General features: G+C 66.8%; 51 protein-coding genes (2 of these 51 only partly in view). 24 read left to right on the top strand and 27 right to left on the bottom strand.

The window, feature by feature from the left end; translation table 11 throughout:
* The 3 genes in view from OKQ63_RS12355 to OKQ63_RS12345 are tightly spaced (at most 55 nt apart) and all read right to left on the bottom strand, a layout consistent with a single transcriptional unit that may run on beyond the window.
* Window positions 1–766 carry the 5' portion of an Ldh family oxidoreductase gene (locus OKQ63_RS12355; RefSeq protein ID WP_264210377.1) on the bottom strand. Its footprint begins 257 nt before the window's first position, so only the first 766 of its 1,023 coding nucleotides appear in the window; it begins with the start codon at window positions 764–766; its stop codon lies off the left edge, out of view.
* Between the two features lie 55 nt (window positions 767–821).
* Window positions 822–2,348, bottom strand: a complete 1,527-nt coding sequence (locus tag OKQ63_RS12350; protein WP_264210376.1) for a trimethylamine methyltransferase family protein — start codon at window positions 2,346–2,348, stop codon at window positions 822–824.
* 26 nt (window positions 2,349–2,374) lie between these two features.
* On the bottom strand, window positions 2,375–4,804 hold the full coding sequence (locus tag OKQ63_RS12345; protein WP_264210375.1) for a GcvT family protein: 2,430 nt from the start codon (window positions 4,802–4,804) through the stop codon (window positions 2,375–2,377).
* A 230-nt stretch (window positions 4,805–5,034) separates the two neighbouring features.
* Between OKQ63_RS12345 and OKQ63_RS12340 the strand changes: the two genes are divergently transcribed.
* Window positions 5,035–5,928 carry a LysR substrate-binding domain-containing protein gene (locus OKQ63_RS12340; protein WP_264210374.1) on the top strand — a complete coding sequence of 298 codons (894 nt, stop codon included), beginning with the start codon at window positions 5,035–5,037 and terminating at the stop codon, window positions 5,926–5,928.
* A gap of 235 nt (window positions 5,929–6,163) precedes the next feature.
* Here the strand turns inward: OKQ63_RS12340 and OKQ63_RS12335 are convergent, their stop codons facing one another.
* The 5 genes from OKQ63_RS12335 to OKQ63_RS12315 form a co-directional block, all read right to left on the bottom strand.
* Window positions 6,164–6,910, bottom strand: a complete 747-nt coding sequence (locus OKQ63_RS12335) for a response regulator (protein ID WP_264210373.1) — start codon at window positions 6,908–6,910, stop codon at window positions 6,164–6,166.
* Window positions 6,911–6,978: 68 nt separating this feature from the next.
* Complete coding sequence (locus OKQ63_RS12330; RefSeq protein ID WP_264210372.1) at window positions 6,979–9,345, bottom strand: DUF1989 domain-containing protein; 2,367 nt, start codon at window positions 9,343–9,345, stop codon at window positions 6,979–6,981.
* 35 nt (window positions 9,346–9,380) lie between these two features.
* Window positions 9,381–11,384: an ABC transporter permease gene (locus OKQ63_RS12325; protein ID WP_264210371.1), complete on the bottom strand. Its 2,004-nt coding sequence runs from the start codon at window positions 11,382–11,384 to the stop codon at window positions 9,381–9,383.
* 3 nt (window positions 11,385–11,387) lie between these two features.
* Window positions 11,388–12,410 (bottom strand): quaternary amine ABC transporter ATP-binding protein, encoded by a 1,023-nt coding sequence (locus OKQ63_RS12320; protein WP_264210370.1) that lies wholly within the window; start codon window positions 12,408–12,410, stop codon window positions 11,388–11,390.
* Between the two features lie 75 nt (window positions 12,411–12,485).
* Window positions 12,486–13,457, bottom strand: coding sequence for an ABC transporter substrate-binding protein (locus tag OKQ63_RS12315; RefSeq protein WP_264210369.1), 972 nt, complete (start codon window positions 13,455–13,457; stop codon window positions 12,486–12,488).
* 323 nt (window positions 13,458–13,780) lie between these two features.
* On the opposite strand from OKQ63_RS12315, the gene OKQ63_RS12310 reads away from it, so the two are divergent.
* The gene (locus OKQ63_RS12310) at window positions 13,781–14,536 is read left to right on the top strand and encodes a substrate-binding periplasmic protein (RefSeq protein ID WP_264210368.1); all 756 of its coding nucleotides are present in this window, start codon (window positions 13,781–13,783) and stop codon (window positions 14,534–14,536) included.
* A 1-nt stretch (window position 14,537) separates the two neighbouring features.
* Window positions 14,538–16,808 carry a hybrid sensor histidine kinase/response regulator gene (locus tag OKQ63_RS12305; protein WP_264210367.1) on the top strand — a complete coding sequence of 757 codons (2,271 nt, stop codon included), beginning with the start codon at window positions 14,538–14,540 and terminating at the stop codon, window positions 16,806–16,808.
* Window positions 16,809–17,027: 219 nt separating this feature from the next.
* Here the strand turns inward: OKQ63_RS12305 and OKQ63_RS12300 are convergent, their stop codons facing one another.
* From OKQ63_RS12300 to ygfZ, 3 genes are all read right to left on the bottom strand, one after another.
* Complete coding sequence (locus OKQ63_RS12300) at window positions 17,028–17,573, bottom strand: hypothetical protein (RefSeq protein ID WP_264210366.1); 546 nt, start codon at window positions 17,571–17,573, stop codon at window positions 17,028–17,030.
* An 83-nt stretch (window positions 17,574–17,656) separates the two neighbouring features.
* On the bottom strand, window positions 17,657–18,460 hold the full coding sequence (locus tag OKQ63_RS12295; RefSeq protein WP_264210365.1) for a fructosamine kinase family protein: 804 nt from the start codon (window positions 18,458–18,460) through the stop codon (window positions 17,657–17,659).
* Window positions 18,457–19,191 carry a CAF17-like 4Fe-4S cluster assembly/insertion protein YgfZ gene (ygfZ, locus tag OKQ63_RS12290; protein ID WP_264210364.1) on the bottom strand — a complete coding sequence of 245 codons (735 nt, stop codon included), beginning with the start codon at window positions 19,189–19,191 and terminating at the stop codon, window positions 18,457–18,459. Before ygfZ ends, OKQ63_RS12295 begins: the two co-directional genes overlap by 4 nt.
* An 88-nt stretch (window positions 19,192–19,279) precedes the next feature.
* On the opposite strand from ygfZ, the gene OKQ63_RS12285 reads away from it, so the two are divergent.
* Window positions 19,280–19,960, top strand: coding sequence for a TIGR04283 family arsenosugar biosynthesis glycosyltransferase (locus OKQ63_RS12285; protein WP_264210363.1), 681 nt, complete (start codon window positions 19,280–19,282; stop codon window positions 19,958–19,960).
* An 82-nt stretch (window positions 19,961–20,042) separates the two neighbouring features.
* On the opposite strand, the gene OKQ63_RS12280 is transcribed toward OKQ63_RS12285, so the two are convergent.
* On the bottom strand, window positions 20,043–21,902 hold the full coding sequence (locus tag OKQ63_RS12280) for an ABC transporter ATP-binding protein (protein ID WP_264210362.1): 1,860 nt from the start codon (window positions 21,900–21,902) through the stop codon (window positions 20,043–20,045).
* Window positions 21,903–22,099: 197 nt separating this feature from the next.
* On the opposite strand from OKQ63_RS12280, the gene OKQ63_RS12275 reads away from it, so the two are divergent.
* Window positions 22,100–23,308, top strand: a complete 1,209-nt coding sequence (locus OKQ63_RS12275) for a pyridoxal-phosphate-dependent aminotransferase family protein (RefSeq protein ID WP_264210361.1) — start codon at window positions 22,100–22,102, stop codon at window positions 23,306–23,308.
* A gap of 30 nt (window positions 23,309–23,338) precedes the next feature.
* Here the strand turns inward: OKQ63_RS12275 and OKQ63_RS12270 are convergent, their stop codons facing one another.
* Together OKQ63_RS12270 and OKQ63_RS12265 are read right to left on the bottom strand one after the other, a co-directional pair.
* Window positions 23,339–23,533 (bottom strand): histidinol phosphate aminotransferase, encoded by a 195-nt coding sequence (locus OKQ63_RS12270; RefSeq protein WP_264210360.1) that lies wholly within the window; start codon window positions 23,531–23,533, stop codon window positions 23,339–23,341.
* 91 nt (window positions 23,534–23,624) lie between these two features.
* A complete protein-coding gene (locus tag OKQ63_RS12265; protein ID WP_264210359.1) occupies window positions 23,625–24,734 on the bottom strand; it encodes a pyridoxal phosphate-dependent aminotransferase in 1,110 nt (369 codons plus the stop codon).
* Window positions 24,735–24,828: 94 nt separating this feature from the next.
* On the opposite strand from OKQ63_RS12265, the gene OKQ63_RS12260 reads away from it, so the two are divergent.
* The 4 genes from OKQ63_RS12260 (at window position 24,829) to OKQ63_RS12245 (ending at window position 27,626) form a co-directional block, all read left to right on the top strand.
* Window positions 24,829–25,899 (top strand): SMP-30/gluconolactonase/LRE family protein, encoded by a 1,071-nt coding sequence (locus OKQ63_RS12260; RefSeq protein WP_264210358.1) that lies wholly within the window; start codon window positions 24,829–24,831, stop codon window positions 25,897–25,899.
* Between the two features lie 78 nt (window positions 25,900–25,977).
* A complete protein-coding gene (locus OKQ63_RS12255) occupies window positions 25,978–26,763 on the top strand; it encodes a crotonase/enoyl-CoA hydratase family protein (protein WP_264210357.1) in 786 nt (261 codons plus the stop codon).
* Window positions 26,764–27,156: 393 nt separating this feature from the next.
* Window positions 27,157–27,354: a hypothetical protein gene (locus tag OKQ63_RS12250; protein ID WP_264210356.1), complete on the top strand. Its 198-nt coding sequence runs from the start codon at window positions 27,157–27,159 to the stop codon at window positions 27,352–27,354.
* A complete protein-coding gene (locus tag OKQ63_RS12245) occupies window positions 27,351–27,626 on the top strand; it encodes a hypothetical protein (protein WP_264210355.1) in 276 nt (91 codons plus the stop codon). Before OKQ63_RS12250 ends, OKQ63_RS12245 begins: the two co-directional genes overlap by 4 nt.
* A gap of 68 nt (window positions 27,627–27,694) precedes the next feature.
* On the opposite strand, the gene OKQ63_RS12240 is transcribed toward OKQ63_RS12245, so the two are convergent.
* Together OKQ63_RS12240 and OKQ63_RS12235 are read right to left on the bottom strand one after the other, a co-directional pair.
* Complete coding sequence (locus OKQ63_RS12240; RefSeq protein ID WP_264210354.1) at window positions 27,695–28,597, bottom strand: fructose bisphosphate aldolase; 903 nt, start codon at window positions 28,595–28,597, stop codon at window positions 27,695–27,697.
* A 152-nt stretch (window positions 28,598–28,749) separates the two neighbouring features.
* On the bottom strand, window positions 28,750–30,120 hold the full coding sequence (locus tag OKQ63_RS12235; protein ID WP_264210353.1) for an aminotransferase-like domain-containing protein: 1,371 nt from the start codon (window positions 30,118–30,120) through the stop codon (window positions 28,750–28,752).
* A 165-nt stretch (window positions 30,121–30,285) separates the two neighbouring features.
* Here OKQ63_RS12235 and OKQ63_RS12230 point away from each other — a divergent pair, with 165 nt between their 5' ends.
* Window positions 30,286–30,666, top strand: coding sequence for a DUF983 domain-containing protein (locus OKQ63_RS12230; protein WP_264210352.1), 381 nt, complete (start codon window positions 30,286–30,288; stop codon window positions 30,664–30,666).
* Between the two features lie 168 nt (window positions 30,667–30,834).
* Here OKQ63_RS12230 and pyrG read toward each other — a convergent pair whose 3' ends face one another.
* Window positions 30,835–32,478 carry a CTP synthase gene (gene pyrG, locus OKQ63_RS12225; protein ID WP_264210351.1) on the bottom strand — a complete coding sequence of 548 codons (1,644 nt, stop codon included), beginning with the start codon at window positions 32,476–32,478 and terminating at the stop codon, window positions 30,835–30,837.
* Window positions 32,479–32,638: 160 nt separating this feature from the next.
* The gene (gene secG, locus OKQ63_RS12220; RefSeq protein ID WP_264210350.1) at window positions 32,639–33,004 is read right to left on the bottom strand and encodes a preprotein translocase subunit SecG; all 366 of its coding nucleotides are present in this window, start codon (window positions 33,002–33,004) and stop codon (window positions 32,639–32,641) included.
* Between the two features lie 175 nt (window positions 33,005–33,179).
* On the opposite strand from secG, the gene nthA reads away from it, so the two are divergent.
* From nthA to OKQ63_RS12195, 5 genes are all read left to right on the top strand, one after another.
* Complete coding sequence (gene nthA, locus OKQ63_RS12215) at window positions 33,180–33,794, top strand: nitrile hydratase subunit alpha (RefSeq protein ID WP_264210349.1); 615 nt, start codon at window positions 33,180–33,182, stop codon at window positions 33,792–33,794.
* Entirely contained in the window at window positions 33,791–34,468 is a 678-nt protein-coding gene (gene nthB / locus OKQ63_RS12210; protein ID WP_264210348.1) for a nitrile hydratase subunit beta, read from the top strand. Before nthA ends, nthB begins: the two co-directional genes overlap by 4 nt.
* Window positions 34,465–34,797, top strand: coding sequence for a nitrile hydratase accessory protein (locus tag OKQ63_RS12205; RefSeq protein WP_264210347.1), 333 nt, complete (start codon window positions 34,465–34,467; stop codon window positions 34,795–34,797). Before nthB ends, OKQ63_RS12205 begins: the two co-directional genes overlap by 4 nt.
* Window positions 34,798–35,348: 551 nt before the next feature.
* A complete protein-coding gene (locus OKQ63_RS12200) occupies window positions 35,349–36,662 on the top strand; it encodes an adenylosuccinate synthase (RefSeq protein WP_264210346.1) in 1,314 nt (437 codons plus the stop codon).
* Window positions 36,662–36,898 (top strand): DUF2842 domain-containing protein, encoded by a 237-nt coding sequence (locus OKQ63_RS12195; RefSeq protein ID WP_264210345.1) that lies wholly within the window; start codon window positions 36,662–36,664, stop codon window positions 36,896–36,898. The genes OKQ63_RS12200 and OKQ63_RS12195 overlap by 1 nt, the downstream gene beginning before the upstream one ends.
* Window positions 36,899–37,068: 170 nt before the next feature.
* On the opposite strand, the gene OKQ63_RS12190 is transcribed toward OKQ63_RS12195, so the two are convergent.
* On the bottom strand, window positions 37,069–39,177 hold the full coding sequence (locus tag OKQ63_RS12190) for a chemotaxis protein CheA (protein WP_264210344.1): 2,109 nt from the start codon (window positions 39,175–39,177) through the stop codon (window positions 37,069–37,071).
* A 140-nt stretch (window positions 39,178–39,317) separates the two neighbouring features.
* Here OKQ63_RS12190 and OKQ63_RS12185 point away from each other — a divergent pair, with 140 nt between their 5' ends.
* Window positions 39,318–39,980, top strand: coding sequence for a thiamine diphosphokinase (locus tag OKQ63_RS12185; protein WP_264210343.1), 663 nt, complete (start codon window positions 39,318–39,320; stop codon window positions 39,978–39,980).
* Here OKQ63_RS12185 and OKQ63_RS12180 read toward each other — a convergent pair.
* The 4 genes from OKQ63_RS12180 to OKQ63_RS12165 form a co-directional block, all read right to left on the bottom strand.
* Window positions 39,967–40,881, bottom strand: coding sequence for a DMT family transporter (locus OKQ63_RS12180; RefSeq protein WP_264210342.1), 915 nt, complete (start codon window positions 40,879–40,881; stop codon window positions 39,967–39,969). The two genes, OKQ63_RS12185 and OKQ63_RS12180, sit on opposite strands and share 14 nt — an antisense overlap.
* Before the next feature lie 196 nt (window positions 40,882–41,077).
* Window positions 41,078–42,451: an L-serine ammonia-lyase gene (locus OKQ63_RS12175; protein WP_264210341.1), complete on the bottom strand. Its 1,374-nt coding sequence runs from the start codon at window positions 42,449–42,451 to the stop codon at window positions 41,078–41,080.
* Entirely contained in the window at window positions 42,451–43,158 is a 708-nt protein-coding gene (locus OKQ63_RS12170; RefSeq protein ID WP_264210340.1) for a glutathione S-transferase family protein, read from the bottom strand. The genes OKQ63_RS12175 and OKQ63_RS12170 overlap by 1 nt, the downstream gene beginning before the upstream one ends.
* Before the next feature lie 132 nt (window positions 43,159–43,290).
* Window positions 43,291–44,067 carry a methyltransferase domain-containing protein gene (locus tag OKQ63_RS12165; RefSeq protein WP_264210339.1) on the bottom strand — a complete coding sequence of 259 codons (777 nt, stop codon included), beginning with the start codon at window positions 44,065–44,067 and terminating at the stop codon, window positions 43,291–43,293.
* Between the two features lie 146 nt (window positions 44,068–44,213).
* On the opposite strand from OKQ63_RS12165, the gene rpiA reads away from it, so the two are divergent.
* The 6 genes from rpiA (at window position 44,214) to OKQ63_RS12135 (ending at window position 50,625) form a co-directional block, all read left to right on the top strand.
* Window positions 44,214–45,002: a ribose-5-phosphate isomerase RpiA gene (gene rpiA, locus OKQ63_RS12160; RefSeq protein WP_264210338.1), complete on the top strand. Its 789-nt coding sequence runs from the start codon at window positions 44,214–44,216 to the stop codon at window positions 45,000–45,002.
* Between the two features lie 242 nt (window positions 45,003–45,244).
* A complete protein-coding gene (gene gor / locus OKQ63_RS12155) occupies window positions 45,245–46,600 on the top strand; it encodes a glutathione-disulfide reductase (protein WP_264210337.1) in 1,356 nt (451 codons plus the stop codon).
* A gap of 66 nt (window positions 46,601–46,666) precedes the next feature.
* On the top strand, window positions 46,667–47,803 hold the full coding sequence (gene hflK, locus OKQ63_RS12150; RefSeq protein WP_264210336.1) for an FtsH protease activity modulator HflK: 1,137 nt from the start codon (window positions 46,667–46,669) through the stop codon (window positions 47,801–47,803).
* On the top strand, window positions 47,803–48,684 hold the full coding sequence (hflC, locus tag OKQ63_RS12145; RefSeq protein ID WP_264210335.1) for a protease modulator HflC: 882 nt from the start codon (window positions 47,803–47,805) through the stop codon (window positions 48,682–48,684). The genes hflK and hflC overlap by 1 nt, the downstream gene beginning before the upstream one ends.
* On the top strand, window positions 48,685–48,879 hold the full coding sequence (locus OKQ63_RS12140) for a DUF2065 domain-containing protein (RefSeq protein WP_264210334.1): 195 nt from the start codon (window positions 48,685–48,687) through the stop codon (window positions 48,877–48,879).
* A gap of 258 nt (window positions 48,880–49,137) precedes the next feature.
* On the top strand, window positions 49,138–50,625 hold the full coding sequence (locus OKQ63_RS12135) for a Do family serine endopeptidase (RefSeq protein ID WP_434086011.1): 1,488 nt from the start codon (window positions 49,138–49,140) through the stop codon (window positions 50,623–50,625).
* A gap of 75 nt (window positions 50,626–50,700) precedes the next feature.
* Here OKQ63_RS12135 and OKQ63_RS12130 read toward each other — a convergent pair whose 3' ends face one another.
* The 4 genes from OKQ63_RS12130 to OKQ63_RS12115 all read right to left on the bottom strand — a co-directional run bounded on the left by OKQ63_RS12130 (window position 50,701) and on the right by OKQ63_RS12115 (window position 53,357).
* Window positions 50,701–51,213, bottom strand: coding sequence for a class I SAM-dependent methyltransferase (locus OKQ63_RS12130; protein WP_264210333.1), 513 nt, complete (start codon window positions 51,211–51,213; stop codon window positions 50,701–50,703).
* 376 nt (window positions 51,214–51,589) lie between these two features.
* Window positions 51,590–52,258 (bottom strand): Crp/Fnr family transcriptional regulator, encoded by a 669-nt coding sequence (locus OKQ63_RS12125; RefSeq protein ID WP_264210332.1) that lies wholly within the window; start codon window positions 52,256–52,258, stop codon window positions 51,590–51,592.
* A gap of 88 nt (window positions 52,259–52,346) precedes the next feature.
* Window positions 52,347–52,868 (bottom strand): peptidoglycan-binding domain-containing protein, encoded by a 522-nt coding sequence (locus tag OKQ63_RS12120; RefSeq protein ID WP_264210331.1) that lies wholly within the window; start codon window positions 52,866–52,868, stop codon window positions 52,347–52,349.
* 63 nt (window positions 52,869–52,931) lie between these two features.
* Window positions 52,932–53,357 carry an OB-fold nucleic acid binding domain-containing protein gene (locus tag OKQ63_RS12115; protein WP_264210330.1) on the bottom strand — a complete coding sequence of 142 codons (426 nt, stop codon included), beginning with the start codon at window positions 53,355–53,357 and terminating at the stop codon, window positions 52,932–52,934.
* 165 nt (window positions 53,358–53,522) lie between these two features.
* Between OKQ63_RS12115 and OKQ63_RS12110 the strand changes: the two genes are divergently transcribed.
* Window positions 53,523–53,846 (top strand): 2Fe-2S iron-sulfur cluster-binding protein, encoded by a 324-nt coding sequence (locus tag OKQ63_RS12110; protein ID WP_024089409.1) that lies wholly within the window; start codon window positions 53,523–53,525, stop codon window positions 53,844–53,846.
* A 427-nt stretch (window positions 53,847–54,273) separates the two neighbouring features.
* Window positions 54,274–55,723: the 5' portion of a DUF1217 domain-containing protein gene (locus tag OKQ63_RS12105; RefSeq protein ID WP_264210329.1), read on the top strand. 275 nt of this gene lie beyond the right edge of the window; 1,450 of the gene's 1,725 nt are visible here — the first part of the coding sequence; the start codon lies at window positions 54,274–54,276; the stop codon falls past the right edge of the window.

Below are 55,723 nucleotides of genomic sequence, written 5' to 3'. Positions count from 1 at the left end.
CGACCGACAGCGTGCCGCCCGCCAGCGCCGCGCCCAGCACCTCGATCATGAAGGCAATCGCCGCGCCCTTGTGCTCGCCGAACGGCAGCAGGCTGCGGGTTTCCAGGATCGCCTCGGGGTCGGTGCTGGGGTTGCCGTCCGGATCCAGCCCGGCAGCCCGGGGCAGCTCGTGGCCCTCGGCGGCGGCCATGCGGATATCCATCAGCGCCACCATCGAGGCCGCCTGGTCCCAGACCACAGGTGCCGCGCCCTCGCGCGGGCAGGCAAAGGACATCGGGTTGGTGCCGAACACCGGGCGCACGCCGCCCTGCGGCACCACCATCGACAGCGAGTTGATCACCGCCAGCGCCACCAGCCCGGCCTCGGCCAGCGGCTCGGTGTCAAACCGCAGCCCGCCCAGGTGGTGGCAATTGGCGCAGGTAAAGGCGGCAATGCCGTTCTCACGCGCCAGGGCAATGAGTTCATCCCGCGCGGCGGCGGCCGCAATCTGGTAATAGCCATTGTCGCCGTCACCGCGCAGCACGCCCGGCGCGATCTTTTCGACCGAGGGCGCCGCGGCGCCATTGGCATAGCCGGAGGTGAAGCTTTGCGCATAGACCGGCAGCATCCGCAGCCCGTGGCTGCGCGGGCCGTCGCGTTCGGACCGGGTGACGATATCGGCGATGACATCGCTGCCCCGGTCATCCATGCCCGCGGTCACAAGGACGGATTTTGCCAAATCCCGCACTTCGGCGAGTGAGAGCGGTTTTGTCGAACGTGTGGTCATCGGCTCGGATCCTGTCCTTGTGTCGGGTCAAAAGGGCGCCGTGGCGCCCGCAGTGTCAGGCTTGGTGCAACGCGCGCTTCTTGGCAACAAATTCATCCAGCGCGCCGCGCTGATCATCCGGCATCGGCGGCTGCACGTAGGTGTCCAGCATCCGCCGGGCCTCCTCGCGGCCCACCAGGTCCGCGGTCTTGGCGCCTTCCGCTTCCCATTGCTCGAAACTGTCGTTGTTCTGCAGCGGGTTCATGTGCATCGGGTTCTCGCGGGTGTGATCGGTGCCCAGGAAATGGCCGCCAGGGCCAATGGCCTCGATATCTGCCAGCAGCGCGTCCAGGTTTTCCTCTTGAAGGCCTGAAAAGAAGCGGTGGAAGTTCTCCAGCTGCAGGGTGTCCTGCACCCATTTTGAGTAACTGACCCCCAGCGCCCCTTCCAGAAAGCCGGCCGAGTGCACGATGTAATTGGCGCCGCCCAAGAGCACCGGCCACATGGTATTGGCGGTGTCGAAACCGGCCTGCATGTCCGGCGATTTCGACCCGGTCCACATGGTGCAGGTGCGCCACGGCACGCCGTAGAACCGGGCCATCTGACCCACCAGCAGGTTCATCAGCCCCGGCTCGGGCGAGCCCATCATCGGCGCGCCGGTCTTCATCGACACCCCCATGATCGCCACCCCCAGCACCATCGGCGCGCCGCGGCGGATGATCTGGCTGTAGGCCATGCCTGCCAGGCTTTCCGCGATCAGCAGCGCCACGCCGCCCTGCGGGCTGGCCGGGGCCGAGGCGCCGGCAAGGACAAAGGGCGACAGCAGGCAGGGCTGGTTGGCAGCCGCATAGACCCGCAAGGACTGCAGCATGGTTTCGTCCCAGACCAGCGGCGTGTTGCAGTTCAGGAGCGCCGCCAGCACCACGTTGCTGTCGACAAATTCCCCGCCAAAGACGATGCGCACCATCTCCACCGTGTCGCGCGCCGCCTGTTCCGACTGCACCGCCCCCTTGACCGGCTTGTCGGTCAGCGTCAGCGCCGCATGCACCAGCTCCAGATGGCGCTGCGGCACCGGCACGTCCTGCGGCTCCACCGGCAGGATGCCCGGAACCATCATCGACTGGCTCATCTGGCTCATCTTGAAGAAGTTATGCGCATCTTCCAGCCTCGAGGGGCGCCGCTTGCCCTCCAGGTCATAGACGAACGGCGCGCCATAGGCGTTGGCAAAGACCGAATGCCGGTTGCCCACCCGCAGCGAGCGCTCCGGGTTGCGCGCGGCATAGGCCCATTCCGACGGCACCGAGGAGATCAGCTCCATCAGCATGTCGCGGCCAATGCGGACCCGCGCGCCCCGCACATCGGCGCCCGCGCGTTTCCAGCCGGCCAGGGCGACCGGATCGCGGAATTCGATGCCGGTGGTTTCCAGGATCGTCATCGCCGCATTGTGGATCCTGTCCACCCCTTCCGGGCCCAGCAGGTCAATGGGGCCGACCTGGCGGTTCAGCGCGGGCAGGTAGACCGGGGCCGGGTTGGTGCGGGCCTTGACGCGCGCAGCCCGTCCGCCCCGGGCGCCGCGCGGCGCCCGTGTTTTCAGTTCCGTCATGTTCAGCTCCTAAGGGGCGGCCGGGATCAGGCCCGGGCGCGTGCGCTGGTTGGATCGACGGCGCAGATGCCGATCACCTCGGCGTCGCGCATTTCGTTGTGGACCATCACCTGCATGGACGTGCCTTCGGCGGTGTATTCCTGCGGCACCAGCGCCATTGCGATGTCGTGGTTGCAGTAGTAGGAGAACCCGCCCGAGGTGACCCGCCCGATGAGTGCCCCGTCCTTGTAGACGCCCTCATCCGCCAGCACCGAGGTATCGCCGAACGGCAGCTTCAGGGTGACCAGCGTGCTGTAGCCGCCCGCTTCCTTCTGCCTCAGCAGCGCGTCGCGGCCGATGAACTGCCGCCCCTCCAGTGCCACAAAACGGTCCAGACCGGCCTCGAAGGGGGTCATGTCCTTGCAGATCTCGCGGTTGATCGCGCGGTAGGATTTCTCCAGCCGCATCGATTCCAGCGCCTCCAGGCCAAAGGGTTTGACCCCGGCCTTCAGCAGCAGATCAACCAGATGCCGGTTGTAGCCGACGGGGTGATGCAGCTCCCAGCCCAGCTCGCCTGTGTAGCTGACGCGCAAGAGGTGGACGCCCTTGGCATAGCCGACCTCGCCCATCTGCGCGCTGAGCCAGGGGAAGGCCTCGTTCGACAGGTCATTGTCGGTCAGCTGCTGCAGGATCCCGCGGGACTTCGGACCGGCTAGGGCAATCACCCCCAGCTGTTCCGAGATATCCTCCATTACCACCGAACCGTCATCCGGCATGAGGCGCGACAGATAATCCCAGTTGTAGACCTGTCCGTTCGGGGTCGAGACCAGGTAGAAGTCGTTTTCGCCATAGCGGACGATGGTGTATTCGCCCTCCATGCCGCCCTGCGGGTTCAGCGCCACGGCGAGGGTCATGCGGCCAGCCTTGGGCAGCTTGTTGGCCATGATCCCGTCCAGCCATTTGGCGGCGCCGGGGCCGCGCACGGTGAACTTGGTCATCGGCGACATCTCGATGAAGCCCGCTTCCTCGCGCGTCACCCGCACCTCTTCCTGCACCAGCTCCATGTGATCAGTGCGGCGGAAACTGTGCTCGGGGATCGCCTCCTCCGGCGATCTGGCAAACCAGCGCGGGAACTCGTAGCCGTTGAAGGTGGTCCAGACGGCGCCCTGTGCTGTCAGCAGGTCATAAGACGGCATGGTCTTCATCGGCCGGGCCCCCGGAAGATCCTCGCCCGGAACATGGGCGTCCATATGGGTGCCCCAGGTCTCGCGCACCTTGTCCATGGTCCAGCGCTTGGAGGCATAATCGCCAAACCGGCGCGGGTCGATTTCGGACATGTCGATGCCGGGATGGCCGTCAACAATCCAGCGCGCCAGTCGCTCGCCCATGGTGCCGCCCCACAGGATGCCGCCGGGCACGCCCTCGGCCAGCCACAGATTGTCATGCCCCGGCGCCGGACCGCACAAGGGCAGCTCGTCCGGGGTCATCTGGAAGGGGCCGCGGGTGTTGGCCTTGATGCCCACTTCGCCTAAGGCAGGCACCCGCTCCAGCGCGCGCTCCCACTGGGTTTCCACCGCCTCGAAATCCTCGGGCAGCAGGTCGGCGCCGAAATCTGCGGGCACCTTGTCCTCGGCAAACAGCTTGAGGTCCTTTTCGAACTCATAGGGGCCGAACTGGAAGCCGCCGACATCCTCGCGCAGATAGGCGCCGTAATCCTCATCCCGCAGGATCGGGAACTCCGGCAGGCCTTCGGCGCGGCGCTCCTTCAGCAGCGGCACGGTTTCGGTGGTCCAATACTGGTGCACGATCGGAATGCAGGGCAGATCCAGCCCCACCCGGCGGGCGTTCTCGCGGGCATAGTTGCCGGTGGCAAAGATCAGATGCTCGCAGGTGATATCGCCCTTGCTGGTGGTCACCTTCCAGTGGCCGTTGTCCAGCTTCTCATACCCCTGCGCTTCGGTGTTCTGATAGACGGTGGCGCCCTGATCGCGCGCCAGCTTGGCCAGCCCCATGGTGATGTCGGCCGGGTTCACATAGCCGTCCTGGTCATGCAGGATGCCGCCGCGGATGTTTTCGTTCTGCGCCAGCAGCGGGTGGATCTCCTTGATCTCCTCCGGTGTCACCAAGCGGCAGGGCACGCCTGAGGCCTCGGCGATGGAGATATAGGACTGGAACTCGTCCCAGCGCTTTTCGGTGTTGGCCACCCGCAGCTGGCCGACCTGGCGCAGCCCGACGGATGTGCCCAGCTTCTTCTCCACCTCGCCGTAGATGCGGATGGTTTCCATCGTCATCTTCGAGATATTGTGCGAGCGCACAAAAGTCACCAGCAGGCCCGCCGCGTGCCAGGTGGAGCCCGAGGTCAGCGTGGTGCGCTCCAGCATCACCGCATCGCTGCAGCCGTGCTGGGTCAGGCCGTAAAGTATCGAGGCCCCGACACAGCCGCCGCCGACGACCACCACTTTTGCATGCGACTTCATAGTCCAACTCCTGTTTGCGGGTTTCCGGCAGCTTTGGCTGCAGCGGCAGAATTCCTGACGGTCTCGCCCGGCCAGTGCTGATCCCGAGCCCGGGCAATGATACCGCATTCTGGCGTCATTCCCGCAGCCGGCAATTGCAAAAATTCTCATCTTGGCTTAGCTGAATTTGCCCAAAGGCAACAAAAGAGACATGCAACAATCAACATTTCCGGCAGGAGGATAAGCCCGCTTTGCCCAGCCGCCCCTATGACCTGCCCCGGATGAGCTCCCTGGTCAGCTTCGAAGCCGCCGCCCGCAACACCAGCTTCAAGCTGGCCGCGGCAGAGCTGAATGTCACCCCCGCCGCGGTCAGCCACCAGATCAAGACGCTTGAGCGCGAGCTGCAGTGCAGCCTGTTCAACCGCTTTCACCGCGGCGTGGAGCTGACGGAAAGCGGCGCCTACCTGCTGGTCGCCTTGCAAAGGGGGTTTGAGGGGATCAGCGATGCATTTGAGCAGCTGCGGGCCCAGCACGGCCGCAGCTCGGTGACGATCCGCTCCAGCACCGCCGTCAGCTCCCTGTGGCTGACACCGCGGCTGGCGCACTTCTGGAAAAGCTACGAGCATATCTCGGTGGCACAGTTCGTCAGCGATACACAAAGAGCTGCCGGCGACTGCGACCTCAGCCTGCATTATGGCGACATGTCCCGTGACAACGGCCGCTGCAGGGTGCTGTTCCGGGATCGGATCATGGCACTGTGCAGCCCGCACTTTGCCTCCCGGCACCGGATCGGCAGCATCGGCGATATCGCGGAGGTCCCGTTGATCCACCTCGATTCGCTGGAAACCGGCGGCACGGACTGGCGCGCCTGGGCCCAGGCCCTGGGCTATTCAGGGCCGCTGAAATCCACCCACCGCGTCAACAATTATGTCATCGCGCTGCAAGCCGCACAGGACGACATGGGGGCCGTGCTCGGCTGGGAAGGGCTGACCGCGGATCTGGTCGCTTCAGGCAAGCTGGTCAAGCTGCTGCCAGAAACGATTTCTGCGCCGCTGGAGTTCTATGTCAAACTGCACAATCAGGCTTCCGACCGGGCCCTGCTGGTTTTTGACTGGCTGGCCGGCGCCCGGCACCAAAAGCGCTAGCAGGACGCTGCCGCGGCAGCCTGGAAGCGGGGAGGGTCCGCAAGCATGCGCGGCCTCCTTTCCACCAAGGGACAGCCTTGCTGCACATCTTCGAACCTGAACAAACGGAGCGCTGATCTGTCTGTGCCGGGACTGGCTGCTCGATGCCGCCTGGCACAGTGTTCTGCGGTGTCTGTTCTCAGGAAGCCGGGAGCGGCAGCCGCCCGCGAAGGGCCATCCACCTCCCGATGCCCTGTCAAACCTGTCCCGCCGCGCCCGGCAGCTGCTCGCCGCATAACACATATCCGACATTGCGGACGGTCTTGAGCGCAACCGGCACCGCAGGATCCGGTTCGATCTTCTGGCGCAGCCGGCAAACGAGGACATCGATGCTGCGGTCGAAAACCTCATCGCCGCTGACCCTGCTGAAGTCGATGAGCTCCTGGCGGGACATCGGGACGTTCATGTTCTGGCACAACGCGCGCAGAAGATTGAATTCATTGTTGGACAGGCCGGTCTCTGTGCCGTCGGGGCTGATCAGTTTCCTGCCGATGATTTTGAGGGTCCAGCCGTTGAAGCAAAACTCTTCCTGATTGCCGCCGCCGGCCGTGTTTCGCAGCTCTGTGTCAGGCGACGCGCGGCGCAGGACCGCGCGGACACGTGCCAGCAGTTCACGCGGGCTGAACGGCTTGGTCACATAGTCGTCGGCGCCCAGTTCCAGGCCGACAATCCGGTCCGCTTCGTCACTGGCACCGGTGAGCATGATGACGGGCGTCTCGGTGGTCCTGCGGAACTTCTGCAGAAAGACCAGCCCGTTTTCATCGGGCAGTTTCAGGTCAAGCACCAGCAGGTCCGTTTCATCCTCGCGCAGAAAGCCGCGGGCGCCCGCACAGGTCGGAAACGACCGGACCCGGAACCCCTGGTCTCCGAGATAGTCGCTCAGCAGCCCGCAAATGCCGGGGTCATCGTCAACTATCAGGATCGTTTTCGGGTCAGGCGCCATCGAACTCACATATTGGAAGCCTAGCGATTATTGTAGACTTCCCTCCCGCTGGCAACAGCTGCCCGCTGTCATGACCGCACCCGCGTTCTTCCGGGATCATAGAACGGCACTGGCACAATGCGCGCCTTGAGTCGCTTCTGGTGCCCATCAAGCTTGCCGATCTCAACACAGCTGCCCGCAGCCGCGCAGTCCTTTTCGATCCGGCACAGCGCGATGGTCTTCTTCAGGACCGGCGAGCGCGTGCAGCTGGTCACCACCCCGATCTGCGCGCGCCCCGAGAAGAGCGGATCACCGTGGCCGGCCAGCTCATTGCCGTCCAGTTCCAGCCCGGCCAGCTGGAAACGGCCCTGCTCCTTGCGGCGCTGCAACGCCGGCTTTCCGGCAAAATCATCGGTTTTGGACTTAAGGGGAACCGTGAAGCCGATGCCCGCCTCAAACGGGTCGACCGTGTCATCGAACTCATGATGGCCCATCACAAGTCCGGCCTCGATCCGCACCATCTGCAAGGCATCGGTGCCAAACGGCGCAATGCCGAACTCCGCCCCGGCCTCGGCAATGGCATCCCACACGGCCGGGGCGTCTGCGTGATGGCAAAACACCTCATAGCCCAGCTCGCCGGTATAGCCGGTGCGCGACACCACCAGCGGGACGCCGTCAAACCCATGCAGGCGGGCGATCGAGAACCGGAAACATCCCAGTTCCGCCAACGGGGTCTCGCAATCCCGTGTCCAGATGATCTTCTCCAGCGTCCTGCGGCTGAACGGGCCCTGGACCGCCAGATTGGCCAGCTGCCCGGCCGACGGTTTCACCCAGGCCTTGAAGTTTTCTCTTGCGGCAAGCTCGCGCAGCCGGACCCCGCAATAATCCTCGGCGCAGACCCAGCGGAACAGATCGTCGCCCATCCGGAACAGGGTTCCGTCATCGATCATGCCGCCGGTATCGTGGCACATTGCGGTATAGACAACTTCCCCCGCCGACAGTCTGCGGACATCGCGGGTCACCGCCAGGTTCATCAGGTCTTCCGCATCCGGCCCCGTGACCTCGAACTTCCGCAGGGAGGAGAGATCCATCATGACAACCCTCTCGCGGCAGGCATGGTATTCGCCGATGGTGCCGTGGTTCCGGTAGCTGGCCGGCAGCCAGACACCTCCGAAATCGCTGTAATCCCCTGTCAGGACAGAGGTCCGGCTATGAAAGGGCGACTGGCGTGTCAGGTCTGGTTTGGCTTCGGGTGTCATTCTTACCGCCACGGATTTGGAGAAGAGTTCAGTGCCGCTGTAGGTGCGGACATGGATGTCGGTCGGGTTCCACCCGTTCGCCGGATCAAGGTCGTTCGGGCAGGAGGTGGACAGGCAGACGCAATCGGTCAGCGCGCGCAGCAGCACATAGTCGCCGGGCCGCGACCAGGCCTCGTCGAACGACAGCGCATTGTCATGCTCGGTCCGGGAGTTGAAGAAGAAGTTCACCGCCTCCCAACCGGCCCGCGGCGCGACGTCATAGGCGGCGAGCCTTGCGTTGATATTGTCGGTGCAGTTGACATGGCCCGGATAGCCCATCTCTTCATAGAACCGCGCGAAACAGGCAAGGCCGAACGTATCGTGCCGCCCGACCGTGTCGCGGATGACCTCGAACATCGGCTCCTGGTCCACATTGAAGAATTTGGAGTGCAGCCCCGGTGCGGGGTAGGCTGCCCCCATCAGCGAGCGGGTCGTGGTGTGGTGAATGTCCAGCGCGCGCCCCCGGTCCAGCCCCCGCAGCGTCAGCGCCTGGAAGTCGGAGCATTGCCGGCCTGAGACGTCGATGATCTGGATGAATTCGCCGACTTTGACTTCATAGCTGACGGCAGAGGAGTGGGGAACATGGATGTCCTGCAGCGGATCGGCCAGCGGCTCCGGCAGTTTGCGCAGCAGGGATGTTTCCGGATTGGCCCGCCTGATCAGAACTTCCAGACGGGCCGGCGCATGGTCTCCTTCAACTGTCATGGCCGGGCTTGGCGCCGCGAACAGGCAATGACCGTCTTCGGCAATGGAAAAGCTGTGGCGCGCCCCGGGATGCGGCTGGGTCTCGAACAGCCGCAGCACCGCCTGTCCCGCCGGATCGAATTGCCTGCGCTTGATGAAACTGCGCAGCCAGGCAAGCGCCCCGGCGCTGTAATGCTGCGTGCCCGTGCCCTGCTCAAAAACCGCGGCCCCGGACTGCCCTTCGATCTCCTTGATGCCATGAGGATCCCGGCGCCCGTCCGGGGTCAGGAAAAGAAGATCGCAGAGCTGTCCGCCCTCGATTGCCACGACGTGCAGCGTATCGCCCGCAAAGACCCGGCAGGCCGAAAGCGACCTGGAGGCGACCTCGTCGCGTTCGATCCCCTGCTGCCAGAGAGAGACCCCCGGTTCGACAAGGTGGTTCCACCGGCTTGTGTTCACTGTGGGTAGGCCCATGATTCAGCTCCGTAATTCGCGTGCAGCAGGCTGCGTCAGCCGGTGAGGCCAAGCGCTTCGCTGCGCTTGCGGCTCCAGGTGCGCAGGATCCGGTCGGCGATGATGCCAAGGCTGGCAATGCACAGCCCTGCGATCAGCCCGCGCCCGGTGTCGCCATCCGACAGCGCCCGGGCGATCTGCTGGCCCAGGTCCTTGGTTCCGACCAGCGCGGCAATCGCGACCATGAACAGGCCCATCATGATGGTCTGGTTGATCCCCAGCATGATTTCCGGCAGCGCCAGCGGCAGCTCGACCTTCCACAGCAGTTGCCGCCTGGTGCAGCCGATTGCCTCGGCCGCTTCCTTGGTCTGGGCCGACACCCGCCGCAGGCCAAGGTTGGTGTAGCGGATCATCGGCACCGTGGCATAGGCGATGACCGCGGTGATGGCCGCCACGTCACCCACCTTGAACAGCATGACAACGGGGATGAGGTAGACAAAGGACGGGAAGGTCTGCAGCGTGTCGCAGATCAGCAGGATGAAACCCGACAGCCGTTCGCTGCGCGAGGCGAGCAGGCCCACCGTCAGGCCGATCACGATGCTGACAGCCACCGCCATGGCGATCATGTAAAGCGTGATCATGGTTGGCACCCAGAACCCGGTGACCAGCGGGAAGGCAGCCAGCGCGGCAACCGTTGCAGCCAGTTTCCGGCCTCCGACGCGGTATCCGGTCAGGCCAACAAGGGCGATGACAACGGGCCAGGGCAGCCAGAGCAGCGCATTGCGGCTGGGGATGAGAACATAGCTCAGCAGGACATTCTTGAACGCCTGCAGCCCGTCATACCATTCATCCGAAACATAGATGACGACAGCATCCCAGAACGGTGCGGATGTAACTGCATAGGCCGCCGGATAACGGTGCAGGCCCTCGGCAAAGGGCGCGGCGGCAGCCGTTGCGGCGCACAGGCCAACGGCAAGAAGAAGGATGCCGCGGCGGCGTGTCTGTTCGCCGCGCTTATAGGGATCATAGCGTGAGGCCGCCAGGCTGAGCCGGTCCAGCGCGACGGCCAGCACGACAATGGCAACCCCAAGTTCCAGAGCGGTGCCGAGCTTCAGGGAATTCAGTGCAATCAGCAGGTTGTGGCCCAGACCGGACGCCCCGATAAGGGAGGCAATCACCACCATTGCCAGGGTCTGCATGATGACCTGGTTCAGGCCCAGCAGCAGCGTTGCGGCGGCGGCGGGGAAACGCACCTTGGCAAGAAGCTGCCACTTGGTGCAGCCGGCCATCCGGCCGCATTCGATCAGCTCCGGCGACACCGACCGCAGACCGACCAGCGTGCAGCGGATCATCGGCGGGGCGGCAAAGATCACGGTGGCAATCAGCGCAGGCACCTGACCGAACCCGAACAGCACGACAATCGGGGCCAGGTAGGCGAAATGCGGCGTGCTCTGCATCACATCCAGCACCGGCGAGAGCACCCGCTCCAGCCGCGGCGCCCCGGCCAGCACAACGCCCGCGGCGATGCCCAGCAGCGCGGCAAACGGGACAATGACCAGCACCAGCGAAAACGAGTCCATCGCGGGTTCCCAGACGCCGAAGACCGCCAGAAAGGCGAAGCACCCAAGCAGGATTGCAGCCAGCCGCCGGCCGCCAAGAAGCAGCCCGGCAGTCGAGAAGATCAGCGTGACCGTCACCCAGGGCAGCGGCAGCAGCGGCACGCCGCCGAAACCGGAAACCAGCAGGCCTTCGGTGAAGGCAAGAGGCCACTCCAGCACCTGCGAAACGGCGCGGGTCAATTCGCGGAAGGTGAACAGGCCGAAATCCGCCTCATAGCCGAGCCAGTCGAAGAAAGCGGAAATATACCTGCTCAGAGGCATGACCCAGGACTCCGGGTACTCCCGCGCCCAGGCAAACAGAGTGTTCATGAGGTAGCCGGCGGCAATCACCGCCGCGGCGGCCAGCGCCAAATGCAAGCAGCGCAGGCCCATTGCAAAGGGCAGGGAGTTCCCGCTTGCGCCGCCGGAGGAGCGGGCGGCATTGGTGTTCACGGTCGTCATGGTTCAGTTTCCTCTGAAGACGGCAGACAGGAGGCGTTCCTTGGTGAGGATGCCTGCAGGCAGGTTGTCCCTGTCGAGAACCACGCGGCTTTCGCCATCCATCAGCATTTGCGGGATGATTTCGGACAGTTTCTGGTGCGCGCGGACCTGCCGGGCGGGCAGCACGTCCGGCAGCTGCGGATCGGCAATTGCACCGGCCGAAAGGACGGCCTCCTTCGGAGCATCGGCGCCGAATTTCGCGACATATTCGTCAGCCGGGCGGGCGACGATCATTTCCGGCGTGTCCAGCTGGACAATCCGCCCGTCCCGCATGATGGCAATGCGGTCCGCCAGCCGGAGCGCCTCTGAGAAGTCATGCGTGATGAAGATGATGGTTTTCCGCAAGCGCCGCTGCAGCTTGAGAAACTCGTCCTGCAGCTCGCGCCGGATCAGCGGGTCAAGCGCCGAGAACGGTTCGTCCAGGAACCAGATTTCGGGATCGGTCGTCAAAGAGCGCGCAATGCCCACGCGCTGTTTCTGCCCGCCCGACAGTTCGCGCGGATAGAAGTCCTCCTTGCCGTCCAATCCGACCAGCGCCAGGTATTTTCTGGCACAGGCGTTTCTTTCCTCCTGCGCAACATCTTGAATTTCCAGCGGAAACGCTACGTTTTCCAGCGTTGTCCGGTGCGGAAGCAGCCCGAAGTGCTGAAACACCATGCCCAGTTTTTTGCGGCGCAATTCGATGTGCTCGCGCTTGCTCAGCTGCAGAAGGTCGCGGTTTTCGAAGTCCAGCTGCCCTTCGGTCGGCTCGATCAGCCGCGTGAGGCACCGGATCAAGGTCGACTTGCCGGATCCGCTCAGGCCCATGATCACCAGGATTTCGCCTTCGCAGACGTCAAAGGAAACATCCTGAACAGCCCCCACATGCTTGGTGGCCGCATAGTCGCCAGGGTCAGGGGTATGGCCGTGCCGCCGCAGAAATCCCCGAGGGTCAGGGCCGAAGACTTTCCACAATCCGCGGCATGATATTTTTGCTGTGCTGTTCATCCCGGACCCGTTCTTTCGGTTTCGCAATAAAAGGCCGGGCAACCTGAGCTGCCCGGCCCGGCTTTCAGGGTCGGATCAGTTCAGCCAGGCGCTCCAGACGTTTTCGTTTTCCCTGATCCACTGCTCGGCGGCTTCCTCCGGCTTCAACCCGTCCACATCGACCATGGCCGCCGCCTGGGCGATATGCTCGTTGGTGAAGTTGAGGTTCTGGATGATTTCGTATGCGCCGGGCCATTCGTCTTCCATGCCCGACCAGACCCCCTTCTTGAGCCAGCCGGCCCGCGGATTGCCGCAGTCATGGGTCAGCTCGGGATTCGATCCCCAGGCGGGATCGGTTTCGCATTTGGCGTCATGCTCGGGGAATTCGATGAACTTGCCGTCATACCGCGCCTCCACCCAGTTCGGGGTCCAGTTGAACAGCACGATCGGTTCTTCGCGCCGGTATGCAGCGTCGAGTTCCGCCCAAAGCGTCGAGGCCTGGCCGGCGTTGACCACATCGAAATCCAGCCCCAGCGCTTCGATCCGCTCGGGGTCGGGCTTTTCCCAGTCGATCGGGCCGCCCAGATAGCGTCCCTTGGGTGCCGTTTCCGGGGTGGCAAAGGCTTCCGCGCATTTGTTCAGCGCCTCGTAATCGGGCAGGCCGGGGCAGGTCTTCTCCATATAGGCCGGGTACCACCAGTCTTCGCGCGTGACAGCATCGTGGCTTCCCGCATCGACCATGCGGCCCGCATCAAGCTGGCGCTGGAACGATGTCCGGTGGGTGCCTTCCCAGACCTCGACCTGAACATGCATGTCGCCATTGCCGATGGCCACGAACTGCAGCTGGTTGTCAGCCGGCTTGTATTCGACGCTGTAGCCGGCCTTTTCCAGAAGCGCGCCGGTAATCCGCGACAGCACAAGCTGGCTGGTCCAGTTGTTTTCGACGATTTTGATCGGCTCGGCCGAGCCGGCATAGGCGGGCGGCATCGCTGCAAGCGCTGTCGATCCCATCAGAATGCCGCACAAAATGCCCTTCCTCATCACGCGCTGTGTCATCAGTTTGAACATGGCTTCCTCTCTGTCATTTTGCGTCCGATGGCGGCCATTCTTTTGACTGCGGCCGTTGCCCCCTCATTTCACTTGGCCGCGGGGCTCAGTTCCATTGAAATCGGATTTCGAAATATTTCAGTTGAAACAATGCCGGCGGAATGAGTTGGCGGATGCCGGGAAGGAACGCTAGCCTTGGTGCATGCCGCAGCCGCGGTGCCTGGAAGGCCGCCTTTGCCGACCGGACCCAAGGGCCGCCTGCCGCAGGCGCTGCAGACGCCGTCCCGCCCGGCAGCCAGGAGGCCTAGATAGATCAGACGAGTCCAAACCCGCTCATCCGGCTGTTGCACAGCATAGCAATCGTTGCGGCCGCTGTCCTGCCTGGGCCCGCACTTGCGGATGTCATCACCATACGCAGCAACGAATGGTGCCCCTACAACTGCGAAACCGGAAGTGAGCAGCCCGGCTACATGGTCGAGGTGCTGACCGAGGCCTTCGCCTACTCAGGCCACAGCATCCGATATGAAAACCGTCCCCGGAACCGCGCCTTGCGGGAATCCAGGATGGGCATGTTCGACGGCCTCATCGGCGCAGCACCGCAGGGTGTCGCGCGCTATGTCATTCCCGCCACGCCGCTGGCCAGGGTGCAGCCCGTTATCGCGGTGCGCGCGGCAAGCGGTTTCAGCTACCAGGGGGTCGAATCCTTTGACGGCATTCTTGTCAGTGCCGAACATGGCTACAATTTCACCGGCGAAATTGACCGGTACCTGACCCGGCATGCAAACGACCTGCGGCGGATAGACCTTGTTTTCCAGAGCAACGCCGGCGCACTTGGTCTGCGGAAACTGCTTGCGGGCCGCATTGACGCCCTGCTTGGACATCAGGCGGTCCTCAGCTATCTCGCCGGCCGGCAGGGGGTGTCGGAGCAGATCCGGCTGATCGCGGTCGGCGCCCCGGTCGAAGTCTATGTGGCCTTTTCGCCGGCCGCCCGCAACTCCCGCCGCTATGCGGCCCTGTTCGACATCGGCATGTCGCAGCTGGCCCGCAGCGGCCGCCTGGACGCCTTGCGCCGCAAATACGGCTTGGAGCAGGAGCCCTGACATGATCAAGCAGCTCGCCCGCAGCACCGGGTCGTTCTTTGCCGGCTTTTCGCTGCAATGGTCCCTGTTTCTGGTGCTTGTGATCGGCCTGACCGTTCCGATTTCCCTGCTGGCCTTTCATACCCACACCGAACGCAAGGAGGCGCTGCTGAATGAACTTCGCCAGCACCTGAGCGAAGTCACGGATGTTCTGGCGTCCGGTCTGGTTTCCTCGACCTGGAACCTGGACGCCGAAGCGGCGCGGCCGCTTCTGAATGCCGTCATGAGCGATGAGCGCGTCGTGGACATCACGGTCTACACGGAGCTTATTCCGCGCTTCCTTCAAGCCAGCGAGCCTTCCCGGCGCAGCACGGTCGGCAGGCCCCTGCTGATGCAGAAGGCCATCTACCGGGGCGACGAGAAGATCGCCTTTGTGGTTGTCGAGATGAGCACAGCAAGGATGGAGGCGGTTCTGGAAGCCGAGGAGCAGCGGATTCTGCTGGCGGCGGTAGCGCAGTTCGCAGTGAGCCTGCTTGTGATCCTGTTGTTTCTGCAGCGCAAGGTCATCCGTCCGCTGCGGTCGCTGGCGATGAACGCGCAGTCGGTGGCCGAGGGCGTGCTTGATTCCAAGGTCGACACATCCGGCTGGGGCGAGGTCGGCAGGCTCGGAAGTTCCTTCGATGCCATGCGGCGGGCGCTCAGGGACAATTTCGCCCAGGTCGAAACCCAGCGGCAGGAATTGCAGGACAGCGAGGCGCTGAAACGGGCGGTGATCGACAGCACGCTGGATTGCCTGGTCACGATTTCCGATACAGGCCGGATCGTCCAGTTCAACCCGGCGGCCGAGAAAACTTTTGCAGTGTCCAAGGAGAACGCCGTCGGCCGGCCGTTCCAGACCGTGATCTGGCTGGAGGGACAGGCGCCCGAGGCCGCAGCTGCCTTTGACGGGTTCATGGAGGCATTTTCGGATGGCATGGTTGGCCGGCGCAAGGAGGCGGATCTGGTTTCGCCGCACCGGCCGGCGTTTCCGGCCGAAGCTACCATTTCCAGTGTCAGGACGGGCCAGGAGAACTTCTATGTCTTGCAGCTGCGGGACATTTCCCACCGGAAAGCCATGCAGCGGGAAAGGGACCTGCTGGAACGGCAACTGGCGCAATCCCAGAAAATGGAGGCCGTCGGCACGATGGCCGGCGGGATCGCGCATGATTTCAACAATATTCTGGGGATTGCCATCGGGGCCGCCGAAATCGCCTCGGACCTGATACCCCCCGACAGCAGCGCCCAGAAATACGTCGCCCGCACGCTTGAGGCCGGCTCGCGGGGACGGGCGCTGGTCAAGCAGATCCTCAGCTTCTCCAGCCCCTCCAGCAAGCACCGCAGCGGCATTCCCGCAGCAGAGCTTGCCGGCACCTGCATAGACCAGTTCCGGGAAACGGCACCCGCCGCGACAGCTGTCGAATTCACCAATCTTGCCGGTTCTCTGGCCATCTATGCCGACCCTGTCCAAATCAGCCAGGTTGTGACCAACATCCTTCTGAATGCCGCCGACGCCATGCCTGACGGCGGGAAAATCAATGTGATCCTGTCGCACTGCACCGGCGGGGAGGACGCCGTGCCAACCCTGGCTGATCACGCCGATCTTCTGAAACTCACCATCTCGGACACTGGTTGCGGCATGGATGAAGAAACGGCAAAACGGATTTTCGATGGCTTTTTCACCACCAAGGGCACCGGGCACGGGCTGGGCCTCACACTGGCGCACAGCATCATCACCAGCCACGGCGGCCATCTGTCCGTCAGCAGCGCGCCAGGACGCGGAAGCTGCTTCAGCATATACCTGCCTGTCTGCCGCGATGCGCTGCCTGCCTCTCCCCGTGCCGAGAAACACGCGCCCGGCGCCGCGGAACGCAGGTTCCGGACCGTCCTGCTTGTCGATGACGAACAGCAGCTGATCGACCTCACCGAACACGCGCTGGCCGGGCTGTTTGCTGAAGTCGAGACGTTTTCAGACCCTGCCGCAGCCTGGCAGCACTTCCAGCGCTGCCCGGAAAAATATGAGCTGCTGATGACGGACTACTCGATGCCGGGAATGACCGGAGTTGAGCTGGCCGCCAAGATCCGCGCCGCCTGTCCGGAGCTGCCAGTGATAATTTACAGCGGCATGAAAACGCCTGACGTGCATGACCAGGCCAGAAAGCTGAAGATAGATGCCGTTCTCACCAAACCCTTTTTCCGCGGCGAGCTGATTGAAACCGTGCAGCGCATCTGCGGGAACAAGGCCGGCGCCCGCTGATCTGCGAAGTCTTGCCTGCCGCCGTTTGACAATGAATTCGGCAAGCCGGCTCTGAAGGCGCGCCGTCCGGCCGCTGCCCGCAGAATGGCGGGTGCAGGCCGTCCAGGCCGCGGGCTGGCCCCCGCCCCTTGCCATGCCGCTTCGGCAGGGACCCCGCGCCCCCGGTTCCGGGCAACCGGGCCCGGGCTTTGCGCGGGATGGCGGGCGGAGCGCAGGGGCTCAGCCCGCGGGCAGCTCCAGGCTGAAGCCGCATTCATCCATCATCTTGCCATAGGCGGCGGCAAACCCGCTGAGCGAGGCCTCGTAGAGCATGTCATTGCCGCTCCAGATCTCGACCCAGCGGCCCTGTTTCATCATCTGCAGCATCGGCAGGTGGTCCTGGAACCTCAGCGCGGTTTCGGCTTCGGCGAGGCCCTCGTCATTGATCCGGGCGCTGACGCCGGCCGCGATCGAGACGGTGCGGTCGAAATCGAAGATGAAATCCACCGTGCCGCCCTGCTGCAGAACCGTCTGGTAATGCCGGGGCGCGTATTCCTCCACCTTGGCCATCGGGTAAAACGCGGGCGGGCCGGCATCGCCGGAGAACACCTCCACCGCCAGCAGCGGATCGCCATCGCCGCCGGTGCGCGCACGGCAGGTCAGGTGGCTGTCCTCGGCTGATTCATGCCGCTCGGTGGTGACATGCCAGTCCTTGTAGTTCCAATAATCCGCCTGGGCAGGCGCAGCTGCCAGACCGCCGGCTGCCAGTGCAATAATCCAACGCATCAATCTTCCTTTGCAATCGCCCGCCGCCAACAGTGCGGCAGTTCCGGCCGCAACCCTAGGGCAAGGGGATGAACAGTTTCTTGTCAGAAGCCCAGTGCATCCAGCCGGCTCTCCGCCATGCCCCGGTAGCTGGCGCCGAACAGCCGCAGATGCACCAGCGCGGGCCACAGCTGGTAGATCAGGCGGCGCTGTTCATGGCCCGGCTCCGGTGCGCCATAGGCCGCCTGGAATTCCGCCGGCGGCGTGCCGAACAGATGCAGCATCGCCAGGTCGGCCTCGCCGTGGCCGTAATAGCAGGCCGGATCGATCAGATAGGCGTCCGGGCCGCTGAACAGCACGTTGCCGGTCCACAGGTCGCCGTGCAGCAGAACGGCGGCAGGCGCGGCGGGCAGCAGCTCCGGCAGCCGCGCCGCAAGCGCCTCGACCCGCAGCCGCAGATCGCGGGGCAGCGCCTCCGGTGCCGCCAGCAGGCGGCGCGCGGCCCAGAAGGCCGGCCAGTCCCCGGCAGGCGCGTTGGGGATCGCCACCGGGCCAAATGCATAATCCTCGGGCCAGCCGTAGCGCGGCCCTTCGGCGGCGTGCAAGTGCTGCAGGGCCCGGCCCAGGGCCTGCCAGCCTGCCGGGCTGGCGCGGGTTTCCTCCAGCGCCTGCAGCAGCAGCACACCGTCTGCGGCGCCCAGCACTTCCGGCGCGGGGGCGCCCGCTGCGCGGATGGCTTGCAGCATCGCGGCTTCCCGCAGCGCCAGCGGACCGGTCTTCGCCGCCGCCCGGCGGCCGTCCTCCAGCTCCAGCAGCTGCACCTCGGACAGATCGCCGCCATGCAGCGGCCGGGCGCGCGATATCCCGGCGCCGAGCAGGGAAAAAACCGTGTCCGCCAGGCCGCTCACGGCTGCAGGGCGACCCGGGCCTCCCCGGCCAGCATCTCCCCCTTGGCGCGGTCCAGCCGCAGATAGGCTATGCCCCTGCCGCCCGCCTGGGTGAACAGCGTGCCGACCGGCTTGCCGTCCGCGGTGATTTCGGTGCCTGCCGGCGCGGCGCCCTCGACCGCCACGGTGCGGAACCCCTTGCGCAGCTCTGTCTTGTGCTTCATCCGCGCGGTCACCTCCTGGCCGACATAACAGCCCTTGCGGAAATCGACGCCGCCCAGCCGCTCAAAGCCGGCCTCGAGGATATAGGTGTCGGGCCCCAGCTCGATGCCGGTTTCCGGGATGCAATGGGCCACCCGGATGGCGTCCCAATCGCTGCCGTCATCGCCGCCTTCAGCCCCGTACAGGCGCCAGCCCATATCCGGATGGCGCGGATCGGCATGGGCGCCCTCCGGCGCCGTGCCGGTGCCGCGCCGGACCTGCAGCTCTGTCTGCGCCACCTGCACATCGGCGCGCAGCCGGTACATGTTCAGGCGCTTCAGCAGATCCCCGGCCAGCGGCGCCGCCACGTCCAGCAGCACCGCATCGCCGTCCGGCACCAGAAAGAAATCGGCCAGATACTTGCCCTGCGGCGTCAGCAGCGCGGTATAGACCAGCCCGCCGGCCAGCTTGTTCACATTGCTGGTCACCAGCCCCTGCAGGAAGCTCATGGCATCGGTGCCGGTCAGGCGCAGGATGGCGCGGTCGCTCATGTGGTTCTCCCAAAGCCGTTTTACTGCTGCGCCCAGTGATATAGAAAGCAGGCTGGAAGAAAACAGCAAATCCGCACTGGATCGCCTCATGCCCGCACCGGTCAGCATCGTCATTCCCGCCCTGAACGCCGCCGATGAGCTGCCCGGCTGCCTTGAGCACCTGATGGAAGGGCTGGGCGCCGGGCTGATCCGTGAGCTGGTGATCAGCGACGGCGGCTCCGCCGATGAAACCCGCGCCATCGCCCAGGCGGCCGGGGCCGAATGGATCAGCGGCCCGGCCTCGCGCGGCGGCCAGCTGCGCCGGGGCTGTGCGGCGGCGCGCGGAGAGTGGCTGCTGGTGCTGCATGCCGACACCCGTCTGGAGCCCGGCTGGGCCGCAGCGGTGGCGCGGCACCTGCAGGAAGGGCAGGGTCGTCCCGCCTATTTCCGTCTGCGGTTCCGGGCCCGCGGGCTGATGCCCGGCTGGGTCGCCGGCTGGGCCAACCTGCGGGCGCGGCTGTTCGCGCTGCCCTATGGCGATCAGGGCCTGCTGGTGCGGCGCGCCGATTACGAGGCTGCGGGCGGCTACCCGGACCAGCCGCTGATGGAGGACGTGGCGCTGGTGCGCCGCCTCGCGGGGCTGACGGCGCTGCCCTGCGCCGCGCTGACCGGTGCGGCGCGCTATCAGCGGGCGGGCTGGATCCGGCGCGGGGCGCGCAACCTGTGGACGCTGATGCGGTATTTTTCGGGCGCAGACCCCGAGAAACTGGCGGCGGCCTACCGCAAATAACCGCGCAGGCAGCGCCCGCCCGCCGCTGCGCCGCAGGCACCCGCCGGGGCGGCGGCGCGGACCGGCGCCGGTCTCGGCGGAGCTACCCGAACACCATGCGGGCAAAGCGGCGGAACCAGCGTTTCCTGCCGCTTCTTGTTCCGCCCGGCACCTGCCGCGCCTGCGCCGCTATGCCTGCGGTGTCCACCACCGTCTTGCCGTCCTGGAACTGCAGCCGGTAGAGGTCGGCATAGATGCCGCCGCGCGCCAGCAGCTCGTCGTGGCTGCCCTGGTCCACCACCCGGCCGCGGTCCATCACCAAAATCTTGTCGGCGTTGCGGATGGTCGACAGCCGGTGCGCAATCACCAGCGTGGTGCGGCCGCCCGCCAGCTTGTCCAGCGCCTGCTGCACCACTTTCTCGGATTGCGCATCCAGCGCCGAGGTGGCCTCGTCCAGCAGCAGCACCGGCGTGTTGCGCAGCAGCGCGCGGGCGATCACCACCCGCTGCCGCTGGCCGCCCGACAGGGCCGAGCCGCGCGGCCCCACCCGGGTTTCCAGCCCGTGCTCCAGCTTGGGCAGGAAATCCGCCACATGCGAGGCGTCCAGCGCCGCCTGCAGCTCCTCGTCGCTCACATCCGTGCGGCCCAGCACGATGTTCTCGCGCAGGGTTTCGTCGAACAGCATCGCGTCCTGCGTCACCACCGAAAACAGGCTGCGCAGGTCGGCGGTGTTCAGATCGGTGACCTCGACGCCGCCCACGGAGACGGAACCTGCCTGCGGATCCACCATCCGCGTGAGCAGGTTGAAAATCGTCGACTTGCCCGCCCCGGAGGCGCCCACCAGCGCGGTGGTCCGGCCCGCCTCGGCCTCCAGCGACAGCCCGTTCAGGATCTTTGCATCGCCATAGCTCAGCTCGACGCCGTGCAGGCGGATGGCCGGCAGCCCCTCCGGCGCCGGCTTGGGGTGTTCCGGCTCGTTGAGCAGGATCGGCTCATCCAGCAGCTCCTTGATCCGCTCCAGCGCCGCCGCCGCCCCCTGCCACACGCCGGAGATATTGGCCAGCCGCCGCATCGGCTCGAACGACAGCCCGATCGAGGTGAAGAAGCTCATGAACTGGCCGACGGTCTTGTCGCCGGCAATGATCTCGTTGCCGCCATAAAGCAGCACCGCCATGAAACCGACACCCGCCATGATGTCGGTCATGCCCGAGATCGACGAGGTGCCGAACGCCGCCTTCACCTCGGAGCGGACAAATTCATCGGTGCGCTCCGAGAACCGGCGGACCTGGTATTCCTCCAGCCGGTTCAGCTTGACCGGCACGATGCCGTGGAAAATCTCGTCCAGCCGGGTCGCCAGATCGGCGCCCAGATCGCGCGCCCGCGACGCCTTCTTGCGCACATAGCGCTGGATGGTGGAGATCGGCAGCAAGAGCACCGGCACCCCGATCAGCAGGATCAGGGTCCAGCGCCAGTCGATGCTGAACGCCACCCCCAGCACCGCCACCAGCGCCACCAGATCGCGCCCGGCACCGGTGATCACCGCCTGCCAGACCGCGTTGATGGCATAGACATCCGACTGCACCCGCTGGATCAGCAGCCCCGGCGGATGCTGCTGGTGGAACGCCGGGTCCTGGCGGATCAGCCGCGCCAGCATGTCCTTGCGCAGATGCGCCGCCGAGGTCTGCGAGACCTTGCTCAGCAGCACTTTCTGGGTGACGCTGGAAATCCCCCGCAGCGTGAAGATCGCCAGAAACGCCAGGCTGACCCAGACCAGCGCGTCCGAGTTGCCGGCGACAAACACCAGATCGAACATCGGCTGCATCATGTAGCCAAGCGCGCCCATGGTGGCGCCTTCCAGCAGCATGAAGACCACGGCAACGCCCAGCAGCCCGATGTAATGGCGCAGGTAGCCGCGCCACAGCCAGCCGAACAGCTCGCGGGAGGATTTATGCGGCTTGCTCATGCGGGGAGGGTCCGGCAGGGAATGCGGGTCATTATAAGCCTTTTCTGACATGCCTGCGCCATTTAAGCAGCTGCGCCCCCCGGTGCAAGCAATTCGCCGTGACGCTGCGGCGCGTGGAATTGACGCCGCGGGGCGGCCGGCTACTGTGGCGCCATGGATCAACCGCGGCGCGCCCCGCGCTGCAGGGGGCATCAGCCATGAGCGGATCAGGGAACATGGCGGCCGGGCGGCCCTATCTGGCGATACCCGGCCCGTCGGTGGTGCCGGACCAGGTGCTGCAGGCGATGCACCGGCCGTCGCCCAACATCTACGCGGGCGAACTGGTTGAAATGACCGCCGCCCTGATCCCCGATCTGCGCCAAGTGGCCCGCACGCAGCATGACGCGGCGATCTACATCGCCAACGGCCACGGCGCCTGGGAGGCGGCGCTGCAGAACACGCTGCAGCCGGGCGACCGGGTGCTGGTGCCCGCGTCCGGGCGCTTTGCCATCGGCTGGTCGGAAATGGCCGAAGCGCTGGGGATCGACGCGGAGATCCTCGACTTCGGCCCCCATGCGCCCTGGGACATGGACCGGATCGCCGAACGGCTGGCCGCCGACCGGGAGCACCGCATCAAGGCGGTGCTGGGGGTGCATGTGGACACCTCCAGCTCGATCCGCAACGACGTGGCGGCGCTGCGCCGGGCGCTGGACGCGGCCGGCCACCCGGCGCTGCTGCTGGCCGACTGCATCGCCTCGCTCGGCTGCGAGCGGTTCGAGATGGACGCCTGGGGGGTGGATGTGATGGTCTCCGCCAGCCAGAAGGGGCTGATGGTGCCGCCGGGGCTCAGCTTTGTGTTCTTCAACGGCAGGGCGGCGGCGGCGCGGGCGGCGCTGCCGCGGGTCAGCCGCTACTGGGACTGGGCGCCGCGCGCCAGCCCGGACGAGTTCTACCAGTATTTCGGCGGCACCGCGCCCACCCACCACCTGTACGGGCTGCGCGCCGCGCTCGGCATGATCCACGCCGAAGGCATCGAAAATGTCTGGGCCCGCCACGCGCATCTGGCCCGCGCCATCTGGGCCGCCTGCGAGGCCTGGGGCGCGGATGGCCCGCTGCGGATGAATGTGCCGGACCGGCGGCTGCGCTCCAACGCGGTCACCGCCCTGCATATCGGATCGCCGCTCGGCACCGAGCTGCGCCACTGGCTGGAACGGAATCTGGGCCTGACTCTTGGCATCGGCCTGGGCATGGCACCGGCCGGCAGCAGCGGCTGGCACGGGTTTTTCCGGATCGGCCATATGGGCCATGTCAACGGCCATATGGTGATGGGGCTTCTGGGCGGTATCGAAACCGGCCTCGAAGCCTTGAACATTCCGCATGGGCCGGGCGCGCTGGAAGCTGCTGCAATGGCACTGGCAGGCCGGTAGCGGCCCGCCCCTTGCAGCAGGACGGCGCCGTCACGCTTTCTGCGAATTCAGCCGGATGTCCAGCCTGGTGATCAGATGGTTGATCAGCACGGCCAGCACCAGAACAGGCACCAGTCCGTACATCACCCAGATCACGAAGAAGATCCACATCAGGTTGATACCGGCAAAAGTGATGGCGGCAGTGAAAAAGTCCGGCATGCCGTCCGGCAGTTCAGGTTCACGCATGACATTTCTCCGGGGTACTACGCATAAATAGTAGGCCGGGAGTGGTGAATGTCTGGTAAAACTGCTGCGATCCGGCGGCGGCCGGCAGGTTTCAGCCGGCCCGCGCCGCCGACAGGGCTGCGGGCAATGCGGCGGCAAAAGCGTCCAGCTCGGCGGCCGGGCCGCAGCTGACCCGGATGCAGCGGTTCTGCGGCGCCGCAAAGGGCATCCGCACAAAGATCCCCTGGGCCACCAGCGAGTCCAGCACCGCCTTGGCAAACCCGCCGCCGCCGCCGCAGTCGATGGCCACGAAATTGGCGGCCGAGGGCAGGGCGGCGAGGCCGTTCTCTGCCGCGATTTCCGCAATCCGCGCCCGCGCGCCTGCGATCTGCGCCTGCACCCGCGCCAGCCACTCCCGGTCCTGCAGCGCCGCCAGCGCCCCGGCCTGGGCGGCGCGGTTCACGCCGAAATGGTTGCGCACCTTGTTGAAGGCGGCAATCAGCTCCGGATGGCCGATCGCATAGCCGATCCGCGCGCCCGCCATGCCGTAGGCCTTGGAAAAGGTCCGCATCCGGATCAGCCGCGGATCATCGGCGCTGACCGGTGCTGCGGTGCCGTCCGGCGCGCATTCCACATAGGCCTCGTCCAGCAGCAGCAGGCAGCCCTCCGGCAGGCGGTCCAGCGCCGCGGCGATGTCCGCGCCGGGATGCCAGCTGCCCATCGGGTTGTCGGGATTGGCCAGGTAGACGATCTTGGCATCCGCCTCTGCCGCCTTGGCAAACAGCGCCCCGATATCCTCCCGGTCGTCCCTGTAGGGCACCGCGTGCAGCACCCCGCCGAACCCTGCAACATGGTAGTTGAAGGTCGGATAGGCCCCGATCGATGTCACCACCGCATCGCCCGGCCCGACCAGCAGCCGCACCAGGCAGCCCAGCAGCCCGTCGATGCCCTCGCCGACCAGGATGTTCTCCGGTGCGGTCCCGTGGTGGGCGGCCAGCGCGAGGCGCAGATCATGGCTTTGCGCATCGCCGTATTTCCAGATTTCCGCCGCCGACCGGGCCATCGCCTCGATGGCCCTGGGGGAGGGGCCGAAGATATTCTCGTTCGCGCCCAGCCGGGCGGCAAAGGCTTCGCCGCGGGCGCGCTCCTGGGTTTCGGGGCCGACAAACGGCACGGTGGCGGGCAGCGATTGCGCGAGCGGGGTATAGCGGGGTCCAGTCATGGCGGCAGATAACCGCAACCTCCGCCCGCGGGCAAGGCTTGCGTTGCGGGCCGGTCCGGCGGAAGAAGGCTGCGATATTGCGGGAGATTTTCACATGCGCATTCTGTTTGTTCTGCCGGCCGCCGCCCTGGCCTATCTGCTGTTCTGGCCGGTGCCGGTGGACCCGGTCGCCTATGACCCGCCCGCGGCACCGGGGTTCACCGGCGCCTATGCCGCAAACCGCGCCCTCGACGCGGCAGAGCCGGTCCGGCTGCCCGAGGGCGAAACCGGCCCCGAGGATCTGGCGGAGCTGCCGGACGGCCGCATCTACACCACCAGCCTGGCAGGCAATCTCTACCGCATCGACGGCCCGGCGCCGGTGCTGGAGGACCGCCTCGGCGGCCGCCCGCTGGGGCTCAGGGCGGGGCCGGACGGGGCGCTCTACATTGCCGACAGCTTCCGCGGCATCCTGCGCTGGTCCGGCCCCGGCACGCTGCAGGTGCTGGCCGGCAGCATCGGCGGCGCCCCCATCGTCTATGCCAACCAGCTCGACGTGGCGCGCGACGGCACGGTTTATTTCTCCAACTCCACCGACCGGTTCGACCCGGAGCTGCTGGGCGGCACCAAGCCCACCTCGATCCTGACCATCTGGGAGCAGTCGGACACCGGCTACGTCGCGCGCTTGCGGCCGGACGGCACCGTCGAGAAGATCGCCGAAGGCTTCGTCTACACCAACGGCCTCGCGCTGTCGCCGGATGAGGATTTCCTGCTGATCAGCGAAACCGGCCGCGCCCGCGTCCACCGGCTCTGGCTCAAGGGCGGCAGGGCAGGCGAGCGCGAGGTGTTCCTCGATAACCTCCCCGGCTACCCCGACAATCTCGAGGCCCAGGGCGACGGCAGCTACTGGCTCGCCTTTGCCAGCCCGCGGGTGCCGTCGGAAAAACTGATGCCCTATCCCGCCTTGCGCAAGGCGGTCTGGCGGCTGGGGCCAATGGTGCGCCCGGCGCCGGTCCGCCGCGGCATGCTGATGCAGTTCGACGGGCAGGGCCGCATCCTGCGCACCCTGCAGGACCCGGACGGCCGCCTCGGCATCACCACTGGCGGCAGGGTGGCGGACGGGCAGCTTTATGTGATGACCCTCGATTCCCCGTGGTTCGCGCGGATGCCGCTGGCGGCCCGGCCCTGAGCCTGCCCTCACGTTGTGCTGGCATCCGGCCGCGGATCCGGTGCAGGCTGGCCGGATATCAGCAGCAGGGAAGAAACCATGGCCAGAGTCACCACCGGCTACAAGGACCGCATCGCCTATGTCACGCTAGCCCGCCCGGACAAGCACAACGCGCTGGACGAGGAGATGATCGGGGCAATCATCGCGGCCGGGCAGGAGGTCGCCGCCTCCGATGCCCGCGCGGTGGTGCTGTCAGGGGCCGGCAAAAGCTTCTGCGCAGGTCTCGACATGGCGGCGATGGCGGGGTTGGCGCAGCAGGACCCCGGCAGCCTGATCATGGAGCGCACCCACGGTGACGCCAACGCCTTTCAGGAGGTGGCGATGGTCTGGCGCCGGGTGCCGGTGCCGGTGATCGCCGCCCTCCACGGCGCCTGTTTCGGCGGCGGCCTGCAGATTGCGCTGGGCGCCGACATCCGGGTTGCCCACCCCGAGGCGCAGCTGTCGGTGATGGAAATGAAATGGGGGCTGATCCCCGACATGGGCGGCATGGCGCTGCTGCCGCGGCTGCTGCGCTCCGACGTGCTGCGCCGCCTCACCTACACGGCAGAGAAAATCGACGCCGGGCAGGCGCTGGACTGGGGCCTGGTGACCGAACTGGCCGGCAACCCGCTCTGCCGCGCCAATGAGCTGGCCACCGCAATCGCGGCGCAAAGCCCCGCGGCGATCCGCGCCGCCAAACGGCTGATCGGATATGCCGAAAGCGGCGCGGCCGAGGCCGGTGTGCTGCTGGCCGAAAGCGCCGAACAGGCAGAGCTCATTGGCACCGCGGAGCAGATGGAGGCGGTTGCCGCGGGGCTGATGAAACGCACGCCGGAATTCCCTTAACCCACGCCCGGGCCGTGTCTTTCCGGTCCGCAATACCCCCGCCGGAGGCCGCGCCCGGACAGGGCGCGCCCCGTTCCGGGCGCTGCCGGATTCCGCAAGAGCGGTTTTTCGCCAAATTTTCCGCAATTCCGCCGATGCAAGCGGGAAACCGCCGCCCGCCGGCAGAATGATGCCGCGCAAAACCTGCAGAAAGCCCCGTTAACCTTTTGGCAACACATGGGGGCGAAATCTGCCTTCAGGAGGGCGCAGCAGGGGCTGGAACCGCACCTGGAAAACAGCTGCCGGGAGGCCTGACAGAGTCCCGGATCGGCCGTTTGCACCCTCAGGAAAGGCAATGGAACCGGCCCGGGCAGACCCAGCTCCGGACCCGGTCTTCAGAAAGGAGAGAGGCTGATGCAACTGGTGCAGAAGAAGTGGTTTATCCTGTTTGAAAGCGGCGCCCTGCTGTCCCGGACCGGGGACCGGATCACCTATTTTTACGATGAGGCGCTCAGCTTCGGGGACCGCGAGGAGGCGCAGCGCTACCTCGCGTCGAATGAAAACCGGGTCAGCAGCACCGGGTTGCGGCCCTCGCTGACCCAGGCGGCGTGAGCGGGTGGCTTGCCGCCAGCCGGGCGGCGGAACGGCACGCGCCGGCCGAGGCGGCCATGCCTAGCTCGGCCCGCTGGCTGCTCGCCCTCAGCGGCATCCTGATCTCCGCCTCGGCGCTGGTGTTCTGGTCCTGGCTTGGCGGCGCGGGCCAGGCGCCCGAAGCCCAGCCCGGCTGGTTCACCCTGACCGCCTTGCGCTTTTTCTGGCTGCCGTTTCTCAGCGGTGCGGGGCTGGTTCTCGCGGTCTGCTGCGCCGGCCGCTCCGGCCGCTGAGCCGCAGCACAGAAAAGGCCGCGCCCGGTGCCAGGCGCGGCCCTGTTCAGACCCGGATCCGATCCGCCTTACAGCGAGGCGTCGTAGATCTTGGAGATGTTGGCGCCGAGGGCGGCGTCATATTCCTCATCGGACATCGCCACATTCAGCCCCTCGGTCAGGGCACGGCTGAAAGAGGCGATCATCCTGGGGTTCTGCGCCAGGCGCGCGCAGGCGTCATCGGTGCTGTAGCCGCCCGACAGCGCCACCACCCGCACCACATTGGCGTGGCCGGCCAGCTCGTCATACAGGCCCGGCTTCACCGGGATGGTCAGCTTCAGCGCCACCTTGCTGTCCGCGGGCAGGGCGTTCAGCTGCGCCAGGATCTCCGCCTTCAGCAGCTCCTCGGCCTCGGCCTTGGTGGCGGAGTGGATGTCGACTTCCGGCTCGATGATCGGCACCAGGCCGGCCGCGACGATCTGCTTGCCGACCTCGAACTGCTGTGCCACAACCGCCTTGATGCCTGCGGCATTGGCGTCCTTGATGACCGAGCGCATCTTGGTGCCGAAGATGCCCTTGCCGACTGCGCGCGCCAGCAGCGCGTCCAGCTCCGGCATCGGCTTCATCATCTGCACGCCGTTCTGCTCATCCGCCAGGCCCTTGTCGACCTTCAGGAACGGCACCACGCCGCAGCTGTTCCACAGGTAATCCGCGACCGGCGTGCCTTCGATCTCGCCGTCCATGGTCTTCTCGAACAGGATCGCGCCCAGGATGCGGTCCCTGGTGAAGCTCGGCGAGGTGATGATGCGGGTGCGCATCTTGTGGATCTCGGCGAACATCTCGTCGTCGTTCGAATAGGCGTCCTGGTTCACGCCGTAAAGCGCCAGCGCCTTCGGGGTCGAACCGCCCGACTGGTCCAGCGCCGCAATGAAGCCTTGGCCGGAGGCGATACGGTCGAGTTGTGCCTGCTGTACGGAAGCGTCTTTTGCCATAATGCGTCACTCTTCTTGGGAATGGTCTGTCTTGGCGCTGTCTATAGCGCGAATCCGCCGGGAAACAACGGGGTGTTGCGCTAACGGAAGCAGGATTTGCGGCGGCCGGCGGCAGTTTGCGGATGGCAAAGCGCCGCCCGCCCGGATCTCCGCTACCCCAGCCAGTCCTTGCGGGTGACCGCGTCGTTCAGGGCAATCAGGTCCTCGCGCAGCTCCTCCAGCCCGATCGGCCCGCCCAGGCACACCCGCACCGCCTCCTCCGGCAGGCCGGAGACGGTGAAGGCATCGCTGGGCATGATGCCGATCTGGCGGCCTGCCATGCGGCCCATCACCTCGGCCCGGCTGGTGCCGCGCGGCAGGGTGAGCCACAGGCTGAAGGCCAGCGGGTCGCTCTCGGCGAAGCAGCCCTGCAGCACGGCACCGGCCAGCGCCTGCCGTTCCGCGGCGGCCTTGCGGATGAAGCGCTGGAGGTCCGCCGCGGTGCCATCCTCGATCCAGCGGCCCAGCAGCGCCAGGTTCAAGGGCGACACCATCACATGCATCGACCGCAGGGCCTGGCTGAACTGGCCCAGCAGGGCGCGTTGCGGCACCGTGGTATAGGCCAGCCGCAGCCCGGCGCCAAAGCATTTGGAGAGGCCCGCGATATGCCAGCCCAGATCGGGGATCAGGCTGCTGACCGGCTGCGGCGCGCCATTGTCGACAAAGCAGTAGGCGTCATCCTCGATCAGCGGCAGGGCATGTTTCCGCAGCACCGCGGCAATCTCCTGCCGCCGCTTGGCCGGCAGGGTGCGGGTGGTCGGGTTCTGCAGCGTCGGATTGAGGTACAGCGCGGCCGGCCCGTGGCCGGTGATGGCCTTCTCCAGCGCTTCCGGCAGGATGCCGTGGGTGTCGGCGGCAAGCCCCGCCAGCCGGATCCCCTGCCGCGCCGCGATGGAGCGCAGCCCGGGATAGGTCACCTCCTCGCACAGCACGGTTGCGCCGGGCTCGCACAGAACCGTCAGGATCGCATAAAGGCTCGCATGCGCCCCCGGCGTGATCACCAGCCGCTCCGGCGCGCAGGTCAGCCCGTTGGCCTGCATCCAGCCTGCCGCGATGGCACGGTCCTGCGGGCTGCCGGTCACCGACTGATACCGCAGCAGCGGCAGCAGGTTGGCCGAGACATGCTCCAGCCCCTGCCGCATCCGCGCCAGCAGCGCCGGATCGTCCGGCTCCGGCGGCATGTTCATCATCGGGTCTTCCTCCAGTGCGCGGCGCGGGTCGGGGCGTTCCGGCAGCGCCTCCGGCGGCCGGACAAAGGTGCCGCGGCCGACAAAGCTCTCGATGTAGCCGCGCCGCACCGCTTCCGCGTATCCCCGCGACACGGTGGAGAAATCGACGCCCAGATCCTGCGCCACCCGCCGCTGCGGCGGCAGCCGGTCGCCGGGCGACAGCACGCCCGCGTCGATGTCGGATCTGATCGCCTCGGCGATTTCCAGGTAGCGGGGCTTGCCGCTGTCCAGGCGGGCGGGAGTCCACTGTTTCATCTGCAGCATCTCCGGGTGGCGCGCTGCCGGGGAGCGGCGCAGTGTGTCGTGATTGATTGGTTCAATGTCAGAGCAGGGCCATTAATGCAACATAAATGATGGCATATTGTTTGCATTCAATCATGGAATCGCTGTATCAGGCGGCAAACCCAAGGAGACGCCGCGATGACCGGGATTGATCTAGTGGAAGAGGAGCCGCGGGCGCTGAAGCCTGCCTTGCTGAAAGGGCTGCGGCTGCGCTGCCCGAACTGCGGCGGCGGCAGGCTGCTGCACAGCTACCTGAAGGTGAACGACGGCTGCAGCGAGTGCGGCCAGGAGCTGCACCACCAGCGCGCCGACGACGGTCCGGCCTATCTGACCATCCTGGTGGTCGGCCACATCCTCGGTTTTGCGCTGCACATCGTCTACACCCAGATGCGCCCGGATCCCTGGACCCTTGCAATTATCATGTCGGTGATCACGGTCGGGGCCTCGCTGCTGATGCTGCCGCGGATGAAGGGGCTGGTGGTGGCCTATCAATGGGCCAAGCGGATGCACGGCTTCTGAGCAGGCCGGGGGGCAATCGGCCAATCGGCCAGAATGCAAAAGGCGGGCCATTGGCCCGCCTTTTTCCGGTTTCTCCCAGCGCCGCCTTGGCGGCGCCGGGCCCAACGGGAGCCGCTCAGGTGTCCTGAGCAGGCGACGGGCGGGAGGGCCCGCCAGCCGCGAAGGCCGTCAGACCAGCCGCGAGGCGTCCTTGGCCGCGCGCACGAAATCGTCGAACAGGGGATGCGGCGCAAACGGTTTGGACTTCAGCTCCGGGTGGAACTGCACGCCGATGAACCACGGGTGGTCCGTCCACTCGACGATCTCCGGCAGGCGGCCGTCCGGCGACATGCCCGAGAAGTTCAGGCCGCATTCTTCCAGCTTCTCGCGGTACTTGATGTCCACCTCGTAACGGTGGCGGTGGCGTTCCTCGATATGGGTGCTGCCGTAAACCCCGGCGACCCTGGAGCCGTCCTGCAGCGCCGCGTCATAGGCGCCAAGGCGCATGGTGCCGCCCTTGTCGTCATCCGCCTTGCGGCTGACCTTGTGGTTGCCCTGCACCCATTCCTTGAGGTGGTAGACCACCGGCTCGAACCGCTTCTTGCCGGCCTCGTGGTCGAATTCCTCGGAGCCCGCCTCGGCAATGCCCGCGACGTTGCGCGCGGCTTCGATCACCGCCATCTGCATGCCCAGGCAGATGCCCAGATAGGGCACCTTGTTCTCGCGGGCGTATTGCGCCGCCTTGATCTTGCCCTCGGTGCCGCGCTCGCCGAAACCGCCGGGCACCAGGATCGCATGGAAGCCCTGCAGATACGGGTCGGCGTCTTCCTTGTCGAACAGCTCGGCGTCGACCCATTCGATCTTCACCTTCACCCGGTTCGACATGCCGCCGTGGGTCAGCGCCTCGGCGATCGACTTATAGGCGTCTTCCAGCTGGGTGTACTTGCCGACGATGGCCACCTTCACCTCGCCTTCGGGGTTGTAGATGCGGTCGGCCACATCTTCCCAGCGCTCCAGGTTGGGCTTGGGGGCAGGGGCGATGCCGAAGGCATCCAGAACCGCCTGGTCCAGGCCCTCGCGGTGATAGGCCAGCGGCGCCTCGTAGATCGATTTCAGGTCCTGCGCGGCGATCACCGAGTCGGGGCGCACGTTGCAGAACAGCGCCAGCTTCTCGCGCTCCTTCTTCGGGATCGGGCCCTCGGAGCGGCAGACCAGGATGTCGGGCGCCAGACCGATCGAGCGCAGCTCCTTGACGGAGTGCTGGGTCGGCTTGGTCTTCAGCTCGCCGCTTGCCTTGATGTAGGGCAGCAGGGTCAGGTGCATGAAGATGCATTCGCCGCGCGGCTTGTCCTGGGCGAACTGGCGGATCGCCTCGAAGAAGGGCAGGCCCTCGATGTCGCCGACGGTGCCGCCGATCTCGCAGAGCATGAAGTCGACCTCATCCTCGCCGATCGAGATGAAGTCCTTGATTTCGTTGGTGACGTGCGGAATGACCTGGATGGTCTTGCCGAGGTAGTCGCCGCGGCGCTCCTTCTCCAGCACGTTGGTGTAGATCCGGCCCGAAGAGATCGAGTCGGTCTTGCGGGCCGGCACCCCGGTGAAGCGCTCGTAGTGGCCGAGGTCGAGGTCGGTCTCGGCGCCGTCGTCGGTGACGAAGACCTCGCCGTGCTCGAACGGGCTCATGGTGCCCGGATCGACGTTCAGATAGGGGTCCAGCTTGCGCAGGCGGACGGAGTAGCCGCGGGCCTGCAGAAGCGCCCCCAGCGCTGCCGAAGCCAGGCCTTTGCCCAGAGATGAAACAACACCGCCAGTGATGAAGATAAAACGCGCCATGAGTGTTCGGCTGCCCCCGTGAGAAGTCAGAATCTAGCTGCCCGGCGGTCCAAAAAACCGCAGCACCACGGGACTTCATATATAAAGGATTCGCACAATAAGCGCAAGGGAACCGCAAGATGCTGTTGCGGCCCCTGAAAACCCGTCAAGGTGTAGTGGATCAGTCGGCGCTGGGAACCAGCGGCGCATTGTCGCCTTCGCTCGGCGGCAGCAGATCGCTGCCCAGCGGGGCCGGAACCGCCGGGGTGCCGTCCTGTTCGCTCTGCGGCGCGACGATCCGGTCGGTGACCGAGGAGCCCGCGGATTTCTGCGCGGCAAGGACGGTCAGGGTGATCGAGGTGCAGATGAAGGCAATCGCCAGGATCCAGGTCAGCCTGCTGAGCGCGGTGGCTGCGGCGCGGCCCGAGACGGCACCGCCGCCGCCGCCGCCCATGCCCAGACCGCCGCCCTCGGAGCGCTGCAGCAGAACCACGGCAATGAGGCCGAGAGCCAGAAGAAGATGGATGATGAGAACAACGTTTTCCATGGGTCCCTGCGGCGGTTGGCTGAGTATCGGGCGGTAAATAGGCAAGATTGCCCGGGGGGGCAAGGGCGGAGTTTGCAGGCTTGGCGCACAAGCTGCCGGGGAGGTCACGCACCGTGATTGCCTGCATCATGAAACGTGACTGGACAGGGCCGCCCGCAGCGGCGCAGCATGGGGCATGCCGCATGATCACCCCGACAGCCCGCACGCCCTTCTGCCGCCCGATCCTGCCCTGCGGGTGAAGGCGCTGGAGACGATTCTCACCGAAAAAGGCCTGATCGACCCGGCCGCGCTGGAGGAGATCATCGACACCTACCAGAACCGGATCGGCCCGCAGAACGGCGCAAGGGTGGTGGCCCGCGCCTGGAGCGACCCGGAATTCAAGGCAGCGCTGCTGGCGGATGCGGACCCGGTGCTGGCGGAGCTGGGCTATTACGGGCGGCAGGGCGAGCATATGGTGGTGGTGGAAAACACGCCCCAGCGCCACAACATGGTCGTGTGCACCTTGTGCAGCTGCTACCCGTGGCCTTTGCTGGGCATTCCGCCGGGCTGGTACAAATCCGACGCCTACCGCGCCCGCGCGGTGCGCGAGCCGCGCAAGGTGCTGGCGGACTTCGGCGTGACGCTGCCCGGGGACTGCGCCGTGCGGGTCTGGGATTCGACCGCCGAGGTCCGCTATCTGGTGCTGCCGCTGCGGCCCGAAGGCACGGAGGGGCTGGGCGAGGAGGAGCTGGCGGCGCTGGTCACCCGCGACAGCATGATCGGCACCGGCCAGCCGAAGGTGCCGGCATGACCCGGGTGCATGACATGGGCGGGCGATTCGGCGACGGGCCGGTGGTGCCCGGGGCAGAGGACGCGCCGGTCTTTGCCGAGGACTGGCACGCCCGGGCGCTGGCGGTGACGCTGGCCTGCGGCGCGCTGGGGCAGTGGAACATCGACACCTCGCGGCACGCGCGGGAGCGGCTTTCGCCGAAGGATTACACAAGGTTTTCCTATTACGAAAAATGGATTTCGGCGCTGGCGGATCTGCTGGTGGAGAAAGGCGTGCTGACGCGCGAGGATCTGGAAGGCAAGGGGCCCGCCGGGCTGCATGCGCTGGCGGAGCGGGCCTTGAAGGCGGAGACCGTCGCGGGTGCGCTGGCCAGGGGCGGACCGGCGGAGCGGACGGGCGGGCCGAAGCCGCGGTTTTCTGCCGGGCAGGCGGTGCGGGCGCGAATCCCTGCCGACAACGCGCTGGTCCCGGGCGGCCATACACGGCTGCCGAAATACGCGGCCGGCGCCAAGGGCTATGTCCTGCGGCTGCATGGCACCCATGTGTTTCCCGACAGCAATGCCCACGGGCTGGGCGAGGCGCCGGAGCCGCTCTATGCGGTGCGCTTCTTTGCCCGCGCGCTGTGGGCGCATCCCGAGCATCCCGGCGACGAGGTGGTGCTGGACCTGTGGCAGAGCTATCTGGAGCCGTTATGAGCGATTGTCCCGAGGGTGCCGCGCCGGAGCCGGTTTTTGCCGAGCCGTGGCATGCGCAGGTGTTTGCGCTGACCGTGCATCTGAACGAGGCCGGGCGGTTCAGCTGGGCCGGCTGGGCGCAGCGGTTTTCCGCAACCCTGAAGCGGCATGGCCTGAGCCGGGAGCTGGACGGCGGCGAGGATTATTTCCGCGCCTGGCTGGAAACGCTGGAGATGTTTCTGGCCGAACAGGGGGCGGTGCCTGCGGCGGAGGCCGAGGCGATGCGCCGCCGCTGGGAGGATGCCTATCTGAGCACGCCGCATGGCGCGCCGGTGCAGCTGCGCCGCTGAGCACACAGGTCCGGCCGCCGGGGCCGGGGAGGCCGGGGCGGTTTTCTTTGCCGTGCCTGTTGTTGCGTTCCGCTTTTGCGCTGTGTCCCGTTTCAGGGGGCGGCGCCGCCGGGTGGAGGTGGACAGGCCCCGCCGGGGGCCTGCTCGGACAAGCTGGCTTGGACGACCCCCTTTTTATCAGGGCCGGTCTCCGGGTGGTGCGCAGGCAGCCGCACAGATGCCTGCGCCTCGTATCATGGCCCCGCGCGCGGGGCCATGGCGGGGGATCGCGATCATCCGGGAGAATGGCATAAGGCCGTGAGGATTGCGTGAAGGGGGCGTGCGCCGGGGGCGCAACACCCCGCTGCCCGGAACAAGGCGCAGTGCGCCGCCGGGCGGGCGCCTTCCCGGTGGGGCGGGCAGGCGCGCGCCCGGCGCCTGCGGCTTGATTCCGGGCGGGGAAGCTGTTCCGCCCCGTGATTTCCCGCCCCCCGCGGCGGATTTGCGGTTCCACTGCCCGCGCAGCATCGCTATATGAGCGTGGGTTTGAACCAGACTGTAAAGGACCGGATATGGCCAACGTCGTCGTAGTCGGCGCCCAGTGGGGCGACGAGGGGAAAGGCAAGATCGTGGACTGGCTGAGCGAGCGTGCAGACGTTATCGCGCGCTTCCAGGGCGGCCACAACGCCGGCCATACGCTGGTCATTGACGGCAAGGTCTACAAGCTGCACGCGCTGCCTTCGGGCGTGGTGCGCGGCGGCAAGCTGAGCGTCATCGGCAACGGTGTGGTGCTGGACCCCTGGCACCTGATGAAGGAAATCGCCACCGTGCAGGCGCAGGGCGTGGAGATCACCCCGGAGACCCTGATGATCGCCGAGAACACCCCGCTGATCCTGCCGCTGCACGGCGAGCTGGACCGGGCGCGCGAAGAGGCGGCCTCCAAGGGCACCAAGATCGGCACCACCGGCCGCGGCATCGGCCCCTGCTATGAGGACAAGGTCGGCCGCCGCGCGATCCGCGTCGCCGACCTGGCCGATGAAGCCACCCTGATTGCCCGCGTCGACCGCGCGCTGCAGCATCATGACCCGCTGCGCCGCGGGCTGGGCGTCGATCCGGTGGACCGCGATGCGCTGATCGCCCAGCTGAAGGAGATCGCGCCGCAGATCCTGCCGTTTGCCGCGCCGGTCTGGAAGGTGCTGAACGAAAAGCGCAAGGCGGGCAAGCGGATCCTGTTCGAAGGCGCCCAGGGCGCGCTGCTGGACATCGATTTCGGCACTTACCCGTTTGTCACCTCCTCCAACGTGATTGCAGGCCAGGCGGCCACCGGCGTCGGCATCGGCCCGGGCTCGATCGATTACGTGCTGGGCATCGTCAAGGCCTATACCACCCGCGTCGGCGAAGGCCCGTTCCCGACCGAGCTGCTGAAGGAAGACGGCACCCCGGATGCGGACGGCGAGCGCCTGGGCACCCGCGGCCATGAGTTCGGCACCACCACCGGCCGCCAGCGCCGCTGCGGCTGGTTCGACGCCTGCCTGGTGCGCCAGACCTGCGCCACCTCCGGCATCAACGGCATCTCGCTGACCAAGCTGGATGTGCTGGACGGCTTCGAGACCCTGAAGATCTGCGTCGGCTACGAGCTGGACGGCGAGCGCCTGGACTACCTGCCGACCGCCGCCGACAGCCAGGCCCGCTGCACCCCCATCTATGAAGAGATGGACGGCTGGAGCGAGAGCACCGAAGGCGCGCGCAGCTGGAACGACCTACCGGCCAATGCGATCAAATACGTCAAACGCGTGGAAGAGCTGATCGACTGCCCGGTGGCGCTGCTGTCCACCAGCCCGGAGCGGGAAGACACCATTCTGGTGACCGACCCGTTTGCCGACTGATGGCTGACAAGCAAGGCCTGAGCTACAAGGCGCGGCGGCGCTGGGCGCTGGTGATCCTGCTGGTCGGGATGCCGGTGTACATCGTGGCGGCGGTCACGGTGATGAACTGGCTGGACCGGCCGCCCTTGTGGCTGGAGCTGGTGGTGTATGTGGCGCTGGGCGTCGTTTGGGTGCTGCCGTTCAAGTTTGTGTTCCGCGGCGTCGGCCAGCAGGATCCGGACGCCGGCACGGACTGAGGGGGAGGGGCGCTGCCCCGCGTGCTTGAAGGGAAGAGGGGCGCTGCCCCTCTTGGCCTCATGGCCAATTCACCCCGGGATATATCCGGCCAGAAGAAGCCGCTGCGGCTTGCGGGAATGAAAAAAAGGCGGCCTCGCGGGGCCGCCTTTTCTGTTCTGCTGTCTGCCGGTCAGCCGGCGGCGCGCTTGCCCGGCTTGAAGCCGATGTCGCCGGAGGCGGTGAACTGGCCGTTGCCGGAGCGTTCGATCTTGCCGTCGCGCAAGAGCTGGCCGAAGGAGCGCAGCCCGTCCTCGCGGTTGAACTCGCCGCTGCCGGCGCTGCGCACCTTGCTCATCAGCTGCGGCCGCGAGAAGTGGTCGCGGCCCTCGACAAAGCTCAGGTAGGCGGCGGCGGCCTCCAGCAGCTCGTGCAGGTCCGCGGCGCCGCGTTCAGCGGCATAGGCGGCAAAGCCGCCGCCGCTGCCGTCTTCGCTTGCCTCTCCCAGAACCGCGGCCGAGACCCGGCGCGGGCGCACCGGCTGCTGCGGCGCTGCGCCTTCGTCGATGCGCTGGGCGGCCACCAGTTTCAGCGGTGCCGGGCGCGCCGCCGGGCTGGACGGGCGTTCGGATGTGCCCTGGCGGGCTTCCGGGCGGCGCGGGCGCACCACATTGGCCAGGTCTTCGCGGTAGGGCCGGGCGTCATCGCCGCCCGTGGCGGTGCCGGCCGGGCTGCCGGCCTTGGCGGCCGCAACCGCGGCGCGCAAATGGCTGTAGGCCTCGCGGGAGGAGGCGGATTCGGGGTCTTCCAGCTTTTCATCCGCGGCGGCCATCAGCCGGCTGACATCGCTGTCGGCGGGGCTGGACGATCCAGGCAGGGCGGCGGCATCTGCGGCGGTGCTGTCCGCCGCGGCTGCAGGGTCTTCCGGCTGTTCCGAAGCGGCAAGGATTTCCGCTTCCACTTCGGCCAGCTCCCGCATCAGGTCGGCTTCATCCTCTTCCGAGAGCGTGGCCGGCGCGGTGCCGGGGGCGGCGGTGGTGTCCTGCAGGCGGCCGGAGGCGATGGCTTTCTCGAAGTCGGCCCGTTTGACCTTGGTGATGCGGACGCGCGCTGCCGGGGCGGGCGGTTCGCCGCCGGCGTCCTCCGCCAGCAGGTTGCCGGCGCCGCCGTCTGCCGCGCCGTCTGCGGCGGCAGCCGGTTGCAGATCCGTGAACAGGCTGTCTTCATCCGCATCCGCATCCGCATCCGCATCCGCATCCGCATCCGCATCCGCATCCGCATCCGCATCTGCGGCCTGCGCCTGCTGTGCCGCCGCGCGGCCCAGGTCCAGGCGGTCCAGCGCCCTGGCGATTTCGTGATCGCTCTCGTCATCAAAGTCCGGAGCATCGGTGCTGTCATCCTCCAGCAGCGCGCTGGTGATGTCCCCGGCTGCGCTTTCCAGCACGTCGTCGGCATGCTCGTCCTCGGTGAAGTCGTCTTCCGGGGTCTGCGCCACCACGGCGCGGATGCGCTGCAGCTTGGCGGCGATGCTGTCGGCGGCGGGCACGGTTTCGTCTTCCGCGCGCGGGGCCGCTTCTGCCGCGTCCGTGTCTGCCAGGGCGTCTGACTCGTTGACTTCGAGCAGCTCGACCGCCGGGGCGGCGTTCTGAACCGCGGGCTGCGTATCGGTGCTTGCGGTTTCCAGCACAGCGGCAATGGTTTCTTCGGCTTCGGCTTCGGCTTCGGCTTCGGCTTCGGCTTCGGCTTCGGCTTCGGCTTCGGCTTCGGCTTCGGCTTCGGCTGCTGCCGGGGTCTCTTCTGCGAGGGTCTCTTCCTGGACTTCGGCCTCTGCGGTCTCCGCTTCGGCCGTTTCCGGAGCGGTTTCCGGTGCGGCGGCGGTTTCGGCCTCGGCCTGAGCCGGGGTCTCCGCCGGGGCTGTGGCCGGGGTCTCGGCTGCGGTGTCCTGAGCCGGGGCGGGGGATTGCGCGGGCCGTTCCGTGGCGAGGTAGGCCGCAGGCGAAACCGCCGCGGGCGCAGCGGTTGCGGTTGCGGCGGCAGCAAGGGCCGGGGCGGCGGCGCGCAGGTGGATGCCGCCGTCGCTGGTGCGGGCCTCGACCTGGCGGGCAATCTCGCGCTGGGCGATGCGGGCCAGCATGTCGGCATCGGGCTGCGGCGGCTCGGCGCCGAAGTAGCGGTCATCGGACGCGAGGTCGCGGAAATACTCGGCGATGGCCTTCATCGTGCCGAAGGAATCCTCGAACCCTTCCAATGTGCAGGAAAAGGTTCCATAGGATACGGTCAGGACTTTGTTGTTATGTACCATCAGCTCGCTCGTCTTCGCCACTTCTGTTGCCATTCACCATATGGGCTGGAAGGACCAATTTTGCTCGAATCCGTGCAATTGATCGTATCATTTTGTGTTCACATTGTGACCTGTTTCCAAAACTGCCGGGAATACCGCCGATGAAAGCCTTTATTGTTGACGTTCCGGAACCAATCACCCTGGTGGGCGGCGGCGAACTGGCGCCGGGGGCGCTGGAGGAGGCCTTGGCGCTGGCGCCGCGGCTGGCGGCGGCGGATGGCGGCGCGGCGGCGGCACTGGCGGCGGGGCATGTGCCGCAGGCGGTGATCGGCGATTTCGACTCGCTGCCGGAGGCGGTGCGGGCGCAGCTGCCGCCTGCCAGCCTGCACCGGGTGGCGGAGCAGGACAGCACCGATTTCGACAAGGCGCTGCGCGCCATCTCGGCGCCTGCGGTGCTGGCGGCCGGGTTTCTGGGGGCGCGGGTGGATCACCAGCTGGCGGCCTTCAACACGCTGGTGCAGGGCCACGGCAGCCCCTGTATTCTGATCGGGGACACCGAAGTGATCTTTCACCTGACCCGTGCGGTGGCGCTGCCGGCGCGGGCGGGCGAGGTGATCTCGCTGTTTCCGATGCAGCCGGTGACCGGGCGGTCGGAGGGGCTGGAGTGGCCGATCGACGGCTTGCAGATGGCGCCGATGGGCCGGATCGGCACCTCGAACCGGGCGCTGGGGCCGGTGCGGCTGATGCCGGACGGGCCGGGGCTGCTGGCGATTGTGCCGCGGCGGCTGCTGGCGGATGTGATGGCCGCGATCAGGCGGGATTGATCCGCTCGGCGGCCTCCGAGGCCCTGCGCTCGCGCAGCACCGCATAGAGCCCGGCGCTGACCGTCAGCAGGATGCCGAAGGCGGCAAGGGTGTTGGGCAGCTCGGCGAAGACCAGCCAGCCGAAGAACACGGCGACCGGGATTTCCAGATACTGCATCGAGGCCAGCGTCGAGGTGGGGGCGAACCGCAGGCTCCAGGTCATCAGCAGATGCGCCAGCGTGCCGAGGGCGCCGGCGGCGGCCAGCAGCGCCCAGGTGTCCTGCGGCGGCAGCGCGGTGGAGAGGGCGGGCAGGCCGATGGCATCGCCGACCAGCAGCACCGGCGCCAGCAGCACGGTGCCCATGGCGCCGGCCACCGCCTGCAGCGAGACCGGATCGGTTTCCTTGGCGATCTTGCGGGTGACCAGCATGAACAGGGCAAAGATCACCGCCACCAGCAGCGGCCACAGCGCGTTCCAGCCGACCGCGGCAAAGCTCGGCTGAATGACCAGCAGGGTGCCGGTGAAGCCGACCACGCAGGCGCCGAGGCGGCGCAGGCCGACCTCTTCGCCGAGGACATATTTGCCGAGCAGCAGCATCAGGAACGGCATCACGAAGGCAATTGCGACTGCATCGGCCAGCGGCAGGTAGCGGAAGGCGGTGAACATGGCGCCGATGCCGCCCATCTGCAGCAGGGTGCGCAGGAACAGCAGCGGCGCCACCCGGCGCGACAGGCTGAGCGGCAGCCGCAGCATCACCGCCACCGGCATCAGGATCGCGGCCTGGGCGGCAAAGCGGATGAAGACGATCTGGGCAACCGGCACCCGGTTGGTCAGCAGCTTGGCGATGGCATCCCCGAGCGGGATCACCATGCAGAAGCCCAGCATCAGGGCGATGCCGAGGAGCGGCCGGTCCTGTGTCATGGCGCCACGCTAGGCGTGCAACAGCCATCGTGCAAGCTGGAGTTGCGGCGGAAGGAGAGGCATTGCGTATTTTTGGGACGTGGCGCGCAGCGGCACGGCCCGCGCCTGACCTTCCCCCCGGGAAGGCGCATTCGCGCCCTCCCAAGGTCAGGCCCGGGCCTTATGTCTCGCTATCTTTTCAAGAAAGCCGGGATGATCAGCAGTTCGGCACGTTCACCGCGAGGCCGCCGAGCGAGGTTTCCTTGTACTTGTCATGCATGTCGGCACCGGTCTGGCGCATGGTCTCGATGCAGGCGTCCAGCGGCACGAAGTGCTGGCCGTCGCCGCGCAGGGCGAGGGAGGCGGCGGAGACCGCCTTGATCGCCGCCAGCCCGTTGCGCTCGATGCAGGGCACCTGAACCAGCCCCTTCACCGGGTCGCAGGTCATGCCGAGGTGATGCTCCAGTGCGATCTCGGCGGCGTTCTCCACCTGCTCCGGGGTGCCGCCCATCACGGCGCAGAGGCCCGCGGCGGACATCGCGGCGGCGGAGCCGACCTCGGCCTGGCAGCCGGCTTCGGCACCGGAAATGGATGCGTTGTACTTGACCAGGCCGGCAATGGCGGCGGCGGTCAGCAGGAAGTCCTCGACGTGGCTTTCGGAGGCGCCCGGCACATGGTCGAGGTAATAGCGGATCACGGCCGGCAGGGTGCCCGCGGCGCCGTTGGTCGGGGCGGTGACAACCTGGCCGCCGGCCGCGTTTTCCTCGTTCACCGCCATTGCATAGACGCTCATCCAGTCGTTGATGGTGTGCGGCGCGGTCAGGTTCTTGCCGCGCTCGGCCATCAGCGCGTCATAGATGCCCTTGGCGCGGCGGCGCACCTTGAGGCCGCCGGGCAGGATGCCGTCGCGCTCCAGCCCGCGGTTGATGCAGTCGTTCATCACCTGCCAGATGCGGGCGGTGCCCTTGGACAGGTTGTCGGACCCTCCGCGGGCGATCTCGTTGGCGCGCTTCATGCCGGCGATGGATTTGCCGCTGGCCTTGGCCATCTCCAGCATCTCGGCGGCGGATTTGAACGGGTAGGGCACCGGGTCGCCTTCCTCGGTCGCCTTGCCTGCGGCCAGTTCCTCCTCGGTGACGACAAAGCCGCCGCCGATCGAGTAGAACACCTGCCGCAGGATCACGTCGCCCTGGGCATCGGTGGCCATCAGGATCATGCCGTTGGCATGGCCCGGCAGCGCGTGATCATAGTCGAAGATCATGTCGGCCTTGGGGTCGAAGTGCAGCTCCCCCAGACCTTCGGGCCGCATGGTGCGGGTTTCGGCCAGTTCGGCGAGGAAGGCCTCGGCCTTTGCGTCGTCGTAGTCATCGGGGCGGAAGCCGCCGAGGCCGAGGATGGTGGCGCGGTCGGTGGCATGGCCGACGCCGGTGAAGGCGAGCGAGCCGTGCAGCGAGGCGCGCAGGCCGTGGAACTCGAACGGCGAGGCGCGCATCATATCGAGGAAGCGCGCGGCGGCGACCATCGGCCCCATGGTGTGGGAGGACGACGGGCCGATGCCCACTTTGAACATGTCGAAAACGGAGAGGAACATCAGGTGGCTGATCCTTCTGGGGGATTGGCGTAAGCCGGGGACGTGAACGGGGCGGCGCCGAGGCCTTCGGCCTCTTGTGCCTTGGCAACGGCGGGGCGGTGCTCCAGCCCGGCGCAGAGGCGCTGCAGGCTGGGGCAGCGGGAAAGATCGAACCAGCTGCGGTCTGCGCCGGCGGGATACAGCGCCATCCAGCGCAGCTGGCAGGCCAGGTAATAATCCAGCACCGAGGGCTGCGGCGCGCCGAGCCAGCCGGGGCGGTCTGCGGCGGCGCGGTCGAGGTTGGCCAGATGCGCCTGCAGCCGCTGGCGCAGCACCTTTTGCAGCTGGTCCTGCTGGGCGCTGTCAGTGCCGATGTATTTTTGAGGATAGAACAGCATCCGCAAATCGGCATGCAGCGTGTTGGAGGCAAAGAACAGCCATTTGAGGAACGGCGCGTAGGCAGCCGAGCCCGCCGCCGGGGCCATGGCGCCGTGGCGGCCGGCCAGCCACAAGAGGATGGCGGCGGTTTCAAACAGCGCGCCATCGGGGGTTTCCAGCACCGGGATCAGCCCGTTGGGATTGAGCGCCCGGTATTCCGCACTGTTCTGCGCTTCCGCCTTGCGGTCGACCAGAACCGTCTCGAACGGCTGGCCAAGCTCCTCCAGCACCAGCCGGATGACCAGTGACGCGTTGTCGGGGGCGTAGTGGAGGCGGTATTCGGGTTTCATGGCGTAATATTATGATGCGGACGCGCTGGATATGTGTCCATTTCCGGCGTTTCCAATAGGAAACCCGCCTTTGTGATGCATGTTTCGCCGCCGGCCCGGCGGGTGGCGGAATCCGGCCTGCGGTTCAGGCCGTTACTGCTTGCGCGCCGTGCAGACGAAATGGGTCAGCGACAGGAAGAACCGCCCCTCGGCCGCCAGTTCCTGCTGCTCGCGCGCCCAGGCGGCGGCGTCGTCCGCGTCGGTGGCGCCGATGTCCACCGCAAAGGCGCGGATCAGCTGGATCATCATCGCCGCCAGCCCGTCGGGGCGCAGCGCGGTGTCGCAGATGGTGACCGGCTGCATCTGCCGGACCTCGAACCCGCAGCTGCGCAGCTCGGCGGGCAGCTTTGCGGGCAGGTCGCGCACCGCCATGTGGCGGCTCCAGGCCTCCAGCATCCGCTCCATGCGCCGGGTGTTGTCGCTGTGCCAGGCCAAGGTGTCCCAGTGGATGTCGCCGGCAACCAGCCGCCCGCCGGGCTTCAGCGCCTTGTGCAGCGCGCGCAGGGCCGGGCGGCGGTCGGTCAGGTATTCGAACACCTGCAGCGCCGCGGCCTTGTCAAAGCCGGCGTCGTCGAACGGCAGCCGCGCCGCGTCGCCTTCGGTCAGGGTGGTGTTGCCGCGCCCCTCCAGCCGCAGGCGGGCGGCGGCCAGCATCTGCGGGCTGGCGTCGAGCCCGGCGACATGGCCGCCGGGGCCGACCGCGCGCGACAGCTCCAGCGTCAGCAGCCCGTTGCCGCAGCCGAGGTCGAGAATGCGCTCGCCCGGCTGCGGCGCCAACGCGTCAAACGCCGCCTGCCGCCGCCGCGACACATCGGCGCCTTGGTAGGCGTCTTCGAGCAGGCGGGTGGTTTCTTCGTCGAAGTTCAGCATGAAATCAGGCCCTCTGAGAGGATGATCTGTAGGCCGATGCGCCGGGATTTCCAGCCGGGGAGCGGAGAACCGCCGCAAATGCCCTCTCGCGCATGGGCGGCAAACTGCCTATAACCGCGGCAAACGCGTATTCATGGAGTCACCTGATGACCGGAGAGCTGTCGCCCATCGACAAGGCGAAATTCGTAGCTGCCAAGCGGGCGGCGGATATGGTTGAGGATGGCATGCGGGTCGGCCTTGGCACCGGCTCCACCGCCGCCTGGCTGGTGCGCTGCCTGGGCGAGATGGTGCAGAAGGACGGGCTGAAGATCACCGCGGTGCCGACCTCCAGCCGCACCGCGGCGCTGGCGCGGGACGTGGGCATCAACGTGGTGTCGCTGGACGAGGCCAAATGGCTGGACATGACCATCGACGGCGCCGACGAGTTCGATGCCGACCTGAACCTGATCAAGGGCGGCGGCGGCGCGCATCTGCAGGAGAAGATCGTCGCCACCGCCTCGGACCAGATGGTGGTGATTGCCGATGCCAGCAAGTCGGTCGAGACCCTGGGCGCCTTCCCGCTGCCGCTGGAGGTGCTGCCGTTCGGCTGGCAGAGCAGCCAGGCGCTGATCGAGGAAACCCTGGTGTCGATGGACGTGATGGGCCGCACCACCACCCTGCGGATGAACGGCGATGCGCCGTTTGTGACCGATGAGGGGAACTACATTCTCGACCTGCACCTGAAGCGCATCGGCAATGCCCGCCAGCTGGCGCTGGTGATGAACCAGATCCCCGGGGTGATCGAGAACGGCCTGTTCATCGACATCTGCGATACCGTGGTGATCGGGTTCGGCGACGGCCGGGTCGAGGTGCGCGACATCAATGAAGGCACCGTCGAAAAGGACAAGCTGGATTTCGTCGAGACCGACAACCTGTTCACCGACCTGCAGGATTGACCGGCGTTTCCAGGATCTGATGGTCCGCCGGCCCTGCCACGGCGGGGCCGGGCCTGCAGCGCGGCGGCGCGGGCGCTGGCCAAAGCCCGCCGCGTTGACCGGGGTAGGGCCGTTGCGCCTCACAACCCCGTGCAAAACCGCGGCAAAAGGTTGAAAGCGGCGCAATAACGCCCACTTGGGCATATGGCGTTTGGTGCTCCGTTGTGGGATACCATCACAAGACTTGCAAAGGGCAGAACTTCATGAGCTTTGATTACGATCTGTTTGTCATCGGCGGCGGCTCCGGCGGGGTGCGGGCCGCCCGCGTGGCGGCACAGGAAGGCGCCACGGTGGCGCTGGCAGAAGAGGACCGCTATGGCGGCACCTGCGTGATCCGCGGCTGCGTGCCGAAGAAGCTGATGGTGTTTGCCTCGGAATATTCCACCATGGCCGAGGACGCCCGCGCCTATGGCTGGGACATCACCGCCGGCGGCTTTGACTGGGATGCCTTCAAGGGCAAGCTGCACGGCGAGCTGGACCGGCTGGAAGGCGTCTACCGCAACATCCTGAAGACCAACGGCGTCGAAAGCTTCGACCAGCGCGCCCGGCTGGCCGATGCCCATACGGTGGAGCTGGCCGACGGCACCCGCAAGACCGCCAAGCACATCCTGGTCGCCACCGGCGGCTGGCCGACGGTGCCGGACTTGCCGGGCGCGGAGCTGGCGATCACCTCGAACGAGATTTTCCACCTCGACAAGCTGCCCGGAAGCATCCTGATCGTCGGCGGCGGCTATATCGCATCCGAATTTGCAGGCATCCTGAACGGGCTGGGCGTCAGGACCACCCAGTTCTACCGCGGCGCCCAGATCCTGCGCGGCTTTGACGAGGAAGCCCGCGGCGTGATCGCCGACGGCATGCGCGAGGCGGGTGTCGACCTGCGGGTGAACATCAATGTCACCGCGATGCGCCAGGACGGCGGCAGGATCCGGGTCACCGACACCAATGGCGAAGAGCACCTGTTCGATCAGGTGATGTATGCCACCGGCCGCGCCCCCAACGCGGACAACCTGGGCCTTGAGGAGATCGGCGTCGAACGCGGCAAGGGCGGCGAGATCGTGGTCGACCAGTACAGCCAGACCACGGTGCCCTCGGTCTATGCGGTGGGCGATGTGACCGACCGGGTTGCGCTGACCCCGGTGGCGATCCGCGAGGGCATGGCCTTTGTCGAGACGGTGTTCAAGGCGAACCCGACCAGCCCCGATCACGCGCTGATCCCGACCGCGATCTTCACCCAGCCGGAAATGGGCACCATCGGGCTGAGCGAAGAGGACGCGGCCAGGCAGGAGGCGATCGAGGTCTATTCCGCCGCCTTCAAGCCGATGCAGCAGAGCTTTGCCGGCCGCGCCCAGAAGGTGCTGATGAAGCTGGTGGTGTCGAAGGCGACGCGCCGCGTGCTGGGCTGCCATATTGTCGCACCCGGGGCCGGCGAGATGATCCAGCTGGCCGGAATCGCGGTAAAGATGGGCGCGACCAAGGAAGATTTCGACCGCACGGTTGCGGTGCACCCGACAATGTCGGAAGAGTTGGTGACGCTGAAGACTCCGGTCCGCACCACCTGACGGGGCGGATCGGCAAGAATTTAGAACATATGCCGCCGCTGGCGGCAGCAAACGGATAGGAGACACATGGCGGGCAATAGCGGTGGCCCCTGGGGGGGCGGCGGCTCTTCCGGCGGCGGAGGAGGCAACCGGGGCAACAACGGCGGCGGCGGCGGCGGCCGCAAGCCGGACGAGCCCCAGATTCCCGAGATCGACGAGCTGGTGAAGAAAGGCCAGGAGCAGCTGCGCGTGCTGATGGGCGGGCGCGGCGGCGGCGGGCGCGGCGGGCGCGGCGGCCCCGGCGGCGGTGCGCCGCTGTTCTCCAAGGGCACCCTGGGCCTGGCGGCGGTGGCCGCGGCCTTCCTGTGGGGCTTTGCCAGCTTCTACACCGTGAAGCCGGAAGAGCAATCGGTGGAGCTGTTCCTGGGCGAATATTCCGCCACCGGCCAGCCGGGCCTGAACTTTGCCCCCTGGCCGCTGGTGACCAAGGAAATCCTGCCGGTCACCCGCGAACAGACCGAGGATATCGGCGTCGGCGGGCGCGGCTCGGATGCCGGGCTGATGCTGACCGGCGACGAGAACATCGTCGACATCGATTTCCAGGTGGTCTGGAACATCAACGATCCGGCGCAGTTCCTGTTCAACCTGCGCGATGCGCGGCCCACCATCCGGGCGGTGTCGGAATCGGCCATGCGCGAGATCATCGCCCAGTCCGAGCTGGCGCCGATCCTGAACCGCGACCGTGGCGCAATTGCCTCGCGGCTGCAGGAGCTGATCCAGTTCACCCTGGATGACTACGACAGCGGCATCAACATCATCCGCGTCAACTTCGACAAGGCCGACCCGCCGGCCTCGGTGATCGCGGCGTTCCGCGACGTGCAGGCTGCGGAACAGGAACGCGACCGGCGCCAGAACGAAGCGGATGCCTATGCCAACAATGCGCTGGCCGAGGCCCGCGGCCAGGCTGCGGAACTGCTGGAACGGGCCGAAGGCTACCGCGCCCGTGTCGTCAACGAAGCCCAGGGTGAGGCCAGCCGTTTCTCGGCGGTTCTGGCGGAATACCAGAAGGCGCCTGAGGTGACCCGCAAGCGCCTGTACATTGAAACCATGGAAACGGTGCTGAGCCGGGTCGACAAGATCATTCTTGACGAGCAGTCGGGCGAGGGCCAGGGCGTCGTGCCCTACCTGCCGCTGAATGAACTGCGCCGCGGAGGAAGCAACTGATGCGCAAGACAACTCTTTTGCTGCCGGTGCTGGTGATCGCTGCCATTACGGCGCTGTCGTCGGTGTTCATCGTGGACGAGCGCGAAAAGGCGCTGGTGCTGCAGTTCGGCCGGGTGGTTTCGGTCAAGGAAGATCCGGGCCTGGCGTTCAAGATCCCGCTGATCCAGGAAGTGGTGCGCTATGACGACCGCATCCTGAGCCGCGATATCGATCCGCTGGAAATCACCCCGTCGGACGACCGCCGCCTGGTGGTCGACGCCTTTGCGCGCTACCGCATCGTGGACGTGAACCGGTTCCGCCAGGCGGTTGGCGTCGGCGGCATCGCCACCGCGGAGAACCGGCTGGATTCGATCCTGCGGGCGCAGACCCGGGAAATCCTCGGCTCGGTCAGCTCCAACGACATCCTGAGTTCCGACCGGGCGGCGCTGATGCTGCGGATCCGCAACGGCGCCATTGCCGATGCCCGCGCGCTGGGCATTGCCATCATCGACGTGCGGCTGAAGCGCACCGACCTGCCGGCCGAAAACCTGGATGCCACCTTTGAGCGGATGCGGGCCGAGCGTGTGCGCGAAGCCACCGACGAGCGCGCCCGCGGCAACGAGGCGGCGCAGCGGATCCGGGCGCAGGCGGACCGGACCGTGGTGGAGCTGGTGTCGGAAGCGCAGCGCGAGGCCGAGATCATCCGCGGCGAATCGGATGCCGAACGCAACGCGATCTTTGCCGAGGCGTATGGCGCCGATCCGGAGTTCTTTGAATTCTACCGCAGCCTCAACGCCTATGCGAATTCGCTGCTGGCGGGGAATTCCACCATGGTGCTGTCGCCGGAAAACGAGTTTTTCAACTATCTGAAATCCTCGGACGGCAAGCCGGCGGCCGAGTAAGTGGGGTTCATCCTCCTGGCCCTCGGGCTGGTGCTGATTGCAGAGGGGCTGGTGTACGCACTGGCCCCTTCGCTTGTTGAGCGGCTGCTGGAGATGCTGCGGGCCCTGAGCGATGCGCAGCGCCGCAATGCCGGGCTGGCCGCAGTGGCGCTGGGGCTGATCCTGGTCTGGCTGGCGTTCCGATCCGGGATCTGACCGCCGGGTGCGATGCGGCGCGGCGCATGCGGAATGTCCGCGGAAACGCGCACTTTCCCTGCCAGGAGGCCGCCGGCAGGGCGCGTGCCCGCGGCTGCGGCCTGAAAACCGGGTCACAGCGGCTTATTTCCTTGCAACATTTGTTGCGGGACGGGCGGAAGTTCCTACATTGTGTCCATAAGACTCCGCCTGGTTTGCCGCGGCGTTTGCGCCTGTCCGGGCGGGGGAGAAGAATGAGAAATGACAAGGAGTAGTTCCGTGCAGCCACAGGCAATTGCAATTTCCGGCCAGGCAAGCGGCAGAGGCGCGATGATGCGCATGATCTGGCTTGCGGTGCTGAGCATGGCGGTCCTGCTGATGCAGGCAGCAACCGCCATGGCGCGGCCCGAGAGCCTGGCGCCGCTGGCCGACAGGGTAAGCCCGTCGGTGGTCAACATCACCACCACCACCGTGATCGAGGGGCGCACCGGCCCGCAGGGCATCGTGCCGGAAGGCTCGCCGTTCGAGGATTTCTTCCGTGAATTCCAGGACCGCAACGGCAATGGCGACCGGCCGCGCCGCTCCTCCGCGCTGGGTTCGGGCTTTGTGATTTCCGAAGATGGCTACATCGTCACCAACAACCACGTGATCGAAGGCGCCGACGAGATCGAGATCGAGTTCTTCCCCGGCGAGGGCCAGCCCAGGGAGCTGCTGCCGGCCAAGGTGATCGGCACCGATCCCAATACCGATATTGCGCTCTTGAAGGTGCAGGCGCCGCTGCCGCTGAAATACGTCAAGTTCGGCGACAGCGACACCGCCCGGGTCGGCGACTGGGTGGTGGCGATGGGCAACCCGCTGGGGCAGGGGTTCTCGCTGTCGGCGGGCATCGTCTCGGCCCGCAACCGCGAGCTGTCGGGGTCTTATGACGACTACATCCAGACTGATGCGGCGATCAACCGGGGCAACTCCGGCGGGCCGCTGTTCAACATGGATGGCGACGTCGTCGGCGTGAACACCGCGATCCTGTCGCCCAACGGCGGCTCCATCGGCATCGGCTTCTCGATGGCGTCCAATGTGGTGGTCAAGGTGGTCGACCAGCTGAAGCAGTTCGGCGAGACCCGCCGCGGCTGGCTGGGGGTGAAGATCCAGGATGTGGACGGCGACCTGGCCGAGGCGATCGGGCTGGACAAGGCCCGCGGCGCGCTGGTCACCGATGTGCCGGACGGCCCGGCCAAGGATGCGGGCGTGCTGGCCGGCGACGTGATTGTCAGCTTTGACGGCATCGATGTGCGCGACACCCGCGGCCTGGTGCGCCAGGTCGGCAATGCCGAGGTGGGCAAGACCGTGCGCGTGGTGGTCTACCGCGAAGGCAAGACCGAGACCCTGCGGGTGACCCTGGGCCGCCGCGAGGATGCGGAGCGCGGTCCGTCCAGCCCGGACAGCGGCGGCGATGCGCCCGGGTCCACCGAGAAGGAGCTGCTTGGCCTGTCGGTCGGGGTGCTGAACGACCAGCTGCGCGGCGAGCTGAACATCGGCGAAGATGTCGAGGGGCTGGCGATCCTGTCGGTGGACGAAACCTCGGAAGCCTGGGAAAAGGGCCTGCGGGCGGGCGATGTGATCACTGAGGCGGGCCAGCAGAAGGTCGGTTCGGTCAGCGAGCTGGAGGCCCGGGTCGGGGAGGCCAGGGAAGCGGGCCGCAAATCGCTGCTGCTGCTGGTGCGCCGCGGCGGCGAGCCGCGCTTTGTGGCGCTGAACCTGGCCGAGTAATCTGCGCGGCGGGATCTTGTTTGACCTGTCAGAGGCCGGGCTGCTGCCCGGCCTTTTTGCATGCCGGACGCGGTGTCAGGCCCGCTGCATGAACAGCAGGCCGCGGCTGTCCTTCCGGCTGAGCCAGGCCCCGGGTGCTGCCGCAAAGACCTGGCGGAAGGCTTCCAGATTGCGCGGCTCGTCGGCGATCAGCACCCAGCCGCGGTTGCGCACATGCGGCAGGCAGCGGGCCAGAAGGGCCCGCCGCTCGGGCGCGGCCAGCATGTGCAGGGTCCGGTCGAACAGCAGGATGCCGTAGTCGCCGTCCGGTGCCCACTGGGTCAGATCGGCCGCCACGCCGGTCACGTCCAGGCCCTCCCGCGCGGCGGCGGCCCGCAAGTCCCGGATCCCATGCGGCGAGATGTCCACGCCGGTCACCTGGTGGCCCAGACGGGCGATGAACAGCGCGTCCCGCCCCTGGCCGCAGCCGGCATCCAGGACCTTCAGGCCCGTGCTGTCCAGCCCTGTGAAAAAGGCGGTGACGTCCGGGGAAGGTGCCCCCAGGGCATCCGGGGTTTCGCGGTAGAGCCTGTCATAATCATAAGCCATGCGCGGCAGGCTAGCGGCCCGGTTCCGGAAAGGCCAAGTGAATATTTCTTGAACAAAGGGGGGGCGGACGGGCCGGGCCAAAGCTGGCGGAGAGGGGAAACGCGGCCCAAGACTTTTCTGAAAAGTCTTGGGCAAAAGTTTTCTGAAAACTTTTGCGCCCGGGGCATCCGGGCGGTGGCGGCCGGGACGGCCGGAAAGGCAGGAGCCATGTGCTGGCGGGCACATGGCTCTTGCTGGACAGGCAGCCATTGGGATGGAACGGATAATGGCTGCCTGTGAGGCATTTATGGCGCCGCAGGGCCGGTGCTTCTGTGACCCGGATTACAGAACGCGGATTTTTCCGCGGAAGTCCGGAGTTTTCCGGCGGCGGAGGGGATCAGATGGAATCCGGCTCCGCCAGCACCGCCAGTTCCGTGCGGTCGAGGATCTGCACGCCGCCGCGGCTGATGCCGACCAGCCCGTTGCGCTTCCAGGCCGCCAGCGTCTTGGACACCGCCTCGCGGGTGGCGCCGACAAACTCCGCCAGCTCCGCCTGCGACAGCGCGACCCGCCCGCCGCGGCCTTCGGGCGCCAGGTACAGCAGCTTGCGCGCCAGCCGCACCGGCATCGGCAGAAACACCTGTTCATTGAGCTGGGTGTTCATCCAGCGCATCCGCTGCCCGGCCAGCCGCAGCAGGTCGGCGGCGAGGTCCGGATACTGCCGGATCTGCGCCAGCACATCGCCGCTGCGCAGCCGCAAGACCCGGCTGGGCTCGGCGGCGATGGCGGTGGCGGTGCGCTCGCCCGGATCGAACAGGGTGATCTCGCCGAACACCGCGCCGGGGCGCATCATGTCCAGCGACAGCTTGCGCCCCGAGGCCGACAGCACCGAAAACTCCAGCGCGCCTTCGGCGATGGCATAGAGCGCATCGCCCGCATCGCCCTGCTCGAACAGCACCTCGCCCTGGCGCAGGCGCACCTCCGTGGCCTGGCTTTCCAGCATCCGGCGCAAGGGGCCGGAGGCGCCGGACAGGAAACCGGTATCGGGCAGGCGGGTTTTCAGCATGGCCAAGTCTCTTTCGCGTCTGGAGCCCAGTCCGGCGACCTTAGCAGAGGCCGGGGCACCGGGGAACCGGGCAACTGAACCGGCCGGTTCAGCCCGCCACGGCCACCAGCCCCAGCTTGCGGGCGGAGGCCAGCGACAGGGTGCCGCTGTCCAGGCCCAGCGGCGCCTGGAAGCGCTGCACGGCCTTGCGGGTGGCCATGTCCATCTGGCCGTGAACGGGGCCGCGGTAGAATCCGCGGGCGGCCAGCGCCCGCTGCACCGTGCGGATGAAGTCCGGGGTCATCATTCCGGGGCAGGGGATTTCGAACCAGCGCTCCTGCCGCGGCTGCACGATCTGCTGCCGGGTCTCGGTGCGGAAGATGGCGGGCCGGAGGATCCGGCCGCTGCTGTCTGTCTGCGCCGGTTCCGCCAGCACCTGGCTGGTGACGGTCTCGATCACGGCGGGAGAGGTGTGCTTGCTCCAGCAGGTGTCCGGCGGCGCGCCGGGCGGCGCATAGCGGCCGGCGCGGGAGACATCGCTGCCGGGCTGCGGCTGCACACAGGCCGCCAGCACCGCCAGCAGCAGCGCAGGCCCGTGCCGGCGGCAGGTCTTGAATATGCTCGGCGTCATGCCCGGATGCCTTTGTCAGCGTGCCTCTGGCGGCGCGGGAGGCGCCGTTGCTTTGGCGGCAGCCTAGCCCAGTTCCGGCCCCTGCGCAAAGGCGGGATCGCCGCCGCCGCCCTGTTCCGACAGCAGGAGGTCGAGCATCGGCGAGATGTCCTCCACCGTTTCGGCAATCACATGGGTGACCGAATGCGCCCGCTGCAGCCGCCCGGTGACGCGCAGCAGCCGGCCCGAGATCACCGCGCGGCGGAAGGCCTCGTAGATCTTGCGCCAGACGATCACGTTGACGACGCCGGTCTCGTCCTCCAGCGTGACGAAGATCACCCCCTTGGCGGTGCCGGGGCGCTGGCGCAGGATCACCAGCCCGGCGACGGTGACGCGGGCGCCTTCCGGCGGTTCCTGCAGCCGGGCGGCGGGCAGGCAATGCGGCGGGCGCGGCCAGGAGTTCGGCCAGGGGGGCGGGCCGGCGGGCGCGGCCGGGACGGGGGCTGGCATGAGCAGGTCGGCTCCGCGGTTGAGAAATTTCCAGAGTGAACAAATATAGAACATCGTGCCGGAAAGTCCAGCAGCGGCAGGGCTGCGTCGCAATTGGGGGTGGCACCGGCGCAGGCGCTTGGCTACACAGTCGCGCAAGTACCGGAAAAGGGAAGAGAGCTGACAATGGCAAAGATCACTTACATCGAGCACAACGGCACCAGCCATGTCGTGGACGTCGCCAACGGGCTGACCGTGATGGAAGGCGCGCGCGACAACAATATCCCGGGCATCGAGGCCGATTGCGGCGGCGCCTGCGCCTGCTCGACCTGCCACGTGTACATTGCGCCGGACTGGGTCGAGAAGCTGCCCGCCAAGGACGACATGGAAGAGGACATGCTGGATTTCGCCTATGAGCCGGATCCGGCCCGCTCGCGGCTGACGTGCCAGATCAAGGTGAGCGATGCGCTGGACGGGCTGGTGGTGCATATGCCCGAAAAGCAGATCTGATGCTCAACCGGCCGGCCGCGCGGCGTCTGCCGGCGCGCGCCCGGCCCGGTTCCGCCCGCCGCGCCCTGCGGGCGTTGCGGCTGGGGCAGGCGGCGGCTGGCGTCCGGGCGCAGGCCGGGGCGGATCCGGCCCGCTGATGCGCAGGATTGCAGATCCGGAGGCAGGCGGGCCTGCCGCCAGGGCGGTGCGCCGGGTGGCCGGGTGTCCGGGGCCGCCAGGGCCGCCGCGGCGCCGGGGGCCAGCGGGCCGTCCGTGAAGCGCGCGGGAAGACGATTGCCGCCCCCCCGCATGCCGGCAGGACCCGCAGCAGACCGCCCGGTTTTCCGCGCCGCGTTTCAGATTTGTTCACGACCTTTGGAGTATCCTGCCCCGGACGAGCGGCGCCGGGCGGCCACCTGCCTGGACCGGTTATACAGGAGACAGGCGCGTGAGCTTTTCACCATATGTGTTCGGCACCGGGATCAGCGGATGGACCTTCCTGCAGCGGACCCGGGAGCAGCAGCAGGAGGTTTTCGAGAAATCGCCGGTGATCGACCGGACGGTTCAGGACTTCACGCAGAGAATTACCAGCGTGCAGAGCGCGGATCAGCTGCTGGATGACTACAACCTGCTGACCGTGACCCTTGGCGCCTTCGGCCTGGACGAGGACATCGGCAACCGGGCCTTCATCAAAAAGGTCCTCGAATCCGACATGAGCGATCCGGCATCCTTTGTGAACCGGCTCAACGACAGCCGCTACATGGCGCTGGCGGAGACCTTCGGGTTCGGCAGCGCGGACGGCCCGCAGCTGCCAAGTGCCCGGGCGGCAAACGAATTTGCCGGCATCAACTCGCCGGACGACCTGCTGTCCAACGGCACGCTGCTGCGCAAGGCGCTGGCCAACGCCGGGCTGGAGGGGCTGGAGAACAACCAGTTCTTCCTGCAGAAAGTCCTTGAATCCGATCTGGAGGATCCGGATTCCTTTGCCAACAAGCTGACGGATCCCCGCTATGCCGAGTTCTCGCGGCAGTTCAACTTCGGCCAGGCTCCGGTGTATGAAAACAGCATCGAGGCGCTGGTTGCGGAATTCAACGAGCACACCGAAGGCCTGGCCAGCGCCGACGACCTGCTGGCGGACGAGGACCTGCTGCAGGCGGTGATCGACACCTTCGATCTGGAACGCACCAGTCCGGATTTCCTGCGGCGGGTGCTGAATTCGGACACCACGGACCCCGATTCCTTTGTCAACCAGCTGGAGGACAAGCGCTACCTCGCGGTCTCCGAGGCCTTCGGCTTCGGCTGGCCCGATATCAATGGCATGACCGACCCGGACGAGCTGCTGTCGAATCCGGAGCTTCTGGAGCATGCCCTGGATACGTTCAACGTCAGCGACAGGGGCGAGGATTACCTGCGCCAGGTGCTGGAGTCCGACCTGTCCGACCCGAATTCCTTTGTGAACCAGCCGGAAAACCTGGCCTATTATGACTTTGCCGATGCCTTCCAGAATGTCTGGCCCGAGCACGCCAGCAAGATGCAGGTGTTCGCCGCCGAGATCACCGACAAGCTGGGCACATTCGAAAATCCGCAGGAACTGGTGTTCGACCTGAGCCTGTTCGAGGCGACGCTGGACCTGTTCGGCCAGAGCCATCGGGACACCGACTTCAACACCGTGATCCGCGCCTTCGAATCCGACCTGTCCTCCAGCATCTCCTATGCCAACCTGCATTATGACACCGGGCTGAAGGCGATGGCCGGTGCCTTCTCCTTCAACAAGGGGGACACCGGCCGGGACTACCCGGAAGGGTTTGCCGCCGAGATCGCCGAGCTTTATGCCGACCGCCAGTTCGAGATCCGGATCGGCGAATCCGACTCGAACATGCGGCTGGCGCTGGCGCTCG

The sequence above is a fragment of the Leisingera thetidis genome, from assembly GCF_025857195.1.
GTDB classification, from domain to species: domain Bacteria; phylum Pseudomonadota; class Alphaproteobacteria; order Rhodobacterales; family Rhodobacteraceae; genus Leisingera; species Leisingera thetidis.
The sequence above is the reverse complement of the archived record's forward strand: the minus strand, read 5'-3'. Positions and strand labels throughout refer to the sequence as shown.

Excerpts from the sequence above, each read along its gene's own strand:
- OKQ63_RS12350 (WP_264210376.1), bottom strand. The coding sequence starts at position 2,348 with ATGACGGAACTGAAAACACGGGCGCCGCGCGGCGCCCGGGGCGGACGG.
- OKQ63_RS12345 (WP_264210375.1), bottom strand. The coding sequence starts at position 4,804 with ATGAAGTCGCATGCAAAAGTGGTGGTCGTCGGCGGCGGCTGTGTCGGG.
- OKQ63_RS12335 (WP_264210373.1), bottom strand. The coding sequence starts at position 6,910 with ATGGCGCCTGACCCGAAAACGATCCTGATAGTTGACGATGACCCCGGC.
- OKQ63_RS12330 (WP_264210372.1), bottom strand. The coding sequence starts at position 9,345 with ATGGGCCTACCCACAGTGAACACAAGCCGGTGGAACCACCTTGTCGAA.
- OKQ63_RS12325 (WP_264210371.1), bottom strand. The coding sequence starts at position 11,384 with ATGACGACCGTGAACACCAATGCCGCCCGCTCCTCCGGCGGCGCAAGC.
- OKQ63_RS12320 (WP_264210370.1), bottom strand. The coding sequence starts at position 12,410 with ATGAACAGCACAGCAAAAATATCATGCCGCGGATTGTGGAAAGTCTTC.
- OKQ63_RS12315 (WP_264210369.1), bottom strand. The coding sequence starts at position 13,457 with ATGTTCAAACTGATGACACAGCGCGTGATGAGGAAGGGCATTTTGTGC.
- OKQ63_RS12305 (WP_264210367.1), top strand. The coding sequence starts at position 14,538 with ATGATCAAGCAGCTCGCCCGCAGCACCGGGTCGTTCTTTGCCGGCTTT.
- OKQ63_RS12300 (WP_264210366.1), bottom strand. The coding sequence starts at position 17,573 with ATGCGTTGGATTATTGCACTGGCAGCCGGCGGTCTGGCAGCTGCGCCT.
- ygfZ (WP_264210364.1), bottom strand. The coding sequence starts at position 19,191 with ATGAGCGACCGCGCCATCCTGCGCCTGACCGGCACCGATGCCATGAGC.
- OKQ63_RS12285 (WP_264210363.1), top strand. The coding sequence starts at position 19,280 with ATGCCCGCACCGGTCAGCATCGTCATTCCCGCCCTGAACGCCGCCGAT.
- OKQ63_RS12280 (WP_264210362.1), bottom strand. The coding sequence starts at position 21,902 with ATGAGCAAGCCGCATAAATCCTCCCGCGAGCTGTTCGGCTGGCTGTGG.
- OKQ63_RS12275 (WP_264210361.1), top strand. The coding sequence starts at position 22,100 with ATGAGCGGATCAGGGAACATGGCGGCCGGGCGGCCCTATCTGGCGATA.
- OKQ63_RS12270 (WP_264210360.1), bottom strand. The coding sequence starts at position 23,533 with ATGCGTGAACCTGAACTGCCGGACGGCATGCCGGACTTTTTCACTGCC.
- OKQ63_RS12265 (WP_264210359.1), bottom strand. The coding sequence starts at position 24,734 with ATGACTGGACCCCGCTATACCCCGCTCGCGCAATCGCTGCCCGCCACC.
- OKQ63_RS12260 (WP_264210358.1), top strand. The coding sequence starts at position 24,829 with ATGCGCATTCTGTTTGTTCTGCCGGCCGCCGCCCTGGCCTATCTGCTG.
- OKQ63_RS12255 (WP_264210357.1), top strand. The coding sequence starts at position 25,978 with ATGGCCAGAGTCACCACCGGCTACAAGGACCGCATCGCCTATGTCACG.
- OKQ63_RS12250 (WP_264210356.1), top strand. The coding sequence starts at position 27,157 with ATGCAACTGGTGCAGAAGAAGTGGTTTATCCTGTTTGAAAGCGGCGCC.
- OKQ63_RS12240 (WP_264210354.1), bottom strand. The coding sequence starts at position 28,597 with ATGGCAAAAGACGCTTCCGTACAGCAGGCACAACTCGACCGTATCGCC.
- OKQ63_RS12235 (WP_264210353.1), bottom strand. The coding sequence starts at position 30,120 with ATGAAACAGTGGACTCCCGCCCGCCTGGACAGCGGCAAGCCCCGCTAC.
- OKQ63_RS12230 (WP_264210352.1), top strand. The coding sequence starts at position 30,286 with ATGACCGGGATTGATCTAGTGGAAGAGGAGCCGCGGGCGCTGAAGCCT.
- pyrG (WP_264210351.1), bottom strand. The coding sequence starts at position 32,478 with ATGGCGCGTTTTATCTTCATCACTGGCGGTGTTGTTTCATCTCTGGGC.
- secG (WP_264210350.1), bottom strand. The coding sequence starts at position 33,004 with ATGGAAAACGTTGTTCTCATCATCCATCTTCTTCTGGCTCTCGGCCTC.
- nthA (WP_264210349.1), top strand. The coding sequence starts at position 33,180 with ATGCCGCATGATCACCCCGACAGCCCGCACGCCCTTCTGCCGCCCGAT.
- nthB (WP_264210348.1), top strand. The coding sequence starts at position 33,791 with ATGACCCGGGTGCATGACATGGGCGGGCGATTCGGCGACGGGCCGGTG.
- OKQ63_RS12205 (WP_264210347.1), top strand. The coding sequence starts at position 34,465 with ATGAGCGATTGTCCCGAGGGTGCCGCGCCGGAGCCGGTTTTTGCCGAG.
- OKQ63_RS12200 (WP_264210346.1), top strand. The coding sequence starts at position 35,349 with ATGGCCAACGTCGTCGTAGTCGGCGCCCAGTGGGGCGACGAGGGGAAA.
- OKQ63_RS12195 (WP_264210345.1), top strand. The coding sequence starts at position 36,662 with ATGGCTGACAAGCAAGGCCTGAGCTACAAGGCGCGGCGGCGCTGGGCG.
- OKQ63_RS12190 (WP_264210344.1), bottom strand. The coding sequence starts at position 39,177 with ATGGTACATAACAACAAAGTCCTGACCGTATCCTATGGAACCTTTTCC.
- OKQ63_RS12185 (WP_264210343.1), top strand. The coding sequence starts at position 39,318 with ATGAAAGCCTTTATTGTTGACGTTCCGGAACCAATCACCCTGGTGGGC.
- OKQ63_RS12180 (WP_264210342.1), bottom strand. The coding sequence starts at position 40,881 with ATGACACAGGACCGGCCGCTCCTCGGCATCGCCCTGATGCTGGGCTTC.
- OKQ63_RS12175 (WP_264210341.1), bottom strand. The coding sequence starts at position 42,451 with ATGTTCCTCTCCGTTTTCGACATGTTCAAAGTGGGCATCGGCCCGTCG.
- OKQ63_RS12170 (WP_264210340.1), bottom strand. The coding sequence starts at position 43,158 with ATGAAACCCGAATACCGCCTCCACTACGCCCCCGACAACGCGTCACTG.
- OKQ63_RS12165 (WP_264210339.1), bottom strand. The coding sequence starts at position 44,067 with ATGCTGAACTTCGACGAAGAAACCACCCGCCTGCTCGAAGACGCCTAC.
- rpiA (WP_264210338.1), top strand. The coding sequence starts at position 44,214 with ATGACCGGAGAGCTGTCGCCCATCGACAAGGCGAAATTCGTAGCTGCC.
- gor (WP_264210337.1), top strand. The coding sequence starts at position 45,245 with ATGAGCTTTGATTACGATCTGTTTGTCATCGGCGGCGGCTCCGGCGGG.
- hflK (WP_264210336.1), top strand. The coding sequence starts at position 46,667 with ATGGCGGGCAATAGCGGTGGCCCCTGGGGGGGCGGCGGCTCTTCCGGC.
- hflC (WP_264210335.1), top strand. The coding sequence starts at position 47,803 with ATGCGCAAGACAACTCTTTTGCTGCCGGTGCTGGTGATCGCTGCCATT.
- OKQ63_RS12130 (WP_264210333.1), bottom strand. The coding sequence starts at position 51,213 with ATGGCTTATGATTATGACAGGCTCTACCGCGAAACCCCGGATGCCCTG.
- OKQ63_RS12125 (WP_264210332.1), bottom strand. The coding sequence starts at position 52,258 with ATGCTGAAAACCCGCCTGCCCGATACCGGTTTCCTGTCCGGCGCCTCC.
- OKQ63_RS12120 (WP_264210331.1), bottom strand. The coding sequence starts at position 52,868 with ATGACGCCGAGCATATTCAAGACCTGCCGCCGGCACGGGCCTGCGCTG.
- OKQ63_RS12115 (WP_264210330.1), bottom strand. The coding sequence starts at position 53,357 with ATGCCAGCCCCCGTCCCGGCCGCGCCCGCCGGCCCGCCCCCCTGGCCG.
- OKQ63_RS12110 (WP_024089409.1), top strand. The coding sequence starts at position 53,523 with ATGGCAAAGATCACTTACATCGAGCACAACGGCACCAGCCATGTCGTG.